The organism is Streptomyces sp. NBC_01237 (genome assembly GCF_035917275.1).
Taxonomy (GTDB): domain Bacteria; phylum Actinomycetota; class Actinomycetes; order Streptomycetales; family Streptomycetaceae; genus Streptomyces.
In genome coordinates this window covers 2,415,023-2,471,818 of the sequence record NZ_CP108508.1, presented here as the reverse complement: position 1 = coordinate 2,471,818, position 56,796 = coordinate 2,415,023, and the positions used below count along the sequence as shown (strand labels likewise).

51 protein-coding genes and 1 pseudogene (2 of these 52 only partly in view) are annotated in these 56,796 nt (G+C 71.5%); 21 read left to right on the top strand and 31 right to left on the bottom strand.

Going from position 1 to position 56,796, the window contains the following annotated elements; genetic code table 11:
- Positions 1-403: the 3' portion of a TetR/AcrR family transcriptional regulator gene (locus OG251_RS10975; RefSeq protein ID WP_326676983.1), read on the top strand. It extends 212 nt beyond the left edge of the window; the window shows 403 of its 615 coding nt (coding positions 213-615); its start codon lies off the left edge, out of view; the stop codon is at positions 401-403.
- Between the two features lie 213 nt (positions 404-616).
- Here the strand turns inward: OG251_RS10975 and OG251_RS10970 are convergent, their stop codons facing one another.
- From OG251_RS10970 to OG251_RS10960, 3 genes are all read right to left on the bottom strand, one after another.
- Entirely contained in the window at positions 617-1,525 is a 909-nt protein-coding gene (locus OG251_RS10970) for a PhzF family phenazine biosynthesis protein (protein ID WP_326676982.1), read from the bottom strand.
- Between the two features lie 158 nt (positions 1,526-1,683).
- Positions 1,684-2,151 carry a lamin tail domain-containing protein gene (locus OG251_RS10965; RefSeq protein WP_073724953.1) on the bottom strand — a complete coding sequence of 156 codons (468 nt, stop codon included), beginning with the start codon at positions 2,149-2,151 and terminating at the stop codon, positions 1,684-1,686.
- A gap of 204 nt (positions 2,152-2,355) precedes the next feature.
- Positions 2,356-3,111, bottom strand: a complete 756-nt coding sequence (locus OG251_RS10960; protein WP_326676981.1) for an SDR family oxidoreductase — start codon at positions 3,109-3,111, stop codon at positions 2,356-2,358.
- 142 nt (positions 3,112-3,253) lie between these two features.
- On the opposite strand from OG251_RS10960, the gene OG251_RS10955 reads away from it, so the two are divergent.
- Entirely contained in the window at positions 3,254-4,921 is a 1,668-nt protein-coding gene (locus tag OG251_RS10955; RefSeq protein WP_326676980.1) for an alkaline phosphatase D family protein, read from the top strand.
- 93 nt (positions 4,922-5,014) lie between these two features.
- On the opposite strand, the gene OG251_RS10950 is transcribed toward OG251_RS10955, so the two are convergent.
- Positions 5,015-6,016 (bottom strand): Gfo/Idh/MocA family protein, encoded by a 1,002-nt coding sequence (locus tag OG251_RS10950; protein WP_326676979.1) that lies wholly within the window; start codon positions 6,014-6,016, stop codon positions 5,015-5,017.
- Between the two features lie 81 nt (positions 6,017-6,097).
- Between OG251_RS10950 and OG251_RS10945 the strand changes: the two genes are divergently transcribed.
- Positions 6,098-7,429 (top strand): multidrug effflux MFS transporter, encoded by a 1,332-nt coding sequence (locus OG251_RS10945; protein WP_326676978.1) that lies wholly within the window; start codon positions 6,098-6,100, stop codon positions 7,427-7,429.
- A 229-nt stretch (positions 7,430-7,658) separates the two neighbouring features.
- On the opposite strand, the gene OG251_RS10940 is transcribed toward OG251_RS10945, so the two are convergent.
- Complete coding sequence (locus OG251_RS10940) at positions 7,659-8,978, bottom strand: hypothetical protein (protein WP_326676977.1); 1,320 nt, start codon at positions 8,976-8,978, stop codon at positions 7,659-7,661.
- Between the two features lie 152 nt (positions 8,979-9,130).
- Between OG251_RS10940 and OG251_RS10935 the strand changes: the two genes are divergently transcribed.
- A complete protein-coding gene (locus OG251_RS10935; protein ID WP_326676976.1) occupies positions 9,131-10,126 on the top strand; it encodes a small ribosomal subunit Rsm22 family protein in 996 nt (331 codons plus the stop codon).
- 4 nt (positions 10,127-10,130) lie between these two features.
- Here the strand turns inward: OG251_RS10935 and ddaH are convergent.
- Positions 10,131-10,967 (bottom strand): annotated as a pseudogene (ddaH, locus tag OG251_RS10930) (dimethylargininase); the annotation flags it as partial.
- A gap of 201 nt (positions 10,968-11,168) precedes the next feature.
- Between ddaH and OG251_RS10925 the strand changes: the two are divergent.
- Both OG251_RS10925 and OG251_RS10920 read left to right on the top strand, forming a co-directional pair.
- A complete protein-coding gene (locus OG251_RS10925) occupies positions 11,169-11,798 on the top strand; it encodes a TetR/AcrR family transcriptional regulator (protein WP_326676975.1) in 630 nt (209 codons plus the stop codon).
- A gap of 139 nt (positions 11,799-11,937) precedes the next feature.
- A complete protein-coding gene (locus OG251_RS10920; RefSeq protein ID WP_326676974.1) occupies positions 11,938-12,684 on the top strand; it encodes a bifunctional DNA primase/polymerase in 747 nt (248 codons plus the stop codon).
- Between the two features lie 54 nt (positions 12,685-12,738).
- On the opposite strand, the gene OG251_RS10915 is transcribed toward OG251_RS10920, so the two are convergent.
- From OG251_RS10915 to OG251_RS10885, 7 genes are all read right to left on the bottom strand, one after another.
- Positions 12,739-13,722, bottom strand: coding sequence for a hypothetical protein (locus OG251_RS10915; protein WP_326681218.1), 984 nt, complete (start codon positions 13,720-13,722; stop codon positions 12,739-12,741).
- On the bottom strand, positions 13,610-14,578 hold the full coding sequence (efeU, locus tag OG251_RS10910; RefSeq protein ID WP_326676973.1) for an iron uptake transporter permease EfeU: 969 nt from the start codon (positions 14,576-14,578) through the stop codon (positions 13,610-13,612). The genes OG251_RS10915 and efeU overlap by 113 nt, the downstream gene beginning before the upstream one ends.
- 35 nt (positions 14,579-14,613) lie before the next feature.
- A complete protein-coding gene (gene efeB, locus OG251_RS10905; RefSeq protein WP_326676972.1) occupies positions 14,614-15,879 on the bottom strand; it encodes an iron uptake transporter deferrochelatase/peroxidase subunit in 1,266 nt (421 codons plus the stop codon).
- 24 nt (positions 15,880-15,903) lie between these two features.
- The gene (efeO, locus tag OG251_RS10900) at positions 15,904-17,040 is read right to left on the bottom strand and encodes an iron uptake system protein EfeO (protein WP_326676971.1); all 1,137 of its coding nucleotides are present in this window, start codon (positions 17,038-17,040) and stop codon (positions 15,904-15,906) included.
- Between the two features lie 187 nt (positions 17,041-17,227).
- Positions 17,228-18,067 (bottom strand): heme ABC transporter ATP-binding protein, encoded by an 840-nt coding sequence (locus OG251_RS10895; protein ID WP_326676970.1) that lies wholly within the window; start codon positions 18,065-18,067, stop codon positions 17,228-17,230.
- On the bottom strand, positions 18,064-19,161 hold the full coding sequence (locus OG251_RS10890) for a FecCD family ABC transporter permease (protein ID WP_326681217.1): 1,098 nt from the start codon (positions 19,159-19,161) through the stop codon (positions 18,064-18,066). The genes OG251_RS10895 and OG251_RS10890 overlap by 4 nt, the downstream gene beginning before the upstream one ends.
- Before the next feature lie 92 nt (positions 19,162-19,253).
- Positions 19,254-20,318 (bottom strand): heme/hemin ABC transporter substrate-binding protein, encoded by a 1,065-nt coding sequence (locus OG251_RS10885; RefSeq protein WP_326676969.1) that lies wholly within the window; start codon positions 20,316-20,318, stop codon positions 19,254-19,256.
- 144 nt (positions 20,319-20,462) lie between these two features.
- Between OG251_RS10885 and OG251_RS10880 the strand changes: the two genes are divergently transcribed.
- The 3 genes from OG251_RS10880 to OG251_RS10870 all read left to right on the top strand — a co-directional run bounded on the left by OG251_RS10880 (position 20,463) and on the right by OG251_RS10870 (position 24,492).
- Positions 20,463-21,866 (top strand): HtaA domain-containing protein, encoded by a 1,404-nt coding sequence (locus tag OG251_RS10880; protein ID WP_326676968.1) that lies wholly within the window; start codon positions 20,463-20,465, stop codon positions 21,864-21,866.
- A gap of 274 nt (positions 21,867-22,140) precedes the next feature.
- Positions 22,141-23,715, top strand: a complete 1,575-nt coding sequence (locus OG251_RS10875) for an HtaA domain-containing protein (RefSeq protein ID WP_326676967.1) — start codon at positions 22,141-22,143, stop codon at positions 23,713-23,715.
- 105 nt (positions 23,716-23,820) lie between these two features.
- Positions 23,821-24,492 (top strand): PhzF family phenazine biosynthesis protein, encoded by a 672-nt coding sequence (locus OG251_RS10870; protein ID WP_326676966.1) that lies wholly within the window; start codon positions 23,821-23,823, stop codon positions 24,490-24,492.
- Between the two features lie 67 nt (positions 24,493-24,559).
- Here the strand turns inward: OG251_RS10870 and OG251_RS10865 are convergent, their stop codons facing one another.
- Together OG251_RS10865 and map are read right to left on the bottom strand one after the other, a co-directional pair.
- Positions 24,560-25,225, bottom strand: a complete 666-nt coding sequence (locus tag OG251_RS10865) for a biliverdin-producing heme oxygenase (RefSeq protein ID WP_326676965.1) — start codon at positions 25,223-25,225, stop codon at positions 24,560-24,562.
- Between the two features lie 188 nt (positions 25,226-25,413).
- A complete protein-coding gene (map, locus tag OG251_RS10860) occupies positions 25,414-26,271 on the bottom strand; it encodes a type I methionyl aminopeptidase (RefSeq protein ID WP_326676964.1) in 858 nt (285 codons plus the stop codon).
- A gap of 58 nt (positions 26,272-26,329) precedes the next feature.
- On the opposite strand from map, the gene OG251_RS10855 reads away from it, so the two are divergent.
- Positions 26,330-26,563, top strand: coding sequence for a hypothetical protein (locus OG251_RS10855; protein WP_326676963.1), 234 nt, complete (start codon positions 26,330-26,332; stop codon positions 26,561-26,563).
- A 48-nt stretch (positions 26,564-26,611) separates the two neighbouring features.
- Here OG251_RS10855 and OG251_RS10850 read toward each other — a convergent pair whose 3' ends face one another.
- Together OG251_RS10850 and OG251_RS10845 are read right to left on the bottom strand one after the other, a co-directional pair.
- Positions 26,612-27,868: an MFS transporter gene (locus tag OG251_RS10850; protein ID WP_365533877.1), complete on the bottom strand. Its 1,257-nt coding sequence runs from the start codon at positions 27,866-27,868 to the stop codon at positions 26,612-26,614.
- Positions 27,869-28,154: 286 nt separating this feature from the next.
- Positions 28,155-28,757, bottom strand: a complete 603-nt coding sequence (locus OG251_RS10845; RefSeq protein WP_326676962.1) for a hypothetical protein — start codon at positions 28,755-28,757, stop codon at positions 28,155-28,157.
- A gap of 140 nt (positions 28,758-28,897) precedes the next feature.
- On the opposite strand from OG251_RS10845, the gene npdG reads away from it, so the two are divergent.
- Together npdG and OG251_RS10835 are read left to right on the top strand one after the other, a co-directional pair.
- Entirely contained in the window at positions 28,898-29,608 is a 711-nt protein-coding gene (gene npdG / locus OG251_RS10840) for an NADPH-dependent F420 reductase (RefSeq protein WP_073724997.1), read from the top strand.
- A gap of 83 nt (positions 29,609-29,691) precedes the next feature.
- On the top strand, positions 29,692-29,871 hold the full coding sequence (locus OG251_RS10835) for a hypothetical protein (protein ID WP_073724999.1): 180 nt from the start codon (positions 29,692-29,694) through the stop codon (positions 29,869-29,871).
- A gap of 19 nt (positions 29,872-29,890) precedes the next feature.
- On the opposite strand, the gene OG251_RS10830 is transcribed toward OG251_RS10835, so the two are convergent.
- Positions 29,891-30,700 (bottom strand): site-2 protease family protein, encoded by an 810-nt coding sequence (locus tag OG251_RS10830; RefSeq protein WP_326676961.1) that lies wholly within the window; start codon positions 30,698-30,700, stop codon positions 29,891-29,893.
- Between the two features lie 381 nt (positions 30,701-31,081).
- Between OG251_RS10830 and OG251_RS10825 the strand changes: the two genes are divergently transcribed.
- Positions 31,082-34,504, top strand: coding sequence for an AfsR/SARP family transcriptional regulator (locus OG251_RS10825; RefSeq protein WP_326681215.1), 3,423 nt, complete (start codon positions 31,082-31,084; stop codon positions 34,502-34,504).
- Positions 34,505-34,634: 130 nt separating this feature from the next.
- Here the strand turns inward: OG251_RS10825 and OG251_RS10820 are convergent, their stop codons facing one another.
- The 3 genes from OG251_RS10820 to panB all read right to left on the bottom strand — a co-directional run bounded on the left by OG251_RS10820 (position 34,635) and on the right by panB (position 37,501).
- The gene (locus OG251_RS10820) at positions 34,635-35,483 is read right to left on the bottom strand and encodes an ABC transporter permease (protein WP_326676960.1); all 849 of its coding nucleotides are present in this window, start codon (positions 35,481-35,483) and stop codon (positions 34,635-34,637) included.
- Positions 35,480-36,493, bottom strand: coding sequence for an ATP-binding cassette domain-containing protein (locus OG251_RS10815; RefSeq protein ID WP_326676959.1), 1,014 nt, complete (start codon positions 36,491-36,493; stop codon positions 35,480-35,482). The genes OG251_RS10820 and OG251_RS10815 overlap by 4 nt, the downstream gene beginning before the upstream one ends.
- 120 nt (positions 36,494-36,613) lie before the next feature.
- Entirely contained in the window at positions 36,614-37,501 is an 888-nt protein-coding gene (gene panB, locus OG251_RS10810) for a 3-methyl-2-oxobutanoate hydroxymethyltransferase (RefSeq protein WP_326676958.1), read from the bottom strand.
- 171 nt (positions 37,502-37,672) lie between these two features.
- On the opposite strand from panB, the gene OG251_RS10805 reads away from it, so the two are divergent.
- The 4 genes from OG251_RS10805 to OG251_RS10790 all read left to right on the top strand — a co-directional run bounded on the left by OG251_RS10805 (position 37,673) and on the right by OG251_RS10790 (position 42,871).
- Complete coding sequence (locus OG251_RS10805; protein WP_326676957.1) at positions 37,673-39,298, top strand: DHA2 family efflux MFS transporter permease subunit; 1,626 nt, start codon at positions 37,673-37,675, stop codon at positions 39,296-39,298.
- 137 nt (positions 39,299-39,435) lie between these two features.
- Positions 39,436-40,158 (top strand): TetR/AcrR family transcriptional regulator, encoded by a 723-nt coding sequence (locus OG251_RS10800; protein WP_326676956.1) that lies wholly within the window; start codon positions 39,436-39,438, stop codon positions 40,156-40,158.
- Positions 40,159-40,454: 296 nt separating this feature from the next.
- Positions 40,455-41,372, top strand: coding sequence for an endonuclease/exonuclease/phosphatase family protein (locus tag OG251_RS10795; protein ID WP_385896266.1), 918 nt, complete (start codon positions 40,455-40,457; stop codon positions 41,370-41,372).
- 260 nt (positions 41,373-41,632) lie between these two features.
- Entirely contained in the window at positions 41,633-42,871 is a 1,239-nt protein-coding gene (locus tag OG251_RS10790; RefSeq protein WP_326676954.1) for an MFS transporter, read from the top strand.
- A gap of 63 nt (positions 42,872-42,934) precedes the next feature.
- Here OG251_RS10790 and OG251_RS10785 read toward each other — a convergent pair whose 3' ends face one another.
- From OG251_RS10785 to OG251_RS10760, 6 genes are all read right to left on the bottom strand, one after another.
- Positions 42,935-44,689, bottom strand: coding sequence for an NAD+ synthase (locus OG251_RS10785; RefSeq protein ID WP_326676953.1), 1,755 nt, complete (start codon positions 44,687-44,689; stop codon positions 42,935-42,937).
- 80 nt (positions 44,690-44,769) lie between these two features.
- Positions 44,770-46,395 (bottom strand): multicopper oxidase family protein, encoded by a 1,626-nt coding sequence (locus OG251_RS10780; protein ID WP_326676952.1) that lies wholly within the window; start codon positions 46,393-46,395, stop codon positions 44,770-44,772.
- A 64-nt stretch (positions 46,396-46,459) separates the two neighbouring features.
- Positions 46,460-47,110: a hypothetical protein gene (locus tag OG251_RS44975; RefSeq protein WP_442818320.1), complete on the bottom strand. Its 651-nt coding sequence runs from the start codon at positions 47,108-47,110 to the stop codon at positions 46,460-46,462.
- Positions 47,111-47,213: 103 nt separating this feature from the next.
- On the bottom strand, positions 47,214-47,639 hold the full coding sequence (locus tag OG251_RS10770) for a CBS domain-containing protein (RefSeq protein WP_326676951.1): 426 nt from the start codon (positions 47,637-47,639) through the stop codon (positions 47,214-47,216).
- A gap of 123 nt (positions 47,640-47,762) precedes the next feature.
- Positions 47,763-48,482, bottom strand: coding sequence for a DUF305 domain-containing protein (locus OG251_RS10765; RefSeq protein WP_326676950.1), 720 nt, complete (start codon positions 48,480-48,482; stop codon positions 47,763-47,765).
- The gene (locus tag OG251_RS10760) at positions 48,479-49,159 is read right to left on the bottom strand and encodes a DUF3105 domain-containing protein (RefSeq protein WP_326676949.1); all 681 of its coding nucleotides are present in this window, start codon (positions 49,157-49,159) and stop codon (positions 48,479-48,481) included. The genes OG251_RS10765 and OG251_RS10760 overlap by 4 nt, the downstream gene beginning before the upstream one ends.
- 243 nt (positions 49,160-49,402) lie before the next feature.
- Between OG251_RS10760 and glnA the strand changes: the two genes are divergently transcribed.
- From glnA to OG251_RS10745, 3 genes are all read left to right on the top strand, one after another.
- Positions 49,403-50,764, top strand: coding sequence for a type I glutamate--ammonia ligase (glnA, locus tag OG251_RS10755; RefSeq protein WP_073725027.1), 1,362 nt, complete (start codon positions 49,403-49,405; stop codon positions 50,762-50,764).
- A gap of 176 nt (positions 50,765-50,940) precedes the next feature.
- The gene (locus OG251_RS10750) at positions 50,941-51,648 is read left to right on the top strand and encodes a histone deacetylase (protein WP_326676948.1); all 708 of its coding nucleotides are present in this window, start codon (positions 50,941-50,943) and stop codon (positions 51,646-51,648) included.
- 64 nt (positions 51,649-51,712) lie between these two features.
- On the top strand, positions 51,713-53,068 hold the full coding sequence (locus OG251_RS10745) for a hypothetical protein (protein ID WP_326676947.1): 1,356 nt from the start codon (positions 51,713-51,715) through the stop codon (positions 53,066-53,068).
- A 27-nt stretch (positions 53,069-53,095) separates the two neighbouring features.
- Here the strand turns inward: OG251_RS10745 and OG251_RS10740 are convergent, their stop codons facing one another.
- From OG251_RS10740 to OG251_RS10725, 4 genes are all read right to left on the bottom strand, one after another.
- A complete protein-coding gene (locus tag OG251_RS10740) occupies positions 53,096-53,665 on the bottom strand; it encodes a DinB family protein (RefSeq protein WP_326676946.1) in 570 nt (189 codons plus the stop codon).
- Positions 53,666-53,820: 155 nt separating this feature from the next.
- Positions 53,821-54,768: a hypothetical protein gene (locus OG251_RS10735; RefSeq protein ID WP_326676945.1), complete on the bottom strand. Its 948-nt coding sequence runs from the start codon at positions 54,766-54,768 to the stop codon at positions 53,821-53,823.
- 139 nt (positions 54,769-54,907) lie between these two features.
- Entirely contained in the window at positions 54,908-55,318 is a 411-nt protein-coding gene (locus OG251_RS10730) for a hypothetical protein (protein WP_326676944.1), read from the bottom strand.
- A 173-nt stretch (positions 55,319-55,491) separates the two neighbouring features.
- Complete coding sequence (locus OG251_RS10725) at positions 55,492-56,082, bottom strand: acyl-CoA-like ligand-binding transcription factor (protein ID WP_326676943.1); 591 nt, start codon at positions 56,080-56,082, stop codon at positions 55,492-55,494.
- A 147-nt stretch (positions 56,083-56,229) separates the two neighbouring features.
- Here OG251_RS10725 and OG251_RS10720 point away from each other — a divergent pair, with 147 nt between their 5' ends.
- Positions 56,230-56,796, top strand: the beginning of a protein-coding gene (locus OG251_RS10720; protein ID WP_326681214.1) for an MDR family MFS transporter. Its footprint extends 933 nt past the window's final position; 567 of the gene's 1,500 nt are visible here — the first part of the coding sequence; it begins with the start codon at positions 56,230-56,232; its stop codon lies beyond the right edge, outside the window.

Below are 56,796 nucleotides of genomic sequence, written 5' to 3'. Positions count from 1 at the left end.
CACGGACATGGCGGAGCAGTCCGTGCCGCGTGCGGACACCGGCTCGCTGACCGAGGACCTCAGGGCGAACGCCCGGCTGGTGGCCCGCACGCTGGCCGATCCGCGTCAGGGGGCGCTCTTCGCGGCGGTGATCGCCGCGGCCACCTGCGACCCGCGCACGGCCGAGGCACTGCACCGCTTCTACGCGGTACGGATCAAGGAGTGGGCCGGCTGTGTGGAAGCCGCGGTCGAACGCGGGGAACTGCCCGCCGGAACGGACGCGGGCGAGGTGATCCTGGCCGTCTCGGGGCCGCTCTACTACCGGCTGCTGGCCAGCGGCGGCACCCTCGACGAGGCCGCCGCCGACCGGGCGGCCGAAGCCGCCGCCGTCGCCGCGCGGGCGGGAGTGTTCGTACGGACGTGAGCGGTGAGCCGTGCGGGGTGCGACGTGTGCGGGGTTCGCACGGGCGGGAGGGGTGTTCGGGGCGGGCACGGGGTGTTCGTACCGGCGCGGGGGGATCGTGCGTCAGGCGTCCGCCGGGCGGCGGCGCCGTACCGGAATGCGCCCTCGATCCGGAGGGGACGGCGCGACGGGTGCGCGCACGTCTCCCCGGCCGGGGCCGTCACCGGCCGACGTTCAGCCGATCCGGGCGCCCGTCCCGCCGACCCTGATCCGGGCGTCGCCGGCCCGCAGTTCGACGGTGAGTGTGCCGGGGCGGCCCATGTCCGCGCCCTGGTGCAGGGTGAGTACGGCGGTGTCCGGGACGAGGCCGCGGTCGCGTGCGTACGCGCCGAAGGCGGCGGCCGCCGCTCCGGTCGCCGGGTCCTCGACCACTCCGCCGACGGGGAAGGGGTCGCGGACGTGGAAGACGTTCCCGGACTCGCGCCACACCAGCTGGAGCGTCGTCAGGTCGAGCCGGTGCATCAGCGCTTCGAGCCGCGCGAAGTCGTAGTCGAGGTCCGCCAGCCGTTCGCGGGTCGCGGCGGCCAGTACCAGGTGCCGGGCGCCCGCGTAGGCGATCCGGGGCGGCAGCTCGGGGTCGAGGTCGGCGGCCGGCCAGTCCAGCGCGGCCAGAGCCTCCGCCAGGTCGGCCTGGCCGATGTCCGTGACCTGTGGCTCGACGCTGGTCAGGACGGCACGCAGCTCGTCGCCGTGACGGGTGACGGTGACCGGGACGGTGCCCGCACGGGTGGCGAACACCAGGTCGCCGGGGCCGTCGCGTTCCGCGAGCGCGATGGCGGTCGCGACCGTCGCGTGGCCGCAGAAGGGGACCTCGGCCTTCGGGCTGAAATAGCGGATCGTGTGGGCCGTGTCGCCGGTCCGCCCCGTCAGGAACGCCGACTCGCTGTAGCCGAGCTCCGCGGCGGTGGCCAGCATCTCCGCATCGTCGAGACCGGACGCGTCCAGGACGACTCCGGCGGGATTTCCGCCGTCCGGGTCGGCGGAGAAGGCGGTATAGCGCAGGACGTCGATCCCGGAGGCCGGGGGGCCGTCCTGGCGTCGGTCCTGGTCCTGGCTCTGGTTCCGGCTCTGGCTGTCGCTCATGTGGCAGCTCAACCGTTCCGCCCGACGGGGCATTCCCGCGGGGCGGCACTGGGAGCACCGGAAGCGCCGGGAGCCGCCGGGAGTACCGGGGGCGGCCGACGGCCGTCACGGTCCCGGTCGGGACCGCGACGGCCGGGTCAAGGCTGCCCGACGACGGGTCAGTGGCAGTTCTTGACGCCCTTGCTCGACTTCTTGAAGGAGCAGGAGTCCTGGAGCTTGCCGTTCGGCTTGATCAGCCGGGCCTTGTCACCGGTGTTGTTCCAGACGTACGAGCCGCGGTTCCAGTACACGCTGCCCGAGGCGTTCTTGCCCTTGCCGGTGCGGACCTTGACGGTCTTGCCCGCGCCGACGGTGTAGCTGCCGAAGGTGTAGGTGTAGCCGGTGTTGTCCTTCAGCTTGTAGCCCTTGAGCTGGAGCTTCTTCTTGCCGTTGTTGTGGATGTCCACCCACTCGGCGTTGAGGGACTTGTTCGAGCGGTTGTCCTTGCCGGGGCTGTCGTACTGGATCTTGCCGAGGTGCAGCCCGCCCTGATGGGCGGCCGCCGAGGCCGGTGCCGTGGCGAGGAGCGAGCCGGCCAGAGCGGTGGCGGCGGCCAGGGCGAGAGGCGCAGCGGTGCGTATGCGCATGCTGTGTGGTCCTTACGTGTAGGAACGGTGAAGGCGTAAGGGTTGCGAGCATACGGGTTGCCGACGTTCGCGTGGTGGCCAGATGGAGATATCCGTAAAACCTGCCATTTCGCGGCGAGTTCAGGCCACCTGTCCGGCCCCCGAAGGGCCTGGCCCCCGCCGAAGGCCGGCACCGGCCGAGCGCCGCCCCGCGGGGGCGCGGAGTCAGCCCCGTCCGACGTACGGCATCGTCGTCGCCAGCACCGTGGCGAACTGCACGTTGGCCTCCAGCGGCAGTTCGGCCATGTGCAGCACCGTCCGGGCCACGTCCGCCGCCGCCATGACCGGCTCCACCGCCAGTTCCCCGTTGGCCTGGAGGATGCCGGTCCGCATCCGCTCGGTCATCTCCGTCGCCGCGTTGCCGATGTCGATCTGCCCGCAGGCGATCCGGTACGGGCGCCCGTCCAGCGACAGCGCCTTCGTCAGGCCCGTCATCGCGTGCTTCGTCGCGGTGTACGCGATCGAGTGCGGGCGCGGCGCGTGGGCGGAGATCGAGCCGTTGTTGATGATCCGGCCGCCCTGCGGGTCCTGCTCCTTCATCTGCCGGTACGCCGCCTGCGCGCACAGGAACGCCCCGGTCAGATTGACCTCCACCACCGCACGCCAGTCCTCGTACGCGAGGTCCTCGACCGGCACCGACGCCGGTCCGAAGGTGCCCGCGTTGTTGAAGAGCAGGTCCAGACGGCCGAATCGCTCCCGAACCGAGGTGAAGAGCGCGTCGACCTCGTCCGGGTCGGTCACATCGGTGCGTACGCTCAGCACGTCCTGTGAAGCCATGGCCCCGGCCGTCCGCTCCAGCGGCTCCTCCCGCCTCCCCGCCAGGGCGACCGACCAGCCCGCCTCCGCCAGGGCGAGCGCGACGGCCCGTCCGATACCCGAACCCGCACCCGTGACGACGGCGACTCTCCGCTCAGTGTTCATGGCCCGGCAGCGTACGGGAGGTGTAGTCGCAGGTGGCACGCGGTGCTCATCGAGCCGCCATGAGGATGTTGTGTACCCGACAACGACAGGTCGTCGCCCCGCACTCCAATGCCTTTGACAACAGTCGTCAGGGGAGGGGCACATGACACCCGCACCGTTCAGTACCGCGCCCGGTCAGCAGAGCCATTCCGCGGAACTCCGCGCCGCCGCCCGCCACCTCGGTGAGGGCGTCGGCCGCCGCCGCTTCCTCACCGCCACCGGCGCCGCCGCCGCGCTCGCCTTCGCGGTGAACCTGCCCTCCGCGGGCGTCGCGAGTGCCGCCGAACTCGACGCGCGGCGCGTCACCGAGGACCCCTTCACCCTCGGCGTCGGCTCCGGCGACCCGCTGCCCGACTCCGTCCTGCTCTGGACGAGACTCGCGCCGCGCCCCTACGAGCCCGGCGGCGGACTGCCCGGTGTCCGGGTCCAGGTCGGCTGGGAAGTGGCCCGCGACGAGCGCTTCCGCCGCATCGTCCGGCGCGGCTCGGTCACCGCCCACCCGGAGTTCGCCCACAGCGTCCGCGCGGACATCAAGGGCCTCGACTCCGACCGCACCCTCTACTACCGCTTCCGGGCCGGCGGCTGGATCAGCCCGGTCGGCCGCACCCGCACCGCACCCGCCCGCACCGCCCGCAACAGCTCGCTGACCCTGGCCGCGGTCTCCTGCCAGGCGTACCACGACGGCTACTTCACCGCGTACAAGCACCTCGCCCAGGAGGACGTCGACGTGGTCTTCCACCTCGGCGACTACCTCTACGAGTACGCGGTCACCGCGACCGGCGGCGCCCGCAACTACACCGACCGCAGGCTCCCGGCGCACTACAACCGCGAGACGGTCACCCTGGAGGACTACCGGCTGCGGTACGCCCTCTACAAGTCCGACCCCGACCTGCGGGCCGCCCACGCCGCGCACCCCTTCGTCGTCACCTGGGACGACCACGAGACCGAGAACAACTACGCGGGCGGGACCCCGGAGAACGACGTCCCGCCGGAGGAGTTCCTGCTGCGCAGGGCCGCCGCCTACCGCGCGTACTGGGAGAACCAGCCGCTGCGCACCCCGCAGCGGCCCACCGGTCCCGACATGCGGCTCTACCGCCGCCTGCAGTTCGGCCGGCTCGCCCAGTTCGACATCCTCGACACCCGCCAGTACCGCAGCGACCAGGCGTACGGGGACGGCTGGAAGGTCCCCGGACCGGAGTCCGAGGACCCCACCCGCACCATGACGGGCGCCGCCCAGGAGCGTTGGCTGATCGACGGCTGGCACGCCTCGCGGGCCACCTGGAACGTCGTACCGCAGCAGGTCACCTTCGCGCAGCGACGTGACGTCCCGACCGACGCCTTCAAGCTGTCCATGGACTCGTGGGACGGCTATCCGGCCTCCCGGCAGCGGCTCCTGAACGGCGCGGCGGCCGCCGGGGTCGACAACCTGATGGTGCTGACCGGCGATGTGCACGTCGGCTACGGCTTCGATCTCAAGCAGGACTTCGACGACCCGTCCTCCCGCACCGTCGGCACGGAGATCGTCGCCACGTCCATCGCCAGCGGCAAGGACGGCTCGGACAAGCCGGCCAACTGGAACAACCAGACACGGGCCAACCCGCACATGAAGTTCTACAACGGGCGCCGCGGCTACGCGCGCATCGCCCTCGGCACGAAGGAGGCACGCGCCGACTTCCGTACGGTGTCGGCCGTCACCACCCCCGGAGCGCCCCTCACCACCGCGGGCTCCTTCGTCACCGAGGCCGGGAACCCGGGGCTCACCCCCGCGTAGCGCGTACGGCCTCCCGCCGACGCCGGACACCGGCCGCTCACCGGCCTCCCGGCGGACCGGGCGGTGCGGAGCGGCCCCGTGAGCGGTACGGGGTCAGTTCCGCGCGTCCGCCGGATAGCGGACGCCGATGCGGTCACGTACCGCGTCGAGCGTCCGCATCACCGCGAGCGAACCGTCCAGCGGCACCAGCGGGGACTCGGTCTCGCCCGCCCGCACGGCGCGCATCACCTCGGCCGCCTCGTACTGCAGACCGGTCAGGCCCTGCGGCCCCGGCCCCGTGGTGATCTCCTCGGGTTCCGCGCCCGCCCGGTGCAGCACGAAGCGGCTCGGGTAGAAGAAGCTGTCCGGGAAGTCGATCCGTCCGGCCGTGCCGATGACGGTGGCCGCTGTCGGGTGGTGCCCGACGATCGAGCAGGCGAGCAGGGCGGTGGCCCCCGAGTCCCAGCCCAGCAGCATCCCGGTGTTCAGGTCGACGCCCTCCGGGGACAGCAGCGCGTCGGCCCGCACCCGGTCCGGCTCACCCAGCAGCAGCTGCGCGAACGACACCGGATAGACCCCCAGGTCCAGCAGCGCGCCCCCGCCCAGCGCCGGATCCCGCAGCCGGTGCCCGGGACCGAAGTCGCCCGCGAACCCGAAGTCGGCCTGCACCGTGCGGATCTCACCGATGGCGCCGTCCCGCACCAGCTCGGTCATCCGCCGGATCACCGGGTTGCAGTACGTCCACATGGCTTCCATCAGGAACAGCCCGCGCTCCCGGGCCAGCGCGACGAGCTCCTCGGCCTGCGGGGTGTTGAGCGTGAACGCCTTCTCGCACAGCACGTGCTTCCCGGCCTCCAGGGCGAGCCCGGCCGCCTCCCGGTGCGCGGAGTGCGGGGTGGCCACGTACACGATGTCGACGCCGTCGTCGGCGACCAGCTCCGCCCAGCTGCCGTAGGCCCGCTCGATCCCGAACCGTTCGGCGAACGCCTTCGCCGAGGCGTCCGTACGGGAGGCCACCGCGACCACCTCCGCGTCCGGCATCGCCCGCACATCCGCCGTGAAGCTCGCGGCGATGCCACCCGTCGCCAGCACGCCCCACCGCACAGTCCCGCTCATGCCCGCCCCCACAGAAAAAGGTATCGACCACTCCGGCCGAGCTGAGAGCATAGATGCGGATTCAACGATGTGGAGACGAGAATGCCGGACAGCGGCGGAAGCCGGGCCCAGCAAGAGCACATACCCATGACCCGGACCGGAGCCGAAACCGGTCCAGGTCCCCTGCCCACCGCCCCGGTCCCCGGGGCCACAGCGACCCGGCGCACCGGGCTGCTGGTCACCATGGTCCTCGGCGGACTCACCGCGCTGCCGCCCCTTTCCATGGACATGTACCTCCCGGCCCTGCCCGAGGTCACCGACGCCCTGCACGCCCCCGCCTCGACCGTCCAGCTCACGCTGACCGCGTGCCTGGCCGGCATGGCGCTCGGCCAGCTCGTCGTCGGACCGATGAGCGACCGCTGGGGACGGCGCAGGCCACTGCTCCTCGGCATGGTCATCTACGTCCTCGCCACCGCGATCTGCGCGCTGGCACCCACCGCGGAACTCCTCATCGGCTTCCGCCTCCTCCAGGGCCTGGCGGGTGCGGCCGGCATCGTGATCGCCAGGGCGGTGGTGCGGGACCTCTACGACGGCGTGGAGATGGCCCGGTTCTTCTCCACCCTGATGCTGATCTCCGGGGTCGCCCCGATCATCGCCCCGCTGATCGGCGGACAGGTCCTGCGGATCACCGACTGGCGCGGCATCTTCGTCGTGCTCACCGTCGTCGGTGTCCTGCTCACCCTCGTCGTCTGGAAGTGGCTCCACGAGACGCTGCCGGTCGCCGAGCGCCACACCGGCGGGGTCGCCGACGCGCTGCGCACCATGCGCGGGCTGCTCGCCGACCGGGTCTTCACCGGCTACATGGTCACGGGAGGTCTCGCCTTCGCGGTCCTCTTCGCCTACATCTCGGCGTCCCCGTTCGTCGTGCAGGAGATCTACGGGGCCTCCCCGCAGACCTTCAGTCTGCTCTTCGGGGTCAACTCGATCGGCCTGATCATCGTCGGCCAGATCAACGGCAAGGTGCTGGTGGGCCGGATCAGCCTGGACAAGGTGCTCGGCTTCGGCCTCGCCGTCATCGTGCTGTCCGCCGTGGCCCTGCTGCTCATGACGACCGGTGTCTTCGGCGAGGTGGGCCTCGTGCCGGTCGCGGCCGGGCTCTTCGTGCTGATGTCGGCGATGGGCCTCGCGATGCCGAACACCAACGCCCAGGCCCTGATGCGGACCAAGCACGCGGCGGGCTCCGCCTCCGCGCTGCTCGGTACGTCCTCGTTCCTGATCGGTGCCGTCGCCTCGCCCCTGGTCGGTATCGCCGGCGAACGGACGGCCGTTCCGATGGCGGTCGTGCAGGTGGTGTGCGCGGTGGCGGCCGTGGCCTGCTTCCTCGGCCTGTGCAGGCCGTGGCAGCGGCAGGGCCGCGAGGCGGGCGGTCTCTGAGACGGCCCGCGAGGACGGCGGTCTCCGGAACAGCGGAACCCCGGGCCGACGAAAGCCGACCGGCCTGTAGAACGCCGACCGGCCCGGAGAAGGCCGACCCCGGCCCGGGGAACGCGGAAACCGGCCGGGGGAAAGCCGGCCGGGGGAAAGCCGACCGGCCCGGGGAACGCGGAAACCCGGCCCAAGAGCTTCCCGGGCCGGGTTTCGTGCGTCGGTGGCCCTACGTCCGTCAGTCGCCGCGCGGGTAGCCGATCAGATGGATCCGCTCCTGCCGGTCCGTCCAGCGGAACACCCCGACCCCGGTCGTCTCGACCACCGGCAGCCGCGCGTTGCGCGACAGCGAGTCGGTCGTCCAGGACGCGAAGTCCATCGAGACCGGCAGCCCGCCCCCGGCCAGCGCGTCCGACGCGTCACGCGCGTTGGCCGCCCCGTAGGCGATCCCGTCGTCCGTCACCGTGGCGAGGGTCAGATGGCTCGAACCGTCGTCGTCCTCGAAGCAGAACCCCTTCTTCGCCTCCAGGTCGAACGCGAGGTTCCCGGCGATCAGATAGCCGCCCGAGGGGGACAGGACGGCCTGCGGATAGCGTCCGGGCTTTATGGCGGGCTTGTGGCACTCCACCGAGACCAGTGGCTTCCCGGTCAGCGAGTCGTGCACCGTCCACAGTTCGTGGGTGGCCGCCCGCTTCGACTTCTTGTCGAGCGTCCACTTCGCCAGCACCTGGCCCGGGGTCACGGACGTCGGAACACCGCTGAGCTTGTCGACGCCCTTGGGCGCGACGTTCCGGCTGAACCAGCCGTCGCGCGTCCAGAACTCCCGTACGCCGCTGACCAGCAGGCCCTGCGAGGTCTGGCCCCGCACCTCGGTGAGCTGCTTGCAGGTCTTGCAGCCCTTGGGGTACTTCAGCTCCGCTGCCGGGACCTTCGTCACCGTGCCCGTGATCGGGTCGACGAGCGCGCTGTTCGCCTTGCCGTCACTGATCACGATGTCCGGGCCGGTGGCGGTGATGTCCGGAGAACCGGACCACGGCACCTCGATCCGCTGCCGGGTGCCGTCCGCCACCGCGTACACGTCCATGGAGACAAAGGTGTCGGAGGGCGAGAGCCCGTCGCCGACCTTCCCGTAGGACCAGGTCACGAAGTACTGCCGGTCGTTCTTGGTGACGGTCAGCAGATTCGGGTAGTGCAGGGGGTCCGGCGGCCGCCAGGCCTGGCCCGCCCAGCCCAGTTCACCGGTCGCCGTGTCGACGGTGCGCAACCGGTAGCGGTTCTCGGCGGACTTCTCCAGGTAGGCGATCCGGCCCGTCGCGTAGGAGACCGCGACATCGGGCGAGGAACCGATGATCTCCCAGCCGCGGTCGGTCGTGTACTCGGGCGGGGCGGTGAGCCGGGTCACCGGGCCCGCGCTCGGCAGGACGGATCTCTTCGGCTTGGCGCCGCTCTTGGCTCCGTCCCCGTCGCCCTTGCCGCCGCCGCAGGTCGCCAGCAGGAGCAGCAGGGCGAAAAAGAACACCCCACCGACCAGGGCCAGCCGCACAATCCGTTGTCTCATGGCTCTCCCGATGGACAATCCTGATCTCGCGCGGGTCAGCGTAGCAACAGCCTCGGAAGGATGAGGAGTTCGGCCGGGTCGCTGTTGTGTACCGGTTACGTGGAGGCGAAGCGGAATACGGCCGGGGCGACACATCCGCCTACAATTCGCCGGTGAACGTCACCCTCCCCACCGCGGAATCCCTGCGTTCGGCCCTGGCCGGACTGCTCGACGGGCTGCCGCCCAAGCAGGCCGCGCAGGCCGTCGACCGGCTGATCGCGAGCTACCGCGGCACCACGCCCACCGACGCCCCGATCCTGCGTGACCGCTCGGACGTCGCCGCGTACGCCGCGTACCGGATGCCCGCCACCTTCGAAGCGGTACGGTCCGCCCTCGCCGCGCTGTGCGACGCGGCACCGCAGTGGGCGCCCGCCACGCACACCGACATCGGGGGCGGCACGGGCGCGGCGAGCTGGGCGGTCGCCGGGGCCTGGGAGGGGGCGGCGACCACCGTCCTGGACTGGTCCGAGCCCGCCCTGGAGCTGGGCCGGGAGCTGGCGGGGCTGTCGGGCGTCCCGGCGCTGCTCGACGCCCGTTGGGAGAAGGCGAGGATCGGCGCGGAGCCGGCGCAGGCCCCCACGGATCTGGTGACCGTCTCCTATGTACTCAAGGAGCTCACCGAGCGGGCCAGGACCGAGCTCGTCGACGCGGCGGCGGCCGCCGCACAGGCCGTGGTGATCGTGGAGCCGGGCACGCCCGACGGCTACGCCAGGATCATCGAGGCCCGCGACCGGCTGATCGCGGCCGGGCTGACCGTGGCGGCACCCTGCCCGCACAGCGCCGCCTGCCCCATCGAGCCGGGCACGGACTGGTGCCACTTCTCGGCGCGGGTCAGCCGGTCCTCGCTGCACCGGCGGGTGAAGGGCGGTTCGCTGAGCCACGAGGACGAGAAGTTCAGCTACGTCGTCGCGACGCGTTTCCCCGTCCTGCCGGTCGCCGCACGCGTCACCCGCAGGCCGCAGATCCGCAAGGGCCAGGTGCTGCTGGAGCTGTGCACGCGGGACGAGGGCCTGGCCCGCTCCACCGTCACCAAGCGGCACGGGGAGCTGTACCGGGCGGCCAGGGACATCGCCTGGGGCGACGCCTGGCCGCCGGCCGACACGGAGTAGCGGCTCAGCCCCGCAGCTCCTGTGTGCAGCACTTCACGCTGCCGCCGCCCTTGAGCAGTTCGCCCAGGTCCATCGGGACCGGTTCGAAGCCCCGGTCCCGCAGCGGGTCCAGCAGCCCCGTCGCGGCCTGCGGCAGCAGCACATGGCGCCCGTCGCTGACCGAGTTCAGCCCGAACGCCGCCGCGTCCGCCTCCCGGGCGATCAGTGCGTCGGGGAAGAGCCGGGCCAGCACGGACCGGCTGCCCGGAGAGAAGGCGTCCGGGTAGTACATGATCTCGTCGCCCGCCTCGTCGAGCACGCACAGGGCCGTATCCAGGTGGTAGTAGCGCGGATCCACCAGATCGAGGCCGATGACGGGCCGCCCGAAGAACTCCTGCGCCTCGTCGTGCGAGAGCGGGCTGGAGCGGAAACCGCGCCCGGCCAGGACGTAGGTGGAGGTGACCGCGAAGTCCCCCTCGCCCTCGTTGACATGATCCGGTTCCCGGATCTCGGTGAAGCCGTGCTCCCGGAACCAGTCGCGGTGGGCCTCGGCCTCCGCGAACCGCTCCCGGTAGGCGAACAGGGCACCGAGCACCCGCCCGTCGATCACGGTGGCGCCGTTGGCGGCGAAGACCATGTCGGGCAGGTCGGGGCGAGGGGTGAGCAGCTCGACGGTGTGGCCGAGCGCGCGGTAGCGGTCGCGCAGGTCCTCCCACTGGGTCTGTGCCAGCGGCAGGTCGACGGGCTTGGAGGGGTCCATCCACGGGTTGATGGAGTACGTGACCCTGAAGTGGGAAGGGGCGCACATCAGATAGCGACGAGGGGTGGCGTCACGGTTCAACTGGGGCTCCTCACGAACGGCGGCCGGTGCCGCGGAACGGTGGGATACGCACGGTCTGCGCGTGAGCCCATGGTGCGCCGTGCGGGGCCGATCCCGCAGCTGACCGATCGGGTGGTTCACTCCGGGGATCGCGGGGCATCCCCTCGGGCGGCCCGGACCGCGGGGCGGCCTGCGGGCGCACAAGACGATACGTATCGACTTGTGGGGCGATAGATTGGCCGGATGGCATCCCACAAGGCTCCCGACTCCAGCCGCCGCAGCGACCGCTCCCGCCGGGCGATCCACGACGCCGCTCTCGCGCTCGTCGGGGAGATCGGCTACGGGAGGACGACGATCGAGGGTATCGCCGCCCGCGCCGGGGTGGGCAAGCAGACGATCTACCGCTGGTGGCCCTCGAAGGCGGCCGTCCTGCTGGAGGCCTACCTCGACCTCCAGAACCGGTCGGCGGAGCAGGCTCCGGAAGGGACCGACGAGGCGGAGTACGCGATCGCGGACACCGGTGACCTGGCGGCCGACCTCAAGGCCGTACTGCGGGCCACCGTCGACGAGCTGAACGACCCGGTGACCGAGGCACCCACCCGGGCACTCGCCGCCGAGGGCATCATCGATCCGGAGCTGGGCGCCGAATTCGCCGAGAAACTGCTCGAACCGCAGATCGGGCTCTATGTCACACGGCTGCGGGCCGCGCAGCGGGCGGGCCAGGTGCGCGACGACATCGATCCCAGGGTCGCCGTGGAGCTGCTGATCGCCCCACTCACCCACCGCTGGCTGATCAGCGGCCTTCCGCTCACCCACGACTACGCGGACGCGATCGTCGACCTCGCCCTGCGGGGACTGTCCACGGACGCCTGATCGATATCCGGTATGTGGTGACATCGGGCGTGATGGTGCTCACTCGGTGCAGTGGTCCCCGGCCCCGCTGGTGAACTCTGGCCACCCGAGGCGCAGGATGGTGGGACCATGGATGCGTAACGCAGAGGTGAGGGGATAGATGGGCGCCGATTCCGGCCGCTATCGCGGCACAGAGAGCAGGATCTCCCAGTGGCTGCGGCGACGACCCAAACCGCAGCGGGCCGAGGCCGACGACACGGCCCGGGTGGCGCTGCTCCTCGCCGTCGCCGAGGCGGGCATGCCGATCTCACCCGCCGCCCATCCCCAGGGATACCGATGTTCGTGCGAACGCGTCGGCTGTCCCACCCCCGCCCGGCACCCCGTCTCCTTCGCCTGGCAGACGCAGTCGACCACCGACCGCGCGCAGATCGAGCGCTGGGCCCACAGCCAGCCGCTGGCCAACTTCATCACCGCGACCGGCATGATCCACGACGTCCTGGACGTCCCGCTGACCGCCGGCCGGGAAGCCCTGGAACGCCTTCTCGCCGCGGGCATCGACGTCGGCCCCGTCGCCCAGTCCGGTGAGGACCGGATGCTCTTCTTCACCGCCACCCGGGGTACCCCGGCGGACGAGGACGAGTGGTGGCCCTGCGAGCTGGACTGCCACCCCGAGACGATGGACGAGCACCCCGGACTGCGCTGGCACTGCCGGGGCAGCTATGTGCTCCTGCCGCCCGCCCGGCTCCCCGGTGAGCTGGACGTGCACTGGGTACGGGGCCCGGAGCACGAACTCCCCGACCCGCTGACCCTCCTGGAGACGCTGACGGACGCCTGCGCGAGCTATGCGCACAGCGCCGAGCAGAGCGACCTCGACCACGATTCGGTGGCCTGGCCGCTGAGCCGCTGAGCGCCGTGGCACGGCCGCCCGCCGGACCGGCGGGCGGATCGGCGCCCGCGCCCGTCACGAACCCTGCGCCGACGTCAGACCCGGCAGCCGGTTCAGCACGCGCACCTTGCCGCCGGAATCGCCGCCGCCGCGCCGGGGGACGTACACCAGCTGGCTGGAGACCCGCTCCTTGGTGAGGCTGCTCCTCACCTCACCGGTCAGCAGCGCCTCCACGTCCGCATTGACCTCCGGGCGCAGCCCCTTCGCCGCGGTCTGCCGCTCGAAGTGCTTGCTGCTGAAGAAGACCAGCGCTCCGCCGTCCTCGGTGGCCAGACCGAGCGGCGCGTACGTCCCGCTGTCCAGCGCCCGGTCGGCGTACTGGTACGAGAAGCCCGCCCGGCGCGTGGTCCTGCGCGTCTCCCGCCACCCCGAGGTCGTCGACCCGGGGGCGAAGACATCCGGCTCGCCGTCCTTCAGATAGTCCGTGTACGTCGTGCTCAAGTCCTCGGGCGCGACGGCCAGTTCACCGTCGCCCGACTGTGCGGGCGACGCGAAGCCATCCGCGTCCAGGCGGAACTCCGGGACCTGGGACGGAGCGACGACCGCCAGATAGGACGCCTTCCACAGCGCGTCGGGGCCCGTCTTCACGAACACCACGAGCCAGCGGGTGTCCAGCTTCCCATTGTCCCGGTCACGGTTGGAGTCGGTGTCCGCGAGGAACCAGCGCGGCCAGCCGGCCTTCTTCGGGATCGTGTACGCGGCATCCGTCAGCTCCAGCGGCGAGTGGTTCGCGTTGCCGTCCGGATTGTTCTTCTGCCGCGCCTTCAGACCCGCCTGATTGATCGCGCCGAGCGAGCCGGTCACCCGGTCCGCGTCCAGCGCCGGATCGTATGCCTTGTCCGCCTTGTTGTAGGCGTCCGTGAAGTCCTTGAGGGCCTGCGCGGCCTCAGACTTCGTCGCTCCCGGCAGCACTTCCAGCTCGCCGTGCACCGTCACGCAGCCGCTCGCGCCCACGCTCAGCACCGTCGCTGTCGCGAACCCCGTCGCCAGTCGACCCAGCCTTCTCATCCGTTGCCTTCTGCGCCTTCTGATCCGTCGCCCGCACTGACCGTCCGAACCCTACCGGGGCGAGGAACAGCGCGAGGGTGGGGATCAGATACAGCGCCCACACCGTGACCTGAAGCACGGTCGGATCGGGCTGGAAGTTGAACACGCCCTTCAGCAGCGTGCCGTACCAGCTGTCCGGCGGAACCGTGGCGCTGATGTCGAACGCCTTGTTCCGCAGCCCGCCCAGGAACTCGGCCTCCTGGAGGTCATGGACGCCGTACGCGAGCACGCCCGCCGCCACCACGACCAGCATCCCGCCGGTCCAGGTGAAGAACTTCGCCAGGTTGATCCGCAGCGCACCCCGGTAGAACAGCCAGCCCAGCACGATGGCGGTGGCGATCCCCAGCAGCACCCCGATCAGCGGCTCGGCGGACCCCTCCCCGCTGGCCCGCACCGACGCCCACACGAACAGGGCGGTCTCCAGGCCCTCGCGGCCCACCGCCAGGAACGCGGTGGCGACCAGCGCGCCGGTGCCCATCGCGAGCGCCGCGTCGAGCTTGCCGTGCAGCTCCTTCTTCAGATGCCGCGCGGTACGCCGCATCCAGAACACCATCCAGGTCACCAGACCGACGGCGACGATCGACAGGGAGCCGCCGAGCAGCTCCTGCGCCTCGAACGTCATCTCCTGCGAGCCGAACTCCAGCGCGGCGCCGAAGGCCAGCGAGATCGCCACGGCGATCCCGATGCCCGTCCACACCGGGCGCAGCGCGTCCCTGCGTTCCGTCTTGACGAGGTAGGCGACCAGGATGCAGACGACGAGGCTGGCTTCGAGTCCCTCGCGCAGGCCGATCAGATAGTTGCCGAACATGCCGGTCCTTCCGCTGTGTCAGTCACGTGCGCCGGTCAGGAGAGAAGCGCCCGGCCCCACCAGTCGTCCTTGTCGCGGACGCCCGGCGGGACGGCGAAGTGCGCCGAACCCACGTGCTGGATGTACTCGTTGAGCGCGTCGTGCGCCGCGAGGCCGCGCTGCACCGGAAGGAACCCCGTGCGGACGTCGCGCTGGTAGGCGAGGAAGAACAGACCGGCGTCCAGCCTGCCCAGACCGTCCGTACCGTCGGTGAAGGAGTAGCCGCGGCGCAGGATCGTCGCCCCGCCGTTCGTGTCCGGGTGGGCCAGGCGCACATGCGCGCTCGGCAGCATCGCCTTCAGGAACGGCTCGTCGCGCTCCTTCGACCTGCCGACCGGGGCACCCTCGCCCTTGTCCCGGCCGAAGATGTCCTCCTGCTCCTGGAGCGGGGCGCGGTCCCAGGTCTCGATGTGCATCCGGATGCGCCGGGCGACGAGATACGAACCGCCCGTCATCCACCCGGCGTTGTCCTTCGGGCCGACCCACACATGCTTGTCCAGCGCGGCGGAGTCGGTGCCCGAGATGTTCCGGGTGCCGTCCTTGAACCCCATCATGTTGCGCGGGGTCTGCGCGTCCGGCGTCGTCGAGGACGTCTTGCCGAAGCCCAGCTGGGACCAGCGGATCGCGGTGCGGCCCATGCCGATCCTGGCCAGGTTGCGGATGGCGTGCACCGCGACCTGCGGGTCGTCCGCGCACGCCTGGACGCACAGGTCGCCGCCGCTGCGGGCGGCGTCCAGGTTGTCCCCGGGGAACGCGGGCAGATCCACGAGCGCCTCGGGCCGCTTGTCCTCCAGGCCGAACCGGCCCGCGGCGAACAGCGAGGGCCCGAAACCGATGGTGAGCGTCAGCCGGGACGGCTTGAGCCCCAGCGCCTCGCCCGTGTCGTCCGGCGGGGCCTCGGCGAGCCCGCCGTACGCCCCGTCACCGACCGGCCGCCCGGCCGTCATCCGCTCCGCGGCCCGCGTCCACTCCTTGAGCAGCGCGGCCAGCTCGGCCGGGTCCTTCGTCGTCACGTCGAACGCGGCGAAATGCAGCCTGTCCTGTACGGCGGTGGCGATCCCGGCCTGGTGCGCCCCGTGGAACGGCACCGCGGCCCCGCTCTCCGCGGCGGGCTCGCTGCCCCCGTCGGACCGCACCGCGGCGACCGCGCCGCCCGCCGCGACGGCGCCGAGCGCCAGCCCGGCACCGCCCCAGCCCAGCAGGGCGCGCCGGGAAGGGCTGACGCTCTCCGGCACAGGGGCGCTCGGGGTGTTCTCGGACATGGCGGGAGCCTCCTCGAACCCTCGTTACTTCGTGACCGCGGCGGCCAGCTTGGACAGCGGCTCGGCGAGCGCGTTGACCGCGTCCGAGAGCTCCTTGCGGTCCGCCTTGCCGACCTTGTCGTACGAGGTGAACTCGTACGAGGCCTTGTCCGCGCGGTACTTGTCCAGCAGCGTGTTCAGCGCCGCGAACTGCTTGTCCAGCGAGGCGGTCAGCGCCGCGTCGTTCCTGACGGCGATCGGCTTCAGCAGCTCGTACGACTTCTCCGCGCCCTCGACGTTCGCCTTGAAGTCGACGAGGTCGGTGTGGCTGTAGCGCTCCTCCTCACCGGTGACCTTGCCGGTGGCGACCTCGTCGAGGAGTTCCTTGGCGCCGTTGGCCATCGAGGTCGGGGTGATCTCGGCCTTGCCGACCCGGTTCTGCCAGTCGACCAGGTCCTTGTGGAGGACCGGGGCCAGTGCCTTCTCCTCGGCACCCAGCTTCTTGTCCTGCCACAGCGCCTTCTCCAGGCGGTGCCAGCCGGTCCACTTCTGGCCGTCCTCCAGGCCGTCCTCGCGGACGTCGACCTTCGGGTCGATGTCACCGAACGACTCGGCGACCGGCTCGGTGCGCTCCCAGCCGATGCGGGAGTCGGCGTACGCCTTCTTCGCGGCCTCGATGTCGCCCGCGGCCACCGCGTCCGTGAAGACCTTGACCTTCGGCAGCGTCTCGTCGGCCTGCGCCTGCACATAGGTGCGGTATCCGGCGACGGCCCTGTCCATCTCCGGGCTGCGCTTGGCCGCGGTGCCGCCGGTGACCTCGATCTTCTGCCGGATGCCGTCGCCCTTCATACCGGGCTTGCAGGCGATCTCGTACGAACCGGCCTTCACCTCGGCGGTGATCTTCGCCTTGGTGCCGGGGCCGATGTTCTCCCGCTCGGTCACGATGCGGTCGTCCGGGAAGAGCACATAGACCTCGGTGACCTTGGACCCCTTGTTCTCCACGGCCAGTTCGACATGGCCGGCGGGGAGCTTCGTCTTCGAGACCTCGCAGGAGTCGTCCTTGGCGACGACCCGGACGGCGCCCTCGGCCTTGCCGTCGCTCTTCTCGGCGCAGCCCGTGACGGCGGTCAGAGCGGCCACGGTCGCGGCAGCGGTGACGACGGAGAAACGAACGGCTCGCATGCGGGCTCCACGGGGAGGAAGGAGAAGGGGGAAGGGCCGGACAAAGTCGGGTGAGGCGGACCTAACTTAACCGAGCCTTACCTGACCGATACCCCTCTGTGCAGTGATTCAGCTCTCACCCTCCACCGGGGAGAACGGGCCGGTCACAGGGGTCCCATGAACGACCCTCGCAGAGGTCAAGCGAGGGTCAAGAGGCCCGTTCCGGTACGACGAGGGGCACCCCGGTCCGCGGGTGCGGGAACACCTCCACCGGCTGCCGGTAGACCTCACCGAGCAGCTCGCCCGTGAAGATCCCGGCCGGTGGACCGGTCACCGCGATCCGCCCCTCGTGCAGCACCGCGGCCCGGTCCGCGTACGCCGCGGCGAGCCCCAGATCGTGCAGCACGACGACGACCGCGTCCCCCGCGGCGGCCCGCTCGCGGCAGATCCGCAGCACCAGTTCCTGGTGGCGCAGATCGAGCGCGGCGGTCGGCTCGTCGAGCAGCAGCAGCGGTGCCCGCTGGGCCAGCACCCGGGCCAGCGCGACCCGGGCCCGCTCACCGCCCGACAGCGCGGAGAACGGGCGGCCGGCGAACCCGGTGACCTCGGTGGCCGCCATCGCCGCCGCGACCGCCGCGTCGTCCTCGTCCTCCCGGTCCGTACCCGCCCAGGGGGCCCGCCCCATCCGTACGACGTCCTCGACCGGGAAGGGGAAGGACAGCACGGCGGACTGCGGCAGCACCGAGCGGCGCAGGGCCAGTTCGGGCGCCGACCACTCGGAGACCGGGCGGCCGCCGACGCGGACCTCGCCGGTCCCGGCGGGCAGATCGGCGGCCAGGGCCGCCAGCAGCGTCGACTTCCCGGCGCCGTTCGGCCCGACGAGCGCCACCACCTCGCCCGCGCGGGCGGTCAGATCGATGGAGTCGAGCACCGGCCGCTGCCCCAGCCGGACGGAGAGACCGACGGCTTCGGCGACCGGCGAACCGGGTGCGACGGGAACGGGCAGCCGACGGCCGCGTACCGCGAACGGATTTCTCGGCATCCTCATGCCCAACCACCTTGCTTACGACGGGTCCTGCGCAGCAGCCAGAAGAAGAACGGGCTGCCGAAGAGCGCGGTCAGCACACCGAGCGGCAGCTCGGCGGGGGCGGCCACGGTCCGGGCCGCGAGATCGCCCACCACCAGCACCAGCGCACCGCCCAGCGCACTGCCCGGGACGAGGAAGCGGTGCCCGGGGCCGTTCGCCATCCGCAGCAGATGCGGCACCAGCAGACCGACGAAGGAGATGATCCCGGCGACGGCGACCGCGGCGGCGGTCAGCAGCGCCACGACGAGGACCAGGACGACCCGCAGCCGCTCGACATCCACCCCCAGGTGCCGGGCGGGCCGTTCGCCGAGCGCGAGCAGATCCAGTTTGCGGGCGTAGAACGGCGCGACGATCAGGCCGAGCGCCGCACACGGCAGTACGGCGAGCACCTTGGGCCAGGTGGCCTGGGCCAGTGAGCCGAGCTGCCAGAAGGTGATCTGGCTGACCTGCGCGTTGTCCGCGAAGAAGATGAACAGGCCGATCAGCGCGCCCGCGAAGGCGTTGACGGCGATCCCGGTGAGGATCAGCGTGACGACCTCGGTCCGGCCGCCGGAGCGCGACAGCGCGTACACGAGCAGGACGGTCACGAGCCCGGCGGCGAACGCGCAGACGGTGATGGTCCAGTTGCCGAAGAAGCTGAGGCCCAGCGAGATCGAGGCGACCGCCCCGACCGCCGCGCCCGCGGAGATCCCGATCACTCCGGGCTCGGCGAGCGGGTTGCCGAACACGCCCTGCATCAGCGCGCCCGCGCAGCCGAGGGACGCGCCGACGAGCAGGGCGAGGACGACCCGGGGCAGCCGCACGTTCCACAGGACGCTCTCGCCGACCCGGTCCAGCGGCTGGCCGCCGAGCCCGATCCGGTGCTGGACGGAGGCGAGGACATCGTCGAGGGGAATGCTGTACGCGCCGAGTCCGGCGGAGAGCAGAGCACCGGCGAGCAGGGCGAGCGACAGCCCGACGGTGAGGGTGAACGCGTTGCCGCGCGTGGCCCTGGCGCCGCCCTTCGGGGCCGGGGGAGCGGTCGGTGCCTCAGGTGCGTCAGGCGCCTCAGGCACCTCGGATGCGGCCGGGGCACGGCGTGCCGCCGTGGACGCGGCCGGGGTGTCGTCCGACGCGGTGGTTTCGGCGCGTTCTCCGTACGAGGTGGTCACTTGCCCTTCCCGCCCTTCGGGTAGAGCTGCTCCACGAGTTCGGCGAGCACCCGGTCCGTGCGGGGCCCGTAGTTCAGCAGGACGCCGTCGTCGATGGAGACGATCCGGCGGTCCATTCCGGCGGGGGTCTCGGCGACTCCGGGGATCTTCACCAGTCCGTCCACCCCGCCGACCGACGTGAGTCCCTTGCTCATCACCAGGATCGCGTCGGGCGCGGCCTTGGCGAGCGCCTCGCTGGTGATCGCGGTGAAGTCCTTCCCCAGCCCGGACGCCTTCCCGGCGTCGACGGCGCCCGCCGCCTCCAGCAGCGAACTCGCTCCCGACTCCCGGCCGCCCAGCAGATAGACGGAGGCCGATCCCCGCAGATAGAGGAACGCGACCCGGGGCTTCTTTCCGTCCTCGTGGGCGGGGACGGACTTCTGTACGGCGTCGATACGGGACTGGGTGCGTGTCCTCAGTTCGGTACCCGAGGAGGGCACACCCAGCGCGGCGGCCACGGTGTCGATCCGGCGGCCGACATCGGCGAGTTCCTTGGCCGCGTCGACGACCACCAGCGGGACACCGGCGTCACGGATCTGCCCGATCGCCTCGCTCGGGCCCGTCGTGGTGTCCGCGAGGACCACGGTGGGCTTCAGCGAGAGCACGCTCTCCGCCGAGACGTCATGGGCGCGGGTCACCACGGGCAGCTTCTCGGCCTGTTCGAACGTGGCGGTGATGTCGCGGGCCACCACCTGCTCGCCGAACCCGAGCGTGAAGACGATCTCGCTCAGGGAGCCGGTCAGCGGAACGATCCGGTCGGTGGAGGTGATGGTGACATCGGCACCGTCCGCCGACCGCACCGTCACCGGCATCCGCGGTGCGGGCGCGGTCCCGAGGGGCTCGACCCGGTCGGCCGTCGTGGCAGGGGTGCCGGACCCGGCGGCCCCGGCGGCGGGGCCCGCCGTACCGCCGCAACCGGTCAGGACCAGCGCGAGGGCCACGACGGCGGTCAGGGCGGCGCCCACCCTGCCGGTCGCGTGTCCGCGAAGTCCCCTCGGGGCGTAGTCCTGCGAGAAGCGCACGGGGCACCGTCCTGTCGTTCCGCGGTGTGCGGTTGATGGTTCTTCATGAGGTTTTGTGAACTATGCGGTGGAAAGGGTTCCGGCATCGGCCGAACATAGCTTAGGTTAGCCTTACCTCACTCGCTAGACCTCGGAGGGGTCCTCATGCTGTCGTCCCGATCTGCCCGCGCGCTCGCCGTCGCGCTTCTCGCGGTACTGCTGGGGGCTCTGCTCCCGGTCTCCGCCGCGCAAGCGGCGAGCCGCACGGTGCAGGGCGGCCGACTGGACTGGGGCATCAAGTCCTCCTTCCAGAGCTATGTCACCGGGCCCATCGCGGGCGGCAGTTGGAGCCTGACCGGCGGTGCCGCCACGGTCGGCGGGAGTCAGTTCCGCTTCCACTCCGCCACCGGTTCCTACGACCCGTCGAGCGGTGCCCTCAGCTCCGGTTTCTCGGGCGGGGTGCACTTCACCGGCCACAAGAAGGCCGACGGCGGCAACGAGCTCGACCTCACCATCAGCCGGCCCACCGTCAGGATCAGCGGGGGCGGCGGCACGGTCTACGCCGACATGGTCAGCAAGGAGCGGGGGAGCGGACGGGTCACCTCCGCCGCCCAGGTCCCGCTCGCCACGCTCGGGCTCTCCGGGATCGACATGAAGGGCGGCTCCACCCCCATCGCCCTCAACAACGTCCCGGCGACGCTGACTTCGCAGGGTGCCAAGGCGTTCGCCGGTTACTACACGGCCGGTACGCCCCTCGACCCGATCAGTCTCTCCGTCGACACGACCGGTCCCGCCGCGAAGCAGGACGACCCGAAGTCCTCCACGTCGCCGTCCCCGAAGAAGCCGGCCGGCAAGAAGGAGAAGGCGGGCCGCTTCGAGGACGCCGCCGTCGACTGGGGCGTACGCCGTACCTTCCGCGAGTACGTCACCGGGGACATCGGCCAGGGGAAGTGGTCCCTGGCCGACGGTGCCCGGGACGGCGGGGCGTTGTTCCGCTTCCCGGCGGGCAAGGGCACGTACGACGCGAAGAAGCAGACCCTGGACGCCGGGTTCACGGGCAGCGTCCGCTTCACCGGCGCCCATGAACTCGACCTGAAGCTGGCCGGGATCGCCGTCGAGGTGGCCTCGGGCAAGGGCACGCTCTCGGCGGATGTCACGAGCGCGGGCACCACCCGCGAGGACGTCCCCCTGATCACCTTCACCGCCGAGGACTTCGCGCCGAAGAACGGACTGGCCGCCCTCACCGAGGCGCCCGCGACCCTCACCGCGGACGGTGCCAAGGCGTTCGGCGGCATGTACAAGGCGGGTACCGCGATGGACCCGGTGTCGCTCGCCGTCGCCGTCGACGACAAGGCGCAGCTGCCCGCCCTGCCCGACCTGGGCAGCGGGGCGGAGCCCTCCGCCGGGCCCGCGAAGAAGGCCGCGGCCTCCACCGCGCCGGTGGCAGCCGCATCGGACCCGGGCACGGGCACCGGAACGTATCTCGCCATCGGCGGCGGTGTGGTGCTCGTCGCGGCGGCCGGTGTGCTGTACGCGGTCGGCCGCCGTCGGTCCCGCCGGACCGCCTAGCCCCGTATCTCCCCCGGCCCCCGCCCCTCCTCCTCGGCCCCGCGGCTTTCAGTCCCGCCGCCCCCCCTCGGCCCGCCCAGCCCCCTCGGCCCGCCCAGCCCCCATAGCTCTCACCGTCCCGTAGCTCCGAAGTCCGTAGCTCCGTAGGGCCTCCATGGCCTCTTGGGCCCACGGGCCACCCCCGTCCCCCCTTTTCCTCCCCTCTCTCCCCTTTCTTCCTCCCCTCTCCCCGTTCTCTCCCGCACCCCCTTCCTGACCAAGGAGACCCACCGCCATGGCAGCCACCCGCCGCCCCATAGCCCTCGCCGCCGCCGTCGCCACGGCAGCCGCCCTGGGCGCGACCTTCGCCCTCCCCGCGCTCGCCGCCGACAGCCCCGCGGCCAAGGACGGGGCCGCCGCAGCCGCGGCCCCGACCATGGAACTGAAGGACGGCACGCTGGACTGGGGCTTCAAGGAGTCCTTCCGCAAGTACCTCGCCTCCCCGTTCTCGGGCGGCAAAATCACGGTCACGGGCGGCGCCAAGCAGGCCGCGGGCAATGGTGTGTTCACCTTTGTCAACGGCAAGGGCACCTACGACATGACCACCCACGGCACGGACACGGCCTTCGAGGGCGGGGTCAACTTCTACGCGCACAAGGGCGTCCTGGACATCACGCTCTCGGACGTGAAGCTCTCCACGGCCGGCAAGGGCGGCGCGATCACCGCCGATGTGAAGACCCCCGAGGGCACCGAGAACGACGTCGCGGTCGCCGCCCTGGACCTGTCGGCCGTACGGCCGGGGCAGGGCGCGGGCGGGGCGATGGTCTTCAAGGACATCCCGGCCACCCTGACGAAGGCGGGCTCCGAGGCGTTCAACGGCCAGTACAAGGAGGGCGACGCCCTCGACCCGGCGACGCTCACGGTGAAGGCGGTCACCGCGCCGCCGACCGAGAAGCCCACCGAGAAGCCCACGGAGAAGCCGACCGAGAAGCCGACCGACAAGCCCACGGAGAAGCCGACCGAGAAGCCCACCACGTCCCCGACCGGGAAGCCGACGGCGAATCCGTCCCCCTCGGCCACCCGGCCGGCCGCCGACCCGGGCGCGGTCCTCGACGGAACCCTGAACTGGGGCGTCAAGAAGTCCTTCCGTACGTACGTGACCGGCCCGATCGCGCACGGCAAGGTCGAGACGAGCGGCGGCGCCACCGCCTCCGGCGACGGTTACCGCTTCGGCGGCGCCACCGGACGCTTCGACGCCGGCAAGAAGACGCTCAACGCCGAGTTCGACGGCAAGGTCCGCTTCCTGGGCCACAAGGAGGGCGACGCCTACACGCTCGACCTCTCGCTCGCCAACCTGGAGATCCGGGCGAACGGGACCTCCGGCAAGCTGATCGCCGATGTCTCGACCAAGGACCGGGAGACCAAGAAGGTCACCCGGTACACCGATCTGTCCGTCGCCGACCTGAAGCTGCCCGCCGGTGCCCTCACCGCCAAGGACGGCGTCGTGAACCTCTCGGGCGTCCCGGCGACCCTCACCGCCGACGGCACCAAGGCATTCGGCGGCATGTACTCCAAGGGCGAGCAGCTCGACGCCCTGACCGTCGCGGTCGCCCTCGACAAGAACGCCCAGCTGCCGGGCGGCTCGGGCGCCGCCGGTGGCACGGGCTCCTCCACCGCCGGTGGTTCCACCACCGGCGGCACGGTCGGTGGCGGCGGCACGGTGGGCGGCGGCGGCACGGTGGGCGGCGCCGGAGCGCTGGCCTCCACCGGCTCCGACCTCCCGGCCGGCGCCCTGTTCGCCGCCGCGGGCGTCGTCGTGGCGGCCGGTGCCGGAGTCGTGGTCGCGTCGCGCCGCCGCCGTACCGTCTGATCCGTCACGCACACGTCCGAGCCCTGTCGGGGGCCGTACCGGCAGCACGTCGCCGGTACGGCCCCCGCGGCGTCGCGGGGGCCCGCACGGTGCTTGAATGCGCACGTGAGCGACATCGACGTACCCGCGGGCATCGACGTACTACGGGTGTTCTGCGGCCCGGACGGCCGGCACGGCAACGCCCTCGGCGTCGTACGGGACGGGAGCGGTCATCCCGACGAGGCGTCCCGGCAGGAACTGGCCCGGCGGCTCGGCTTCAGCGAGACCGTGTTCGTCGACGATCCGGAGCGCGGGCGCGTCGACATCTACACGCCGGGGCTGCGGCTGCCGTTCGCCGGGCACCCGCTGGTCGGCGCCGCCTGGCTGCTGGACCTGGAGGTCCTGGAGCCGGCGGTGGGGGAGGTGTTCGCCCGGCAGGACGGTGAGTTCACCTGGATCACCGCCCGCCCGGAATGGGCGCCGCCGCGCATCCTGGAGCGGTACGGATCCGCCGCCGAGGTCGAGGCGCTGACCGGACCGCCGCCGGGCGAGGGCCTGCTCTACGTATGGGCCTGGGAGGACGAGGCGGCGGGCCGGGTCCGGGCGAGGGCGTTCCCGCGCCGCGGCGACGGGATCGTGGAGGACGAGGCGACCGGGGCGGCGGCCCTGCTGCTCAGCGCGCGGCTCGGCCGGGCGCTGAACATCAGACAAGGACGCGGCTCCCAGATCCTCACAGCACCCGCGCCGGACGGCACGGTGGAGATCGGGGGCCGCGTCCTGCTGGCCGTCCGCGGCTGAGCCACGGGTCCCGCGCCGCGTTCCGGGCGCCGTTTCTCCCGGCGCCGGGTTCTCGGAGCGCCGGGTGCTACGCGCTGAGCGGGAAGACCTCGCCCAGCTCCTGGAACACCGCGGTGTTCAGCGCGAAGGCGCGCTTGCACTCGTCGATGATGCGCTGCTTCTCCAGGTCGTCCGCGTTCACCGCGTCCAGCAGCTCCCGGTAACCCCGCTTGAACGCCGCCGGGTTGGAGATCTCCTCGAAGACGTAGAACCGCACGCCGTCGCCCTTGCGCGCGAAGCCCCAGGTCTTCTCCGCCGTGTCACGGATGATCTGGCCGCCCGAGAGGTCGCCCAGGTACCGGGTGTAGTGGTGTGCGATGTAGCCCGCGGGCCAGGTGCGGGCGCACTCGGCGACCCGGTCGGCGTAGGCGGCGGTGGCCGGCAGCGGCTCCAGGCCCTCGCGCCAGCCGGGCCCCGCCAGATGTGCAAGATCCCGCTCCAGCTCCGCACCGCGCATCAGCTCGGTCTGTATGAACGGGCCGGCGACCGGTTCGGTGCGGAGCGCCTCCGCGCCCTCCTCCAGTGCGCGGTACACGAACCACAGCTGCTCGGTGTAGCGCGTGTACGCGTCCACCCCGAGCCGTCCGCCGAGCATGTCGCTCATGAAGGTCGAGGTCTCCGCCTCGACGTGCTGCTCGTGCGACGCGGTGCGGATGAGCGTCGAGAAGGGGGTGGCGGTGGCGGTTGCGTCCAAGGCGGGCCTCCGGGGACCGAGGGGACGGGAAGTCCGGTGAGAGACGGAAATACCGGCGGTCGCCGCCGCAACGGGTGCGGGCAGCGCCTGCCGATACGCCGATCTTCCTACTTAGGCTTACCTAAGTCAACTGGTTCCCGACTGCCTGTCGGTAAAAACCGTACCCCCGGAACGAACCGGACATGACGTTACGGAAGGGTGAGAATCTCCGCCCCGGTCTCCGTCACGACCAGCGTGTGCTCGAACTGCGCGGTCCGCTTGCGGTCCTTGGTCACCACGGTCCAGCCGTCGTCCCACATGTCGTAGTCGTGGGATCCCAGCGTCAGCATCGGCTCGATCGTGAACGTCATGCCGGGCTGCATGACCGTGGTCGCGTGCGGGCTGTCGTAGTGCGGCACGATCAGACCGGAGTGGAACGAGGAATTGATCCCGTGCCCGGTGAAGTCCCGCACCACCCCGTACCCGAACCGCTTCGCGTACGACTCGATGACCCGCCCGATCACATTGATCTGGCGCCCCGGGCGGACCGCCTTGATCGCACGGTTCAGCGACTCCCGGGTGCGCTCCACGAGCAGCCGGGACTCCTCGTCGACGTCACCGCAGAGATAGGTGGCGTTGTTGTCGCCGTGCACTCCGTTGATGTACGCGGTGACGTCCAGGTTCACGATGTCGCCGTCGCGCAGCACCGTGGAGTCCGGGATGCCGTGACAGATGACCTCGTTGAGCGAGGAGCAGAGCGACTTCGGGAAGCCGCGGTAACCGAGCGTCGACGGGTACGCGCCGTGGTCGACCATGAACTCATGGGCGACGCGGTCGAGTTCGTCCGTGGTCACGCCGGGGGCGATATGCTTGGCGGCCTCCTCCATCGCCTGCGCGGCGATGCGTCCCGCGATCCGCATCCGCTCCACGGTGTCGGCGTCCTGGATCTCCGGGCCGGTGTACGGCGCGGGAGCCGGCTTGCCCACGTATTCGGGGCGCCGGATGTTTCCGGGTACGGAACGGACGGGAGTGAGCTCCCCTGGTACAAGCAGCGACTGGCCAGACATGCCAGCGAGTCTAACCAGCGTCCTTGGGGCAGCATGGCATCGAGGAAAGGAGCCGCTGATGGCCCTGTTCAAGAAGCGCACCGTCGGCAAACCGGGCGAGTGGTACTACTGCCTGGTGCACAAGAAGGTCGAGGAAGGCCCCGAATGCCCGGCGAAGGACCGGTTCGGCCCGTACACCTCCCGTGAGGAGGCGCAGCGCGCGATGGACACGGCGCAGGAGCGGAACCTGGAGTGGGAGACCGACCCCAAGTGGCACGACCGCACGGACGGCCCCTCGAACCCGCCGAACTGATCCGCTCCGGCCCCGGGAAAGCCCCCGGGGCGGGCGGCCCGCCCCGGGTCACGACGCCACGCCCGCCGCCCGCCTCCGAATCGCGTCCTCGTCCGTCTCGGAGTCGTACTTGATCAGCTTCGGCAGCGCCGCCGCCAGCAGCGCGACCGAGGCGACGCAGGCCACCCCGCCCGTCCAGATGGCCGAGCGCGTCCCGGTCCAGCCGGCCATCGCCCCGGCCCTGACCTGGCCGAGCTGCGGGCCGACGCTGTACGAGAGCACCTCGATGCCCGCGAGCCGTCCGCGCAGCTCCTCCGGGACGGTCTGGTTCCAGATCGTGGCGCGGCCCAGTCCGCTGAGCATGTCGCCCGCGCCCGCCACCCCCAGGCAGACCAGCACCAGCCAGATGTTGCTGAACCAGCCCGCCGCCGCGATGGCGAGCCCCCACGCCGCGGCACCGAACACCACGAACAGCCCGTGCCTGCGCACCCGTGAGGTCCAGCCGCTGGTCAGCCCCAGTACCAGCGAGCCGACCGACCCCGCCGCGTACATCAGGCCCAGCGACCACTCCGCGTCCAGCTCGTCCGCCAGGAACGGGAAGATCGTGTTGGGGAAGGCGAAGAGCATCGCCGCGAGGTCGATCGCGTACGTCCCCAGCAGCACCGGCCGGCTCCAGGCGTACCGCGCCCCCTCCGCGATCCCGCGCAGCGACGGCTTTCGCGCGTCGTGGGCGGGCGGCGCGGGTGCCAGGCGCAGACAGAGCACGACGGAGACGGTGAACGTGACGACCGTGACGACGTACGCCGTGGCGTGCCCGGCGTAGGCCACCACCAGGCCCGCCAGCGCGGGACCGGCGATGGCGCCGACCTGCCAGCGCAGCGAGTTCAGCGCGGCGGCGGCGGTCTGCTGGTGGTGCGGCACGATCCGGGCCATCAGGGAGTCCAGCGCGGGCCGCTGGAGCCCGGCCAGCGCGGAGACCCCGCCGGCCACCACGTACAGCGGCCAGAGCAGCGGGTCCGGCAGCAGGGCGTTCACCAGGAGGATGCCGGCGAGCACCCCGAGCCCCGCCTCGGTGAGCAGGATGACCTTGCGCCGGTCCACGGCGTCGGCGAGCGCTCCGCCGTACAGGCCGAAGACGACCAGGGGGACGAGTTCCACCGCGCCCATCGCCCCGACCGCCAGCGGCGACCCGGTCATCTCCTTGATCTGGAGCGGCAGCGCGATCAGGGCCATGAAGCTGCCGAAGAACGTGATCAGACCCTGGACCCACAGCAGCCGGAAGTCGGCCGACGAACGCCAGGGCGAGAGGTCGGGCAGCAGCGCCAGGAGCCTGGCCCGGAGCGAGGAGGCGGTGGCGGCGGAGGTCTTCGAAGCGTCCGGGGCGTGCGGGCCGCCGGGGGCATCCACGGCGGCGGGGGCACCCGAAGGGGCCGGGGCGTCCGAAGCGTCCGAAGCGTCCGAGGAGTCCGAGGAGTCCGAGGAGTCCGAGGAGTCCGGGGCCTTCGGGGCGGGAGGATCATGCGGGTCGGCCGGGGCGTCCGCGTCGGCCGGGGGAGTAGCGGGAGTCACAGAGGGTCATGCTCGGCCCTTTGGATGCTCTGCGCAAACCGGTTTACCAGCGGGGCGGTGGCGGCTGCGTCAGCTGGTCGGCCAGCCGGGAGAGCCGGTCCCGGAAGGTCCGGCGGCCGTGCGGCGCGGGCCGGCCGTTCTCCCCGGCGGCCGCGCTCACCAGGTGCTGCACCGTGTCGAGGTCGACATCGTCACCGCCCCGGACCACGAGCGCCTCATGGGCCAGGCCCCCCACCTCCGGGTCCCCGCCGTCCAGGGTGAGCACCGTCGCCCCCGCCCGCCGCGCGTCGTGGACCCGCTCCAGCAGCCCGCCGTCCGGCCGCCGCGGCGCCACCATCAGCAGGGTCTCGCCCCGCCCGGCCGCCTCGATCCGGCCGAGGCCGACCGCCAGATGCGCGGGATCGCCCGGCTCCACCCGGTGGCGTACGAGCGTGGGCCGCAGCTCCGGCAGCCCCGACCAGGCGGACTCGTCGACCAGATGCGCCGCCAGATGCCACGGCTCGTACGCCTCGGTCCCCACCAGCAGCAGTCCGCCGCCCTGCGGTACGACGGACGAGCGCAGCGCCCCCGCGAACCGCCGGGTCGCCCCGGGCCACTCGGTCCCGGCGAGTACGTCACGGAGCAGGGCGACACGTACGGCATCCATGGCCCGGCATCATGCCCCAAGTCCGGCCGAACCGAAGCCGGTTGGCGCCGCCTCACCCGAACGGGGCCGGGGCGGCGCGGGGGGTCCGTCCGTCCGCCGCCGAGGGGTTCCCCGTACTACCTGGCAGTAGGGTCGCCCTCATGACTACCCATGACAGCGGCAGTGCCCCCAAGCCCCCCGCCAAGGACCCCTGGGACCTGCCCGACGTATCCGCACTCACGGTCGGTGTGCTCGGCGGGACCGGTCCGCAGGGCCGCGGCCTCGCCTACCGCCTCGCCCGCGCCGGGCAGCGGGTGACCATCGGCTCGCGCGACGCCGGACGGGCCGCCGCGGCCGCCGCCGAGCTGGGATTCGGCGTCGAGGGCGCGGACAACGCCGACTGCGCGCGGCGCAGCGACATCGTGATCGTCGCGGTTCCGTGGGACGGCCACGCCAAGACGCTGGAATCGCTGCGCGAGGAGCTCACGGGCAAGCTCGTGATCGACTGCGTCAATCCGCTCGGCTTCGACAAGAAGGGCGCCTACGCCCTGAAGCCGGAGGAGGGCAGTGCCGCCGAGCAGGCCGCGGCCCTGCTGCCGGACTCCCGGGTCACGGCCGCCTTCCACCACCTCTCCGCCGTCCTGCTCCAGGACGAGGCGATCGAGGAGATCGACACCGATGTGCTGGTGCTGGGCGAGGCACGTGCCGACACCGACATCGTGCAGGCGCTCGCGGGCCGCATCCCCGGAATGCGCGGCATCTTCGCGGGCCGGCTGCGCAACGCCCACCAGGTCGAGTCGCTGGTGGCCAACCTGATCTCGGTCAACCGCCGCTACAAGGCGCACGCGGGACTGCGCGCCACCGACGTCTGAGCCGGACCGCGCCGAGGGCGGAACGGGGCATGAGGGACACTGGACGGGACCGCGCACCATCCCGGACACAGGAGCCACTCCCCATGCCCCGCCTCGCCATCTACGCCCTCGTCGTCTGCGTCCTCGCCGTCGTCGCAGCCGTGGTCTCCTTCGCCCAGGGCAACCTGCTCGGCATCCTCTGGGTACTGGTGGCCGGGCTCTCGTCGAACATGACGTGGTTCTACGTGCGCAAGCACCGGATGCGGGCGGCGGACGCCGCCTGAGAGCCGGGGCCGGCGGCCCCTATCCCGCGACCGCGCAGCGCGGGTCCTGCTCGTTCCAGAACTCCTGCCAGAAGCGGTACGTGTCGAGCCCGCAGCGCGTCGAGACCTCGCTGACGCCCAGGCTCCGCAGCAGCGCGTCGATCGCGTCGAAGAACGCGATGTTCACCTCGGGGATCCACAGGATGCCGAACACGGCGATCAGCCCGAACGGTGCGATCGGCTCGACCTGGCGGCGGATCCGGTACGAGAGCCAGGGCTCGATCACGCCGTAGCCGTCCAGCCCCGGAATCGGGACCGAGTTCAGGATCGCCGCGGTGAGCTGGAGCATCGCGAGGAACGCCAGCGCGTACTGGAAGGCGGGCGGAACACCGTCCAGGGCGTCCAGCCAGAACGGCGCCGTGCAGACGACGGCGAACAGCAGGTTCGTCAGGGGGCCCGCCGCGGAGATCAGGCTGTGCTTCCAGCGGCCGCTGATACGGCCCCGCTCGATGTAGACCGCACCACCGGGCAGCCCGATCCCGCCCATGATCACGAAGAGCACCGGCAGCACGATGCTCAGCAGGGCATGGGTGTACGTGAGCGGGTTCAGGGTCAGATACCCCTTGTCCGCGACCGAGAGGTCCCCGCTGTGCAGCGCGGTGCGGGCGTGCGCGTACTCGTGCAGACAGAGCGAGACGATCCAGGCCCCGGTGACGAAGAGGAAGACCGCGAAACCGGTCTGCTCGGCGAAGTCCGTCCACACCGCCCAGCCCGAGACCGCGGTGACGGCGACGATCCCGAGGAAGACCGGGCTGATCCTCCGGTCGCTGCGCTTGGCTGCGGTGGTCATCGGCACACAACTCCTGGTGACGGGGCGAGGGCCTTCGACAGTACGGGGCTGCGGGGAGCAGGGGCGGTACGACGGGAACGTCGTGAGCCGGGGCGGTAGTTCCACGCACGGGGACGGGCGGTGGGAGCCGGGTGAGCGGGCGCGGTGCGGCGCTTTGCGGTGCGGTGCCGTGCCGTGCGGGGATACCGGGCGCTTTGCGGGGGCACGGGGCCGCGGTGCCGGACGCCGGACCGGCCGGGTTCAGGGCCCTGCCCCGGACCGGACGCGGCGCGGATGCCGGACCCGGCCGGGGGACCGGGCGTGGACCCGCTCCGGGGCGCCCGGCGACGCGCGGTGCCGGGCGGCGTGCTCTTCGAGGGGCCCGTCGCGGACAATGGGCCCGTGCGCTACTGCATCCTCGGCACCACCCGGGCACTCCGCGACGACGGCACGGCCGTCGCCCTCGGCGGGGCGCGGCTGCGCGCCCTGCTCACCGTTCTCGCGCTGCGTCCCGGCCGTCCGGTGCCGGCCGGGGTGCTCGTCGACGAGGTGTGGGACGGCGACCCGCCCGTCGACGCGGCAGGCGCCCTCCAGGCGCTCGTGGGCCGGCTGCGGCGCGCGCTCGGCCGGGCTGCCGTCGCGTCGGCGGACGGCGGATACCGGCTCACCGCCGAGCCCGACGCCGTGGACCTGCACCGATTCGAGCGGCTCGCGGGGGAGGGGACCCGGGCCCTGGAGCGGGGGGACGCCGCCGGGGCCGCCGCGCTGCTGGACGAGGCCCTCGCCCTGTGGCGCGGACCGGCCCTCGCCGATCTGCCGGACCGGGCCGCCGCCGCGTCCCGCTGGGAGGCCCGCAGGCTCGATGCCCGGCGGACCGCGTTCGCCGCGGCCCTCGCCCTGGGCCGGGCGGACGAGGCCCTGCCCGAACTGGCCGCGCTCTGCGACGCCCACCCGCTCGACGAACCGCTCCAGGCCCTGCGGATCAGGGCCCTGCGCGACGCGGGCCGCACGGCGCAGGCGCTGGCGGCGTACGAGGAGACGCGGTCCATACTCGCGGACCGGCTCGGCACCGACCCGGGGCCCGCACTGCGCGCCCTGCACGACGAACTGCTGCACCAGACAGCGCCGGCCGCACCACCTGCACACCCGGCCGCATCACCGGCCCACCCGGAGATCCCGGCCCACCCGGCTCCACGGAAGCACTCCGTACCCCCCTCCCCGCCCACGCCGCCCCCGGCCGGGAATCTGCGGGCCAGGCTCACCAGCTTCGTCGGCCGGGAGACGGACATCGCCGCCCTGCGCGAGGACCTCACCCGCAGCCGGCTGATCACGCTGCTCGGCCCCGGCGGCGCGGGCAAGACCCGGCTCTCCCAGGAGGCGGCGGAGACGGTCGCCGCCGCGTGGCCGGACGGGGTCTGGATGGCGGAACTGGCCCCCGTCGACGACCCGGACGCCGTGCCCGAGGCCGTACTGACCGCGCTCGGTGCCCGCGAGACCGTGCTGCGCGGCGCCGGTGCGGAGGAGTTGCGGGCCGCCGAGCGCGGTGCCGGGGACCCGCTCGTACGCCTCACCGAGCACTGTTCCCGGCGGCGCATGCTGCTGCTCCTCGACAACTGCGAACACGTCATCGAGGCCGCCGCCGCCCTCACCGACCACCTCCTCTCCCACTGCCCGGGGCTCACCGTCCTGGCGACCAGCCGCGAACCCCTCGGCGTACCGGGCGAGTTCGTCCGCCCCGTCGACCCGCTGCCGGACCCGATGGCGCTGCGGCTGCTCGCCGACCGGGGGAACGCCGCCAGCCCCGGCTTCCGGACCGACGCGGACGAGGAGACCGCGGCGGCCGCCGCGGAGATCTGCCACCGGCTCGACGGGCTGCCCCTCGCCATCGAACTGGCCGCGGCCCGGCTGCGGATGCTCAGCCCGCGCCAGATCGCCGACCGGCTGGACGACCGCTTCCGGCTGCTGACCAACGGGAGCCGTACCGTGCTGCCGCGCCAGCAGACCCTGCGCGCCGTCGTCGACTGGTCGTGGGACCTGCTGGACCGTGCCGAGCGTGCCGTGCTGCGCCGGCTGTCGGTGTTCGCGGGCGGCTGTGCGCTCGCCGCGGCCGAGGAGGTCTGCGCGCTGCCCGCCGGACCCGGAGCCGGAGCGGACCTCGCGGGGGAGGCCGGGGCCTTCGACCTGGTCGACTCGCGGGACGTCGCCGCGCTCCTGGGCTCCCTCGTCGACAAGTCCCTCGTCGTCGCCGCTCCCGGTGGCGACGGTGAGATGCGCTACCGGCTCCTGGAGACCGTCGGCGAGTACGCCTCCGAGCGCCTCGACGAGGCGGCCGAGCGCACCGCTGTCGAGGGACGCCACCTGGTGCACTTCCGGGAGCTCGCCCGGACCACCGCACCGGAACTCCGCGGTGGCGGACAGCGGGCCGCCATCGAACGCCTGCAGCGCGAGTACGAGAACCTGCGCGTCGCGCTGCGCCGTGCGGTGGCCGCCCGGGACGAGCACGAGGCGCTCTGCCTCGTGCTCTCGCTGGCCTGGTACTGGCTGATGCGCGATCTGCGCACCGAGGCCCGCCACTGGGCCGACGCGGTCGCCGCCCTGGGCCCCGACCCGTTCGCCCCGCCGGGCACCCCGGCCCCCTCGCTCCGGCAGCAGGCCATCGACGCGCCGCCGCCGATGGAGCCCGAGCTGCTCCAGGAGGCGCGGCGGGGGGTCGCCCTCGTCCAACTGGCCACCATGGACCACGCGATGGACCTGTGGATGACGGGGGACAACCAGGAGCGGCTGCGGGTGATCACGCAGACCTACCGGCCGGGCCAGCCGCAGACCTGCCGTACCCCGGGCTACCTCTGGATGTACGCCGTCATGCTGATCGGCGAGGCCGATCAGCTGCACGAGGTGCTGGACGAGACCGTCCGGGCCTGCCGGGAGTTCGGCTTCGCCTGGGAGCTGGCCGCCGCGCTCCAGAACCGCGCCAACTTTCTGGCCAACCACGCCGAATCGGCCGGCCGGGCGCGGGCGGACGCCGAGGAGAGCCTGGAGATCTTCGTCCGGCTCGGCGACGCGTGGGGCGCCGCCGAGGCGCTCTCCTCCCGGGGCGAGGCCCATGAGCGGGCCGGGCACTTCGCCGCCGCCGCCGAGGACTTCCTGGCCGCTGTCGGCTACGCGGAACAACTGGGCGCCCAGGCCCAGGTCGGGCTGTTGCGGGCCCGGTACGCGGGCATCCTCACCGAGACCGGCCGGGGCGAGGAGGCGGAGGCCATCCTGCGCGAAGTGATCGACGGGGGACGGCATCCGGGGAGCGACGCGACCCCGGCCGCCCGGATGCATCTGGGCCTGTGGCTGGGGCAGAGCGGCCGTATCGACGAGGCCAGGCAGCAGCTGGCCCGGCTGGACGACGAGTTCGATTCGGAGACGGTGGCGATCTTCGGCGGGTTCGTGCTCGGGGTGCTGGCCTGGCTGGACAACCTCGAAGGCGACCACGTCACGGCGTTGCGGCGGGCCCTGACGGCTCTGGAGCGGGCACAGGACCGGCTGTCGCTGATGGTGGCGCCGCAGATGGCCTCCGTCCATCTGATCGCGGTGGCCTGGGCGCTCGGCGGGATCGGTGGCGAGCGGGGCGGCAGGGACGCGGCGCGGGTGCTCGGCCTGCAGGCGGCGAGGCGGCCCGAGGGGCATGTGCCGACGATGACGGAGCGGCGGAATCTGGCCCGCGCCGAGGAGATCGCCCGCGCCGAGCTCGGTGACGCCGCCTATGCGCGGGCGTACGCCGAGGGCGGCGGCCTCACGCTGGACGAGGTCACCGCCCTGGCGGGCATGCACCTGTAGCGGCTGCCCGGTGGCGCGGCTGCCCGGTTACGCGGCGCCCCAGGTGCGCGGCGCCACCGGGTGCGTCCCGCCCGGTGGCGCGGATGACGGAGCGGGCGCGGGGCCGGGTCGCTGCCGGGGATGCCGCGGATCAGGTCTTCTTGCGGAACTTGGACACCGCGAGGGGGGCCACCACCAGCGTGATCACGGTCGCCCAGCCCAGCGTCACCCACACCGAGTGGGCGACGGGCCCGCCCATCATCAGACCGCGTGCGGCGTCCGCCAGGTTGGACAGCGGGTTGTACTCGGTGAACGTCTGGAGCCAGCCGGGCATGGTCTGTGTCGGGGCGAAGATCGAGGAGCCGAACTGGAGGGGCATCAGCACGAGCATCCCCGTTCCCTGAACCGCCTGGGCCGTCTTCATGGACAGTCCGAGCAGGATGAAGATCCACATGATGGCGGCGCCGAACACCGCCGACAGGGCGATCGCCTCGACCAGCCCGAGCACCGAGGTCTTGAGCTCCATGCCGAGCGCGAAGCCCATGGCCAGCAGGATGAACGTGGCGACCATCATCCGGCCGAGTTCGACCACGATCTTCGCGATGAGGACCGAGGAGCGGGCGATCGGCATCGTCCGGAACCGGTCCATGACGCCCTTGCGGAAGTCGTCGTTGACACCGGAGCCGACCGCGGAGGCGATGTTCATGCCCATCATCGCCATCAGGCCGGGGATCAGGTAGTTCAGGTAGTCCTGCCGGTCGCCGCCCAGACTGCCGCCGACCGAGCCGCCGAAGACGTACACGAAGAGCAGGGTGAAGATGATGGGCATCAGGACCGCGTCGAACATCGACTCGGGGTCCTTCTTGATCTGGAGCAGATTGCGCCGCACCAGGGCCCCGATGTGCCGCAGATTGGCCCGCAGTCCGATCCGGCCCTCGCCGGGAAGCGCCTTCGGCGGTACGGATCCGGTGGGCGTGGGCGTCAGAGTCGCCGTGCTCATGCCGCGACCTCCTCGGGGATCGTGTCGGTCACGGACGGGGATTTCTCACCGGTGATGGCGAGGAACACCTCGTCCAGGCTGGGCAGTGCGGTGGCGACATGGGCGAGGGAGAACCCCCGGGTGCCCAGCAGCCCTATGACGGCGGTGAGCTGTTCGTCGCTGAGGATCGGCACGAGCAGCAGCCCCTCGTCCGGTACGGCCTGCGCGCCCGCGATCCCGTCGAGTCCGGCCTCCCTGAGCGCCCGGGCCATCGCGGCCAGCTGCGCCGGGTCCGAGGGCCGGATCTGGAGGGTGCGGCCGCCGACCTTCGCCTTCAGCTCGTCCACCCCGCCGCTCGCGATGATCTTCCCCTGGTCGATGACCGTCAGCTCGTCGGCGAGCTGTTCGGCCTCCTCCATGTACTGGGTGGTGAGCAGCACGGTCGCCCCCTCCGCGACCATCCGCTGCACCTCGTCCCAGACCTCGTTACGGGTACGGGGGTCGAGCCCCGTCGTCGGCTCGTCCAGATACAGGACGGCCGGGCTGCCGATCATGGACGCGGCCAGGTCGAGCCGGCGCCGCATGCCGCCGGAGTACTCCATCGCCGGGCGCCGGGCGGCGGCGGTGAGCGAGAACCGCTCCAGGAGTTCGTCGGCGCGGGAGCGGGCCCGCTTGCGGGACAGGTCGAGCAGGCGCCCGACCATGTAGAGGTTCTCCCAGCCGGAGAGCTTCTCGTCGACCGAGGCGTACTGGCCGGTCAGGCCGATGGTCCGGCGCAGTTGCCGGGGCTGCTTCACCACGTCGTATCCCGCGACGACGGCGTGTCCGGCGTCGGGGAGGATCAGGGTGGACAGGCAGCGTACGAGCGTGGTCTTGCCGGCGCCGTTGGGGCCGAGCACACCGAGCACGGTGCCCTGGCTCACATCGAGGTCCACGCCGTCCAGCGCTTTGGTCGAGCCGTAGTGCTTGACCAGTCCCCGCACCTCGACGGCGTTCGTGCCGCGCCCGGGGTTCTTGTCGGTTCGTGTCATGTCCTCATGGGACCAACCGCCACCGACAGCCCGCCGACATTCCACCGACAGACGGGCGACAGCCCGCCGATGGGGGATGTCGGCGGGCTGTCGGTGATGCGGGAAATGGTCCGCGGTGGGTCAGTGGAACGCGTGCTCGGGAGCCGGGAACGAGCCGCCCACGACCTCCTCGGCGAATTCCTTCGCCGCGTCGCCGAGCACCTGGCGCAGGTTGGCGTACTGCTTGGTGAAGCGCGGCACCTTGCCGCCGGTCAGGCCGACCATGTCGGTGTAGACCAGGACCTGGGCGTCCGTGTCGGGTCCGGCGCCGATGCCGACGGTCGGGATGTGCAGGGTGCGGGTGACCTCGGCGGCCAGCTCGGCCGGCACCAGTTCCAGCACGACGGCGAACGCGCCCGCGTCCTGCACCGCCTTCGCGTCGCGCAGCAGTTGCTGGGCGGCCTCCTCGCCGCGGCCCTGTACCCGGTAGCCCATCGAGTTGACGGACTGCGGGGTGAGCCCGATGTGGGCCATCACCGGGATGCCGGCCTCGACCAGCAGCCGGATCTGCTCGTGGGAGCGTTCGCCGCCCTCCAGTTTCACCGCGCCGACCCCGGACTCCTTGATCAGCCGGGTGGCGTTGCGCAGGGCCTGGACGGGCCCTTCCTGGTACGACCCGAAGGGCAGGTCGGCGACGATGAGGGCGCGCGTGGTGCCCCGGACGACGGCGGCGGACAGCATGGCGATCTCGTCCATCGTGACGGGCACGGTGGTCTCGTAGCCGAGGTGACAGTTGCCCATGGAGTCCCCGACGAGCATGACCGGGATACCGGCCTCGTCGAAGACGGACGCGGTCATCGCGTCGTAGGCGGTGAGCATGGGCCACTTCTCGCCGCGCTCGGTGGCGGCGGCGATGTTGTGGACGGTGATGCGGCGGGTGCCCTTGCCTCCGTACAGCGCCTTGCTGCTGTCGGCGGGGGGACCGGCGGGGGATGGGGCGGACTGATTCTGCGCAGCCTGAAGCGACATGGCCAACGGCTCCTTCGTCATCTCGAGGCGCCCTGACGGCGTCCCCGGATCCCCTCCATGGTGGCATCCCCGCGCGGCCGACGGGAAGTGGGCCCGCACCGGTCGTCGAGGAGGGTAAAGACTTATCAATACGAGACGGTCTCGTATCGCAAGTGGGTTAGGGTCGTGGCCATGTCCATACCGTCCGGCGCTCCCGTCGCCGTGCCCCGTGTCCCGGAAGCGATCCACCGCCGCCGCTGGGCGATCCTCACCGTGCTCATGTTCAGCCTGCTCATCGTGGTGCTGGACAACTCGATCCTCAACGTCGCGGTCAAGACGATCGCCAGCCCCTCTCCGACCGGCATCGGTGCCACCCAGAGCGAGCTGGAGTGGGCGATCAACTCCTACACGCTCGTCTTCGCGGGGCTGCTCTTCACCGCGGGCCTGCTCGGCGACCGCATCGGCCGCAAGAAGGTCCTCCTCTTCGGCATCCTGGTCTTCGGCATCGGCTCCGGTCTGGCCGCGCTCTCCACCTCGCCCGCCGAACTCATCACCTGGCGCGCGCTGATGGGCTTCGGCGCGGCGTTCGTGATGCCCGCCACCCTCGCCGTCCTGATGAACGTCTTCGAGCGGGACGAGCAGCCCAAGGCCATCGGCATCTGGGCGGGCAGCGTCGGCCTCGGCATCGCCATCGGGCCCATCACCGGCGGGCTGCTCCTGGAGCACTTCTGGTGGGGCTCGATCTTCCTGGTCAACGTTCCCGTGGTGATCGTCGCCCTGGTCGCGATGGTCCTCCTGGTGCCGGACTCCCGGGACCCGAAGCCCGGCAAGGTCGACCCGCTGGGTGTCGTGCTCTCCATCGTCGGTCTCGTCCTGCTCGTGTACGGCATCATCCGCGGCGGCGAGCTCGCCGACTTCACCGACACCACCGTGCTCGCCTCGACCATCGGCGGCCTCGTCGTGCTCGCCGGGTTCGTCTGGCACGAGAAGCGCAGCAGCCACCCGGCCATCGACATCTCGTACTTCAAGAAGCCCGCCTTCTCCGCCGCCGTGGCCGCCATCGCGCTGGTCTTCTTCGCGCTGATGGGCGTGACCTTCTTCTCCGCCTTCTATCTCCAGAGCGTGCGCGGCTACAGCGCGCTGGAGTCCGGGCTGCTGATCGTGCCGCTGGCCGCCGCCCAGATGATCTTCGCGCCGCGCGCCCGGCTGGTCGTCGACCGGTTCGGCGCCCGCGCCGTGTGCACCGTGGGCATGCTGCTGGTCGCGGGCGGGCTCGCGGCGTTCGGCCTGTTCGACGCCGGTACGCCGGTCTGGCTGATGTGCCTGGTCTTCTTCGTCCAGGGCACCGGCATGGCGCACATCATGCCGCCGGTCACCGTCGCCGTGATGCAGGCCCTGCCGCGGGAGAAGGCGGGCTCCGGCTCGGCCATCAACAACACCTTCCGCCAGGTCGGCGGAGCGCTCGGCGTCGCCGTGCTCGGCTCGGTGCTGTCCACCGTCTACCGGGGCGACATCGAGGGACACCTGTCCGGGGTCCCGGCCGGGGCCAGGGACGTCGCGGGGGAGTCGATCGAGGCCACCCTGGGGGTCGCCGCCAAGCTGGGCCCGGCGGGCAAACCGCTGGTCGCGGCGGCGAACGACGCGTTCATCAGCGCCATGCACGTCACCGCCCTCGGCTCGGCGGCCGTCGCCCTGATCGGCGCCGTGGTCGTCGGCCTGTTCCTTCCGGGACGCCTCCCGGCCCACGTGGACGGGGCGAAGACCCGTGGCGCGGCGGGCGACGAGCCCGTACTGGAAGGAAAGGCGGCCGGCCGGTAGCCCCGCCACCACCGGCCGGGGTCCCCCGACGGGGTGGCCCCCGGCCGAACGTCGTCCGGCACGCTCCGGGTCGGCGAGAATCGTGGCGACGGCAGCGAAGCGGCCCGACCGGACGGCGCGGCGAGAGGCGGATGCAGGTGCGGGAACAGGATCACGCGGACGACGCGCGGCTCCGTGACGGCGCGGGCCGGGCACGGCTCCGTGACGACGCGGACGGCCCGGACGGCCCGCACGGCCCGGATCCCGACCCCGCACCGGAGCCGGAGCCCCGGCGTGGCCGCCCCCGCAGTGCCGCGGCCGAACGGGCCATCCTGGACGCCGTCATCGGACTCCTGGAGGCCGGGGAGCCCCTGGCCGGCCTGTCCATCGAGCGCATCGCCCGCACCGCGGGCGTCGGCAAGGCCACCATCTACCGGCGCTGGAGCGGCAAGGAGGAGCTCTTCGTCGACGTCCTGCGCGACATGGAGCCCGTCGACCCCGCCGTCTCCGGCACCGCGGGACTCGCCGATCTGCGGCTGCTCCTGGAGTCCTTGCGCACCCGGGGCCTCGCCCAGCGCTCCTCCGTCCTCCTGCACAACGTCTTCGCGCAGATGAAGAGCCACCCCAAGCTGTGGTCCGAGTACCAGTGCACGGTGATCGCCCCGCGCCGGGTCGCGATGCTGGCGGCGGTGCGGCGGGCGGTGGAGGCGGGCGAGCTCCGGGACGACATCGACGTGGAACTGATCGACGACCTGTTTCTCGGCCCCATGCTCGTACGCACCGTCCACCGCCCCGACGCCGCGCTGCCCGAGGACCTCGCCGACAGCGTCATCCGGGTGCTGCTCCAGGGACTCGCCCCCGAAGCCGCAGGTCACGGGTGACGCGCCGGGGGCCGGTGCCCGTGTGAGTGTTCTGTCACAAGCCCGCACGGCCGGGCCCGCACCGGAACCCGCGGCCCCGCTCCGTTCGTCCTGACCTCCGTACGGCCGCCGTCGGCGGCGGGAAAGACGCCGCACATCGCCTAGGGTCAAGAGCGCGGCAATGGGCACGGCAAGGCAGTGAGGACAGCGCGATGGTGCAGGCGTACGGAGCGGACACCGGTAACGACAGCGCGGAACCGCAGCGCACCGGGTCCCGTTTCCGGGACCTGCGTGAGCGCTGGTCGGCGGATCGCGGGATGTGGCGGCGCGGGATCGTGCTGGCGGTCTGCTCGGTCCTCCTCACGCTGCTGATGATCTTCCACGCGCAGATGCCGAACGCCGTCGGCAACCTCGGCAGCCTCATCGAGACCTTCCTGCCCTGGATCGCGGTCTTCGTCCCGGTCCTGCTGGTCCTGGGCCTGGTGCGGCGCTCGGCCACCGCGCTGATCGCCCTGCTCCTGCCGGTCGTGGTGTGGCTCAACCTGTTCGGCGGCCTGCTCACCGACAAGGCGGGCGGCGGCGGCGATCTCACGGTCGCCACCCACAACGTCAACGCGGACAACCCCGACCCCGCGGGCACCGCGCAGCAGGTCGCGGGTTCCGGGGCGGACGTCGTGGCCCTCCAGGAACTGCCCGGCCGGCAGGTGGCGACGTACGAGAAGTCGCTCGCCGACCGCTATCCGTACCACTCGGTCCAGGGCACCGTCGGCCTGTGGAGCAAGTACCCGCTGAGCGACACCCGCCCCGTCGACATCAAGATGGGCTGGACCCGGGCGATGCGCTCCACCGTCACCGCGCCGAGCGGCAAGGTCGCGGTGTACGTGGCCCACCTGCCGTCCGTGCGGGTGAAGCTGCACGCCGGATTCACCGCCAACCAGCGCGACGACAGCGCCGACGCCCTCGGCGAGGCGATCGCCCACGAGCCGCTCGACCGGGTGGTGCTGCTCGGCGACCTCAACGGCACGATGAACGACCGCTCGCTGAACGCCGTCACCGCGCAGATGCGCTCCACCCAGGGCGCCGCGGGCAACGGCTTCGGGTTCAGCTGGCCCGCCTCGTTCCCGATGGCGCGGATCGACCAGATCATGGTCAAGGGCGTCGAGCCGATGTCCTCGTGGACGCTCTCGGCGACCGACAGCGACCATCTCCCGATCGCCGCCCGCGTCGAACTCTGACGCAACGGTCCGTTCACCTCGCGGCATAAAACGTCTGCGAGAATTTGTTCCGGATACTTACATAAGGTCCGAGGGCCGCTCCGCCAGGGATGACGGGACAGCCCCGGTCCCAGGATCTCGCCCGCAACGCCGCCGGTGAGGTCGTCGGCGAGGCCCGAGCCGCCGCCCGGCACCGTGCGTGCCCGGGGCAGCGGCTCCCCGCTCGTGTCCCCGTACCGCGGTGAACTCCGCCCCGTACCGCTGCGAAAGGTTCCTCCCCCATGCCCGTGGCCCTGCTCGCCCTGGCCGTGAGCGCCTTCGGCATAGGCACGACCGAGTTCGTCATGATGGGCCTCCTGCCCAATGTGGCCGATGACCTGGGAACGTCCGTGCCCACCGCCGGATACCTCGTGTCGGCGTACGCGATCGGCGTCGTCCTGGGCGCCCCGCTGCTCACCGGCCTCGGCTCCCGGATCCCGCGCAAGCGGATGCTCCTGCTGCTGATGGCCCTGTTCACCGTCGGCAACCTGGCCTCGGCGCTGGCCCCGGACTTCGGCTGGCTGCTCGCCGGACGCTTCCTCGCCGGGCTGCCGCACGGCGCGTTCTTCGGCGTCGGCGCGGTCGTCGCCGCCCGGCTGGTCTCCGAAGGGCGTCAGGCGCGGGCCGTCGCGACGATGTTCCTCGGCCTCACCGTCGCCAACATCGTCGGCGTCCCCGCCGCCACCCTGCTCGGCCAGCACCTCGGCTGGCGGGCGACCTTCCTGGTCGTCGCGGTGATCGGGCTGTGCGCGATGGCCGCGCTGGCCCGGCTCGTCCCGCGGATCCCGGTCGAGGCACACCAGAACGTCCGCCACGAACTGCGCGCCCTCGGCAACCGCCAGGTGCTCCTCGGGCTGCTCACCGCGGTCTTCGGCTTCGCGGGAGTCTTCGCCGTCTACTCCTACCTCTCGGCCATGACGACGAAGGCGATGGGCTTCGGCGAGTCCTCGGTGACCCTGGTGCTCGCCCTCTTCGGCATCGGCATGACGCTGGGCGCGCTGGCCGCCGGACCGCTGACCGACCGGGCGCTGCGCCCCACGCTCTACGGATCGCTGGGCGCGCTCGCCGTGGTCCTGACCGTCTTCCCCTTCGTCGTCCATGTGCAGTGGGCGGCGCTGGTGCTGGTGGTGCTGCTGGGCGGGGTCGGGTTCATGACGACCACTCCGCTCCAGATGCTGGTGATGAACAAGGCCAAGGACGCCCCGACCCTCGCCTCCGCCTCCAACCACTCCGCCTTCAATCTCGCCAACGCGGGTGGCGCGTGGCTCGGCGGTGTGGCGATCGCGGCGGGCTGGGGCTGGACGTCCCCCGCCCTGGTCGGCGCGGTCCTGGCCGTGATCGGGCTGGCGGTGGCGGTCACGGCGGGCGTGCTGGACCGCGACCGTACGGCGGGGGCCTCCCGGATCGTGGCGGGCGCGTTGCCGCGCTCCCGGCGCGACACGGAGCCCGGGGCCCGCGTCGCGAGCCCGTCCGGCGACTGAGAACGGAACGACCGCCGCACGGGTCCGGCCCGCGCGGCGGTCGCTGTGTCCGTCAGTCCCGGATCACCGGGACTCGCGCCACCGGTTGGTGATCGGCAGCCGCCGGTCCTTGCCGAAGCCCTTGGGGGAGATCTTCGTGCCCGGCGGGTACTGCCGCCGCTTGTACTCGGCGGTGTCCACCATCCGCAGCGTCTTCGCCACCAGCTCCGGATCGAACCCGGCCGCCACGATCGCGTCCAGGCCCTGGTCCCGGTCGACGTACAGCTCCAGGATCCGGTCCAGCACGTCGTAGTCGGGCAGCGAGTCCGAGTCGACCTGGCCCGGCCGCAGCTCGGCGCTGGGCGGCTTGGTGATCGACGCCTCCGGGATCGGCGGGGTCTGCCCACGCTCCTCGGCGGCCCGGTTGCGCCACTTCGCGAGCCGGAAGACGGACGACTTGTACACGTCCTTGATCGGCCCGTACGCGCCCACGGCGTCGCCGTAGAGCGTCGAGTACCCCACCGCCAGCTCGGACTTGTTGCCCGGCGCGAGCACGATCTGGCCCTCCTGGTTGGAGAGCGCCATCAGCATCGTGCCGCGCAGCCGTGCCTGGAGGTTCTCCTCGGCCAGACCGGTCAGCTCCAGCGACGCCATATACGCGTCGAACATCGGCTCGATCGGTACGGTGCGGAAGTTCAGACCGGTACGGCGGGCCAGCTCGGCCGCGTCGCCCTTGGAGTGGTCCGAGGAGTACTTCGACGGCATCGAGACGCCGTACACGTTCGGCGCGCCCAGCGCGTCGCAGGCGATGGCCGCGACCAGCGCCGAGTCGATCCCGCCGGAGAGCCCGATCAGCACACTGCTGAACCCGTTCTTCGCGGCGTACGCGCGCAGCCCCACGACCAGCGCCGAGTAGATCTCCTCGTCGGCGTCGAGCCGCTCGGCATAGCCGCCGGCCAGCTCCGGCTCGTACGGGGCGAGGGGCTCCTCGGACAGCACGACATGGTCGATCCGCAGCCCGTCGTCCACGACCCCGGACGGCGCATCGGCCGCGGCGGCCGGCAGGTCCAGATCGAGGATCACACTGCCCTCGGCGAACTGCGGGGCACGGGCGATCACTTCGCCCTGCTTGTCGACGACGATCGAGTCACCGTCGAAGACCAGCTCGTCCTGCCCGCCGATCATCGCCAGATAGGCGGTGGTGCAGCCGGCCTCCTGGGCCCGCTTGCGGACCAGGTCGAGGCGGGTGTCGTCCTTGTCCCGCTCGTACGGCGAGGCGTTGATCGACAGCAGCAGTCCGGCCCCGGCGGACCGGGCGGCCGGGACGCGGCCGCCGTCCTGCCAGAGGTCCTCGCAGATCGCGAGGGCCACATCGACACCGTGGACCCGTACGACGGGCATCGAGTCGCCCCGTACGAAGTACCGGAACTCGTCGAAGACGCCGTAATTGGGCAGATGGTGCTTGGCGAAGTTCAGCGCGATCCCCCCGCGGTGCAGCACCGCGGCGGCGTTGCGCGGGGAACCGGAGGGCTGGCCGAAGCGCGGCGCGGCCGCCTCCGAACGGTCGAGGTAGCCGACGACGACCGGCAGCTCGCCGAAGCCCTCCGCGTCGAGGCGGACGGCGAGCGCACGCAGCGCGTCCCGTGACGCCTCGACGAAGGACGACCGCAGGGCCAGGTCCTCGACGGGGTATCCGGTCAGCACCATCTCGGGGAACGCCACCAGGTGGGCGCCCTGCTCGGCGGCGTGCCGGGTCCAGTGGACGATCGCCTCGGCGTTGCCGGCGAGGTCGCCGACGGTCGAGTCGATCTGATTCAGTGCGAGGCGTAGTTGAGGCACGCGGCCCAGTGTAATCGTCTTTCTGACGCGATGTCCTGGCGGGCCCTCGACGAGTCGTCGGGGCCCGCCGGGAACGTCGCTCAGCGGCGGTAGCCGAGGACCGTCATCATGCCCGCCTCCGCGTGGTAGACGTTGTGGCAGTGCAGCATCCACAGACCCGGGTTGTCCGCGTCGAAGTCCACGGTCAGCGAGCGGTGCGGCAGGATGACCGCGGTGTCCTTGCGGGCCCCGGCCGCGTTGCCGGCCATCGCGAAGGTGTGGCCGTGCAGATGCAGCGGGTGCCACATCGCCGTCGCGTTGTCGAACACCAGCCGGACCCGTTCCCCGGCCTCGACCGGACGCCGGTGGCCGGCGCTGTACGGCTTGCCGTCGAAGGCCCAGTCGTACGCGGCCATGCCGCCGGTGAGCCGGTACCTGAGGGTCCGGTCGGGTGCGCGGGACGGCAGGGCCACGGACTCGTCCGGCACCAGCCGGCCCGCCTCCACCGGCTTCCCGTCCAGTTCCCGGGGCCGTACGGAGGCGGCGGGCGCGGCGCCCGTACCGGTCCGCAGCAACGCCAGCGCCGACGCCTTCTTGCCCTCGGCGAGCGCGGTCAGCGGGAACACCCCGTCCCCGGCGGTGACCAGCACGTCGTAACGCTCGCCCATCCCGAGCAGCAGTACGTCGCCCGTGGTGTGCCGGACCGGGAAGCCGTCGGTGTGCGTCACGGTCATCCGGTGTCCGCCGAGCGCGACGCGGAACGCGGTGTCGCCGCCCGCGTTGATGATCCGCAGCCGGATCCGGTCGCCCGGCCGGGCGGTGAAGGAGGACGGATCCCGCGCGGTGCGCCCGTTGATCAGGTAGTGCGGGTAGGCGACATCGCCCGCGTCGCCGCCGAGCAGCGTGCTGGTGGCGCCCATCATCATCCGCGAGGGGCCGCCGCCCCTGCCGCCGGGCGGGGTGGAGGGCATGTCCTGCCCGCCGCCGTGATCCATGCCGCCGTGGCCCGCGCCGCTGTCACCGTCACCGCCGCTGTCGCCCCCGTCGGCACCGGTGCCGTGGCCGCCCATGCCCTCGCGCAGCTCGGCGAGGACCGCGTCGGGGGTGGAGCCGTCCACCCCGTCGACCCAGTCGTCCAGGACGAGCACCCATTCCCTGTCGTACGCGAGCGGCTCCTTGGGGTCCTCCACGATCAGCGGGGCGTACAGCCCGCGGTCCTGCTGGACGCCCGAATGCGGGTGGAACCAGTACGTCCCCGGGTGCGGCACCGCGAACCGGTAGGTGAATTCGGCCCCCGGCGCGATGTCCCGCTGGGTGAGCCCGGGGACCCCGTCCATGTCGTTGCGCAGGGCCAGACCGTGCCAGTGGAGCGAGGTCGGCCGCGGCAGATGATTGGCGAGGGTGAGCGCGAGGGTGTCGCCCGCGGTGACCCGGACCTCACGGCCGGGCAGCCGGTCCCCGTACGCCCATGAGCTGACGGTGCGCCCGCCGCCGAGGTCGAGGCGGGCGGGGGCGGCGGTGAGCGAGACCTTCCGTACGGGACCGGAGCCCCGCTCGGCCTCGGCCGCCGCGACCTCCTTGCCGTCGGGCGAGACGTAGAGGTCACCGGCTCCGGCGCCGGAGGACGTACCGGCCGACGTGTCGCGGGAACAGGCGGTCAGGGATCCGCCGGCGGCGACGGCGAGGGTGGCGCCGAGCACGGCGCGTCGGGTGGGCTGCGTGGACATGACTGAGTGCACCTCTGGACGAAGTCGTGTGCTGGGGGAGAAGGGCGGAGGTGAACGCCCACTCCTAGATACGCAGCACCGACAGCCGGGCGAGCACGGCCTTGCGGGGCGGGGGGTTCGGCCACAGGGCCCGCAACGGCCGCGCACCGGCGGCCACGCCGAGCGGGCGGTCCGCCGACCGCAGCCCGAGCAGCCAGGAGCCGATCAGGGCCAGGCCCCAGGCGCCGAGCACGGCGAGACAGACCGACAGCGGATCCATGCCGCTCATCGGCGCACTGCCGGGGGAGCGCACTTCGGGAGCCGGACCGCCGGGGGCGGCATCGGCACGGGAGGCGCCGTCCGGTGCGGCACCGGCGGACGGGTGCACCAAGGCATCCGCACGCGCCGGGACTTCGGCGGCCACGGGGACTTCGGCGGCCACCACCGCATCCGCACGCGCCGGGACTTCGGCGGCCACGGGGACTTCGGCGGCCACCACCGCATCCGCACGCGCCGGGACTTCGGCGGCCACGGGGACATCGGCAGTCACCAAGGCATCCGCACGCGCCGGGGCATCCGCGGGCACCGTGTGCGGCGCATGTGCGGACGGCTGCCCGTTCGGGGCGCCGTGCTCGGCGGAATGCCCGACCGTGTGCATGGTCACGATCCCGAGGAGCAGCGCGGCGAACAGCATCAGCTGCCCGTACGTCGCACACCTCTTCCCCTGACCGGCCATGCCTCGCACCCTACCCCTACCGGGTATACGGGCAGGCGGAGACCCCGGCCCGCCCTTCACCCGAAGGAGGGACCGGGCCACCGCACGCTCGGGGAACGGCGGCTCAGCCGCGCGAGTAGACCTTCTCCGCCCAGCCCGCGATCTGCTCGTCGGAGAGGTGCTGCGCCAGGTCGGCCTCGCTGATCATGCCGATCAGCATCTTGTTCTCGACCACCGGGAGCCGGCGGATCCGATGGTTCTGCATCTCCTCCAGCACCGCGTCCACACCCGCGCCCGCGTCGATCCAGCGCGGTGTGCCCTGTGCGAGGTCGCCCGCGGTCACCTTCGAGGGATCGTGGCCCTTCGCCACACAGCCGACCACGATGTCCCGGTCCGTGAGGATGCCGACCATCCGGTCCCGCTCGCCGTTGGCGGAGATGGGCAGCGCGCCCACGTCGTGCTCGCGCATCAGCTGCGCGGCACGGTCCAGCGTCTCGTGGGCCGGGATCCACTGGGCCCCGGTATGCATGATGTCCTTGGCGGTCGTCATGGGGTTCCTCCTGCGTGCCGATGGGCACTGCCGTACGGCCCCGAGCGAACCCATCGTCATGGGCCCGCCCGGAGCGCGCGACCGCTGTCACCCGTTCGGGTGTACGGGGAGTGCCGCGGCGGCTCAGGGGCGCGGCTTCGCCCCCCGCGCCGCCAGCAGGTCGGCCATCAGGTCCAGCTCGGACCGCTGCGCCTCGACCATGCCCCGCGCGAGCCGCCGCTCCGCCGGTACGGTGCACAGCTCGGCGCACCCCTCGGCCATGGCGACGCCGCCCCGGTGGTGGTCGGTCATCAGCTGGAGGTAGAAGACCTCCGCCCGCCGTCCGTCGAGCGTGCCCAGCCGCTCCAGCTCGGCCCGGGTGGCCATGCCGGGCATGAGGGCCCCGGACCCGGCGGCGGATCCGGGCATCCCCGCCATGTCGTGCCCCGCGTGCCCGCCGCCGTCCGAGGACATCCACCCCATGGGGCGCTGCCCTTCCGGGGCCACCTTCGGCAGCTCCCACAGGTCCAGCCAGCCGAGCAGCATGCCCCGCTGGTTGGCCTGCGTCTGGGCGATGTCGTAGGCGAGCCGGCGCACCTCCTCGTCCTTCGTGCGGTCGCGCACGATGAAGGACATCTCCACGGCCTGCTGGTGGTGGACGGCCATGTCCCGTGCGAAGCCCGCGTCGGCGGACTCGGCCGACGGCACGGTGATCCGCGCGGCCCCCGTCGGGTCCGGCCCGTCGTCGCGTGCGGAGGCGACCGTCGCCGCCCCCGCGAAGAGCAGCGCGAGCGCCACGGCGGAGCCCGCCACCCACTGCGTACGCCGGGTACGCCGGGCGCCGCCGTCGGGCTCCGGGATCACTGGGGCGCCGCCAGCCCGCCGGTGCAGGGCGCGCCCGGCTCCGGCGTCTGCGGACCCTGGACGTACTTCGCGAAGAACTGTGCCACCCGCCGGTCCTCCGCGCTGTCCACGGTGACCTGCTTGCCCCAGGCGCTGAGCATGATCGCCCCGGACTGGCCCTCGTACGGGCTCATCAGCGAGTACGGCGTGGAGCCGACCCGTGCCGCGAGCTTCTCCACATCCGCGTCGGACGCCTTGTCGTTGTACGTGACCCAGACCGAGCCGTGCTCCAGGGAGTGGACGGCGTTCACGTCGGGGAGCGCCTTTTCGTATACGTCGCCGTCGCAGTTCATCCACGCCTGGTTGTGGTCGCCGCCCACCGGAGGCTTCATCGGGTAGTCCACCGCACCGGCCACATGGTTACGGGTCAGCTTCTTGGCGTCCCAGGTCTTCTCGTCCTTGACCGGCTCGGCCGCCAGCGTCTTGTCGTCCTTCTCGGTCTGCTTGGCGTCCTGCGCCAGGCCGTCCTCCTTCTTCTCCTTCGCCTCGGACTTCTCCAGCAGCATGTAGGAGCCGAAACCCACCAGACCGGCCACGACGACGGCACTCAGGACTATCGCGACGGTCCGGGTACGGCGGTCGCGCGTGCGGTCGTCGTTGCGCATCTGCTCTATGCGGGACCTGCGGTCGAAGCTCATGTCGTCGAGTCCTTCTGCGAAGGGGCTGGAAGAGACGGAACCGGTCCGAGGACCGGTGCGCACAGGCCGGTCACGAGGCCGCTGCGACCCGCGCACACCATGGGCGCCGATCGTAGTGGGTGGCCGAGTGCTCTCTCTCACACCGAGTGCGTAATCTGGGTGAAATCCCGGGTCGTGATACTGGAGTTTCTCCCCTACCCCGGGCGGTGGTGCACGGACCGTCTGAACTGCAAGGATGTGGCTATGGACAAGCAGCAGGAATTCGTCCTCAGGACCCTTGAGGAGCGCGACATCCGCTTCGTGCGGCTGTGGTTCACCGACGTCCTCGGGTTCCTGAAGTCCGTGGCCGTGGCGCCCGCCGAGCTGGAGCAGGCGTTCGACGAGGGCATCGGCTTCGACGGCTCGGCCATCGAAGGCTTCGCCCGGGTGTACGAATCGGACATGATCGCCAAGCCGGACCCCGGTACGTTCCAGATCCTGCCGTGGCGCGCGGAGGCCCCGGGCACGGCCCGGATGTTCTGCGACATCCTGATGCCCGACGGTTCGCCGTCCTTCGCGGACCCGCGCTACGTGCTCAAGCGCATCCTCGCCAAGACCTCCGACCTGGGCTTCACCTTCTACACCCACCCGGAGATCGAGTTCTTCCTGCTGAAGGACAAGCCGGTCAACGGCACCCGCCCGACCCCGGCCGACAGCTCCGGCTACTTCGACCACACCCCGCAGAACGTCGGCATGGACTTCCGCCGCCAGGCGATCACCATGCTCGAATCCATGGGCATCTCGGTCGAGTTCAGCCACCACGAGGGCGCCCCCGGCCAGCAGGAGATCGACCTGCGGTACGCGGACGCGCTCTCCACCGCCGACAACATCATGACCTTCCGCCTCGTCATGAAGCAGGTCGCGCTGGAGCAGGGCGTGCAGGCCACCTTCATGCCGAAGCCGTTCTCGGAGTACCCGGGCTCGGGCATGCACACCCACCTGTCCCTCTTCGAGGGCGACCGCAACGCCTTCTACGAGTCGGGCGCCGAGTACCAGCTCTCCAAGGTCGGCCGCTCCTTCATCGCGGGCCTGCTCAAGCACGCCGCGGAGATCTCCGCCGTGACGAACCAGTGGGTCAACTCCTACAAGCGCATCTGGGGCGGCTCGGCCCGCAGCGCGGGCGCGGGCGGCGAGGCCCCCTCGTACATCTGCTGGGGCCACAACAACCGCTCCGCGCTCATCCGGGTCCCGATGTACAAGCCCGGCAAGACCGGCTCGGCCCGCGTCGAGGTCCGCTCCATCGACTCCGGCGCCAACCCCTACCTGACGTACGCGGTGCTCCTCGCCGCGGGCCTCAAGGGCATCGAGGAGGGCTACGAACTCCCGGCGGGCGCCGACGACGACGTGTGGGCGCTGTCCGACGCGGAGCGCCGCGCGATGGGCATCGAGCCGCTCCCGCAGAACCTCGGCGAGGCGATCTCGCTGATGGAGAAGAGCGAACTGGTCGCCGAGACCCTCGGCGAGCACGTCTTCGACTTCTTCCTCCGCAACAAGAAGCAGGAGTGGGAGGAGTACCGCAGCGAGGTCACCGCCTTCGAGCTGAAGAACCTGCTGCCGGTGCTGTAGGGGCGCCCCGTCACACATCCGGCCGCGGGCCGACGGTTTCGTACCGTCGGCCCGTCGTCGTTTCCTCCCCCGCGTCCCCCGCGTCCTGGCTACGATGACGACGACCGGGCCCCGCCACTGTGGATCACGCATCCGGCCCGGCGACCGCCACGCATCGGTGAGGACGTGCCTGCCGCGTGAACGTGAACCCCCGAGTCATCGACACCGCCGGGGCCGCCGGGCCCGTACGGCGGGTCTGGTACACGGCGTACGGCTCCAACACGCACAGGGACCGGCTCGCCCGTTACCTCGCGGGAGGGAGGTTTCCGGGAACGGACCGTACGTACCCGGGATGCCGTGACCCCCGGCCGCCGGCCGCATCGGCTCCGGTCGAACTCGTGGGGCAGGTCTACTTCGCCACCGAATCGCCCGTGTGGACCGGGGGCAGGGCCTTCTACGATCCGCGGGCCGAGGGGCGGGCGTTGGCGCGGGCCCACCTGGTGACGGTGGGGCAGTTCTCCGACATCGTCGCGCAGGAGATGAACCGGGAGCCGGGTGCGGACCTGGATCTGTCGGAGGTCACGGAGCACGGCAGGGCCGTTCTGGGACCGGGCAGATACGAGACGCTCGTCTGTCCGGGCACGCTGGACGGCTGTCCGGTGCTCACCTTCACGGCCCCCTGGGGCGTGCGCGGCATCGCGTGGAACAAGCCTTCCGCCCCGTACGTGAGAGTCCTGGCCTCCGGTCTCCTCGACGCGGGCGCGTGGGACGTCCGGACCATCGCGGAGTACGTGGTTTCGTGTCCGGGGGCGGCCGGTGCGTGGAAGACCGGGGAAGTCGCCGAACTCATCGGAGAACAGGGCGACATGGGGCTTCCGGCGCCGCCCGACTCCGGTCCTCGCTGACTCGTCCCCAGAGCCGTGACGCCGGTCTCCGCAATGCGGCACACTCGTCGCGAGGGGGTTTCACATGACGGAGACGCAAGGCCGTGAGAGCGATGGCTTCGAAGACGAATTCGACTACGATGCCTGGGACGACGATTCCTGGAAGTTCGAAGAGCCGGTAACCACTTACGCCGAGGCGGTTGCCGCCCTCGGGGTCAAAGCCCGGACGCGTGCGGACGTTACGGTGCAGTGGAATGGCGGACGCGGGCAGCGTGATGATGCGCGCATCATCTTCTCGGGGCCGAAGCGAGGTCCGGAACACAGAGTCCGATTCCGCTCCGCTTCCCAACTGGGCGCTTTCTCAGGAATTCTTGAATCCGCCTTCCCGCTACCGGGCCGGCAGGCGCTGTGGTACGAGCGGGACGGCATCATCTCCGCCCGCCTCGTGGGCGACTACGAAAGTCTTCCCTGGGCCGTCGCGCGCTCCGAGAAGTGGAACGTCCGGCGGAAGGACATGAAGACCGAGGGTCCGCTGCGCGACGACTTCCTGGGGACTCTCGCTCACCGGGGTGCCTTCCTCTGCGAGGAGCCTCCGGTGCCGCCGGCCACCGACGCGAGGAAGATCCGCGTCACCCGATCCGACGGGGCATTGGAGGTGCTCTACCGGAGGCGGCTCCCGCAGTCGCTCTCCGTGGCGCTGGAGCTCAGCGGGTTCTCCTTCTCCGACCCCACGGAGGCCGAAGAGGCACTGGTCGAGTACGGCACGAGTTACTGCCACGAAATCGCCAGGAACGCCGGAGTCTCGCTGCGTCTGTGGAACCCCGATTACGCGTTGAACGGTCGCTCGCACCGTGACAGGGCGGGGAGGGTGAAATTCCCCGTACGCACATACGATGCCATTCCGGCGGAAATGTACGCGGCTGCGACTTCCACGGGACGCGATTCCCTCGAAAGGTACCTGAAGTACTATCAGGTGCTGGAGTTCTATATGGGAAGGGCGGCCGACACCTGCGCCTTGGCCCAGGGGAAGAAAGTGAACGAGGCGTCTTCCCCCTACGGGACAAATCCGCTTCGCACGGAGCGGGGAAAGCTTGACGCGGTCATCGATGCCGCCCTCACCACCACACAGGTGACGGGGCATCTGGTGGGTGACCGGCTGCTTCCGGATCTGAGCAACCCACAACTCATCACAGGGCTGCACTGTCTGCCGGTCGGCGCGGCCTTCCAGCCGGTCGCCGGAACGGATTACCGGCCCCATGTATCGGAGCGTGTCTACGATCTGCGATGCAGAATCGTGCATGCGAAGGAGGGCGGCGGCGGGAAGCGTCCGGACGTCATTCTTCCCGCCGGCCGTGAAGCCCGGGATCTGGGACCCGATATTCAGCTGGTCGCGTTCCTTGCCGAGCGCGCCCTCCAGCACTGGGCCACTCCGTTCACCTGAGGGCGCCCACCGGGGATCGGACCGTGGCTACTGGCCCACTCGTCCGTCGACGCACTCGCGCAACAGGTCGGCGTGCCCGCAGTGGCGGGCGTACTCGTCGATCCTGTGCACCATCAGCTCCCGAACCGCGATCCCGTCCCTGCCCAGACGCTCGCCCAGATCCGGGTGCTCGGCCAACGAGGCGTCGAGCGCGGCCTGTTCGCGTGCCAGATCGGCGTACGCGGCGTCGACCTCGGACTGCTCGGCGACAGCCAGGTCGAAGTCCGCGTCCTTCCTGCCGTACAGCTTCGGCAGCGGGTCACCGTCGCTGATCCAGTTGCGCCAGTCCCGTTCCACCTCGGCGAGGTGCCGAACCAGGCCGAGCAGCGACATCGTCGACGGGGGAACCGACCGGCGGGCCAACTGCTCCGGGTCCAGGCCCTCGCACTTCATCCGCAGGGTCATGCGGTAGCCCGACAGGAAGTCGAGCAGCGTCGCGAGCTCGCCGTCCGGGCCGGCGCCCTGGTTGTCGCGGGGGTCGTCGTCCGGGTCCGCCCACATGTCGGGGTAGACGGTGGCCCGGGTCCAGCGTGCGGGTCGGTCGCTCATGCGTCGCATGCTCGCTCGTGGGGGCCCGGGTGCGCCAGCTCTTTTCCGTTCCCGAGGACGCTTGTGCGCCGGTCATCCCGCTCGGTCCAAAAGCGCGGGACGGCCGCCGTGCCGGTCGCCGCGGCCCGCCCGGTGTCGCAACAGCTGACGGTGAACGCTCGGAATCACTCCCGGCCGTTGACGGTCGCGGCGTAGCGCAGGCTGATCCCGATGTTCTTCGCCACTTCGGCCAGTTCCGCCGCGTTCTTCTCGATCTCCACCTTCTCGTAGGCACTCTCGACGGCGAACCAGACGCCCACCACATTGGTGGACCGCATGCAGTCGACGTCGGCGAGGGCGGTGGTGATCTCGCCGGGAGTGGGTGCCGCTGACCGGGTCCACCGGGGGTCCGCCTCGGCGTCCATGGGGGTGGCGTAGTCGTAGCCCTGCTTCTTCATGCAGGCCGACCATTTCCGGAACGCGGACTGGACCCTCCTGTCGCGCAGCGAGCGCTGCATATTGCCGATGTTGATGCGGATCACCAGGTCGGATTCCTGGATGATCACGTTCTTGGAGATCAGCTCGCGGTCGACCTCACCGAAGCATCCCCCCTCCGGAACCGGCATGCCGCGGTGGACGGCGGGCGGTGCGGAACTCTTGGCCGGAAAGGGGCTGCCGGTCTTTCCCGGCTCTCCTTCTCCCACGAGCACCGCGTTCTCGGCGGCGGACAGCGTGGGTTCTGCCGGAGCCTTCTGCTGGGGGCGGGGGTTGTGGTAGCCGAATCGTTCGGCCACTTCCGGGTCGCTGATGTAGCGCTGCTCGGACTGGGTGTTCGGCGTCCGGTCATCACGGACCGGCACGGGGAATGCGAAGTCGAACCCGAATCTCTTCATGCAGCGCGACACCAGCACCTGCCGGGCGTGCTGGATCTTGTTGTTCTGGTCGGTGTCGAGCAGATACGGCTCGATGGGAAGCTGCTTTCCCTGCATCCCCGTCATCTGCGGAGTGGCGCCGACACGGGGCGCTTTCGCCGGGGGCGGTCCGGCTTCGGGAGCGGAACAGGCCGCTGCGAGGATTCCGGCGGCGGCCAGCGTGGTGGCCGCCCGTAGGGGCAGTCGGGAGCGGTCATGCATGGGAGATGAGGTCCTTGTGCTGAGCGGGGTCCACCGGTCGGCCGCGGCCGGCCCCGTCGATCCGGACCGGCCGCAGCGGGCGCGTGCCGCGGCACGCGCGGGCCCGAGATGATCCAGAAGGAGGAACTCGGGACAGCCCTTAGATTCCCCAGCCCTGCGAAGCGTTGTTGTCGCGCAGGATCTCCGGGAAGTCCGCACGTGTCCTGGAATTGATGGTGAAGCACGCTATCTTGCAATTCCCGTCGGAATTGTAATAGATATTCAGAGGCCACCCGGCCATGTTCTCCGCCGCCGCGGCGTGGTTCTTGACCTGGACACCGCTGCCGCTCCCGTTTCCACCGCCGAACTTCATGTCGCTGGTGTAGTTGCCGTTGTACGGGGCGCCGTAGAACGATCCGTATCCGTACTGGCTGGAGTTGTAGAAGAGACAGGCGTCGCCCGAGACGCAATTGCCGGACCCGCTGGCCATTGCGGGCGTTGCGCCGAACGACACGAGACCGAATGCGGCCGTGGCGACCGCAACGGAAAGCGCCTTCTTGATGACTCGCACGGAAAATCCCTTGATCGGTGATGATTCGGGTGATTTATTTTCGGTGGGTGAGTGCATCGGTGATTATTTATTCTGCCTGATCCCGCGTCAAGCGATCTCTTCTTCCTGAAATTTGTCAGAAAGTGAGTGCGACGGATTTCGGCCGGGCGCGCCCAAAGGCTGTTCTCGGCGGTTCACGCGAAGCCGCGGGCCATCTCGTCCAGGATCTCCTCGATCACCTCGGCCGGCTGCCGGGCCCGGTCCTCCTCGATCCACATGCGCATCGCGATCCGCATCGAGGACAGGAAGGCCGCGGCGAGGACCATCGGCCGCACCGCTCCGCCGGGGGGACCCGGGCGGGCGGCCACCGCGTCCGCCAGGTCCCGTTCCATCGCGGCGTGGTTGGCCAGCTGGCGGGCGAGGAGGGACGGGTGGCGCATGGCCAGCCGGGTGCGTACCGCCCACTCGCGCTCCGGCGGGGCCACCCGCTCCGTGAACCGGGCCATCGCCGCCCGCAGCGCGGTCCAGGCGGGCTCATCGGCGGGGCGCTCGCGCACGGCCTGGACCAGACCTCTTATCTGCTGCTCCTCCCCGTACAGGAGGGCGTCCTCCTTGTTCGTGAAGTAGTTGGAGAACGTTCTGCGGGAGATCCCGGCCGCGTCGGCGACCGCCTCCACCGTCACATGGTCGAAGCCGTGCTCGACGGTCAGGCGCAGTGTCGCCTCGTGCACGGCCTGCCGGGTGGCTTCCTTCTTGCGTTCCCGCAGTCCCACAGAACTCTCCATGCGGCCAGTATCTACCTGCCGGGCATTATTGCGCAGTGAGCAAAATTGCCCACTGTGCATGTATGGTGAAGCCTTCCTTTTCCTGCCCAGACCCTCCGGAGGTTGCGCGTGAGCGCACAAACGGCCGCGCCGACCGACGTCGCGCCGATGGATCACCGCCACGTACTGCGGGCCCTGAGCGGGCTGCTCATCGTGCTGTTCGTGGCGATGATCAGCAGCACGGTGGTCTCGGTCGCGCTCCCGCAGATCATCGGCTCGCTCAACGGCACGCAGTCGCAGTACACCTGGGTCGTCACCGCGACCCTGCTCGCCTCGACGGCCTCCACCCCGATCTGGGGCAAGCTCGCCGATCTGTTCAGCAAGAAGATGCTGCTCCAGATATCCATCGGCATCTTCGTCGTCTCGTCGATCGCCTGCGGTTTCGCTCAGTCCACCGAGCAGCTCATCGCCTTCCGTGCCCTCCAGGGCCTCGGCATGGGCGCCCTCCAGGTGCTCGTCCAGGTGATCATCGCCGCGATGATCAGCCCCAAGGAGCGAGGCCGCTACAACGGCTACCTCGGCGGCGTCATGGCCGTCGCCACCGTCGGCGGGCCGCTGCTGGGCGGCTTCATCACCGACGCGTCCTGGCTGGGCTGGCGCTGGTGCTTCTTCGTCGCGGTGCCGTTCACGCTTCTCGCGTCCGTGATGCTCGGCCGCACCCTGCACCTCGCCGAG

Excerpts from the sequence above, each read along its gene's own strand:
- OG251_RS10970 (WP_326676982.1), bottom strand. The coding sequence starts at position 1,525 with ATGAGCGACAGCCAGAGCCGGAACCAGAGCCAGGACCAGGACCGACGC.
- OG251_RS10965 (WP_073724953.1), bottom strand. The coding sequence starts at position 2,151 with ATGCGCATACGCACCGCTGCGCCTCTCGCCCTGGCCGCCGCCACCGCT.
- OG251_RS10960 (WP_326676981.1), bottom strand. The coding sequence starts at position 3,111 with ATGAACACTGAGCGGAGAGTCGCCGTCGTCACGGGTGCGGGTTCGGGT.
- OG251_RS10955 (WP_326676980.1), top strand. The coding sequence starts at position 3,254 with ATGACACCCGCACCGTTCAGTACCGCGCCCGGTCAGCAGAGCCATTCC.
- OG251_RS10950 (WP_326676979.1), bottom strand. The coding sequence starts at position 6,016 with ATGAGCGGGACTGTGCGGTGGGGCGTGCTGGCGACGGGTGGCATCGCC.
- OG251_RS10945 (WP_326676978.1), top strand. The coding sequence starts at position 6,098 with ATGCCGGACAGCGGCGGAAGCCGGGCCCAGCAAGAGCACATACCCATG.
- OG251_RS10940 (WP_326676977.1), bottom strand. The coding sequence starts at position 8,978 with ATGAGACAACGGATTGTGCGGCTGGCCCTGGTCGGTGGGGTGTTCTTT.
- OG251_RS10925 (WP_326676975.1), top strand. The coding sequence starts at position 11,169 with ATGGCATCCCACAAGGCTCCCGACTCCAGCCGCCGCAGCGACCGCTCC.
- OG251_RS10920 (WP_326676974.1), top strand. The coding sequence starts at position 11,938 with ATGGGCGCCGATTCCGGCCGCTATCGCGGCACAGAGAGCAGGATCTCC.
- efeU (WP_326676973.1), bottom strand. The coding sequence starts at position 14,578 with ATGTTCGGCAACTATCTGATCGGCCTGCGCGAGGGACTCGAAGCCAGC.
- efeB (WP_326676972.1), bottom strand. The coding sequence starts at position 15,879 with ATGTCCGAGAACACCCCGAGCGCCCCTGTGCCGGAGAGCGTCAGCCCT.
- efeO (WP_326676971.1), bottom strand. The coding sequence starts at position 17,040 with ATGCGAGCCGTTCGTTTCTCCGTCGTCACCGCTGCCGCGACCGTGGCC.
- OG251_RS10895 (WP_326676970.1), bottom strand. The coding sequence starts at position 18,067 with ATGAGGATGCCGAGAAATCCGTTCGCGGTACGCGGCCGTCGGCTGCCC.
- OG251_RS10880 (WP_326676968.1), top strand. The coding sequence starts at position 20,463 with ATGCTGTCGTCCCGATCTGCCCGCGCGCTCGCCGTCGCGCTTCTCGCG.
- OG251_RS10875 (WP_326676967.1), top strand. The coding sequence starts at position 22,141 with ATGGCAGCCACCCGCCGCCCCATAGCCCTCGCCGCCGCCGTCGCCACG.
- map (WP_326676964.1), bottom strand. The coding sequence starts at position 26,271 with ATGTCTGGCCAGTCGCTGCTTGTACCAGGGGAGCTCACTCCCGTCCGT.
- OG251_RS10855 (WP_326676963.1), top strand. The coding sequence starts at position 26,330 with ATGGCCCTGTTCAAGAAGCGCACCGTCGGCAAACCGGGCGAGTGGTAC.
- OG251_RS10845 (WP_326676962.1), bottom strand. The coding sequence starts at position 28,757 with ATGGATGCCGTACGTGTCGCCCTGCTCCGTGACGTACTCGCCGGGACC.
- npdG (WP_073724997.1), top strand. The coding sequence starts at position 28,898 with ATGACTACCCATGACAGCGGCAGTGCCCCCAAGCCCCCCGCCAAGGAC.
- OG251_RS10835 (WP_073724999.1), top strand. The coding sequence starts at position 29,692 with ATGCCCCGCCTCGCCATCTACGCCCTCGTCGTCTGCGTCCTCGCCGTC.
- OG251_RS10830 (WP_326676961.1), bottom strand. The coding sequence starts at position 30,700 with ATGACCACCGCAGCCAAGCGCAGCGACCGGAGGATCAGCCCGGTCTTC.
- OG251_RS10820 (WP_326676960.1), bottom strand. The coding sequence starts at position 35,483 with ATGAGCACGGCGACTCTGACGCCCACGCCCACCGGATCCGTACCGCCG.
- OG251_RS10815 (WP_326676959.1), bottom strand. The coding sequence starts at position 36,493 with ATGACACGAACCGACAAGAACCCCGGGCGCGGCACGAACGCCGTCGAG.
- panB (WP_326676958.1), bottom strand. The coding sequence starts at position 37,501 with ATGTCGCTTCAGGCTGCGCAGAATCAGTCCGCCCCATCCCCCGCCGGT.
- OG251_RS10805 (WP_326676957.1), top strand. The coding sequence starts at position 37,673 with ATGTCCATACCGTCCGGCGCTCCCGTCGCCGTGCCCCGTGTCCCGGAA.
- OG251_RS10795 (WP_385896266.1), top strand. The coding sequence starts at position 40,455 with ATGTGGCGGCGCGGGATCGTGCTGGCGGTCTGCTCGGTCCTCCTCACG.
- OG251_RS10790 (WP_326676954.1), top strand. The coding sequence starts at position 41,633 with ATGCCCGTGGCCCTGCTCGCCCTGGCCGTGAGCGCCTTCGGCATAGGC.
- OG251_RS10780 (WP_326676952.1), bottom strand. The coding sequence starts at position 46,395 with ATGTCCACGCAGCCCACCCGACGCGCCGTGCTCGGCGCCACCCTCGCC.
- OG251_RS44975 (WP_442818320.1), bottom strand. The coding sequence starts at position 47,110 with ATGGCCGGTCAGGGGAAGAGGTGTGCGACGTACGGGCAGCTGATGCTG.
- OG251_RS10770 (WP_326676951.1), bottom strand. The coding sequence starts at position 47,639 with ATGACGACCGCCAAGGACATCATGCATACCGGGGCCCAGTGGATCCCG.
- OG251_RS10760 (WP_326676949.1), bottom strand. The coding sequence starts at position 49,159 with ATGAGCTTCGACCGCAGGTCCCGCATAGAGCAGATGCGCAACGACGAC.
- glnA (WP_073725027.1), top strand. The coding sequence starts at position 49,403 with ATGGACAAGCAGCAGGAATTCGTCCTCAGGACCCTTGAGGAGCGCGAC.
- OG251_RS10745 (WP_326676947.1), top strand. The coding sequence starts at position 51,713 with ATGACGGAGACGCAAGGCCGTGAGAGCGATGGCTTCGAAGACGAATTC.
- OG251_RS10740 (WP_326676946.1), bottom strand. The coding sequence starts at position 53,665 with ATGCGACGCATGAGCGACCGACCCGCACGCTGGACCCGGGCCACCGTC.
- OG251_RS10735 (WP_326676945.1), bottom strand. The coding sequence starts at position 54,768 with ATGCATGACCGCTCCCGACTGCCCCTACGGGCGGCCACCACGCTGGCC.
- OG251_RS10725 (WP_326676943.1), bottom strand. The coding sequence starts at position 56,082 with ATGGAGAGTTCTGTGGGACTGCGGGAACGCAAGAAGGAAGCCACCCGG.